Origin of the sequence: Alloalcanivorax xenomutans (genome assembly GCF_900217905.1) — a bacterium.
Lineage (GTDB): Bacteria > Pseudomonadota > Gammaproteobacteria > Pseudomonadales > Alcanivoracaceae > Alloalcanivorax > Alloalcanivorax xenomutans.
On the sequence record NZ_OBMO01000003.1, the window covers coordinates 1 to 57,671 of the forward strand.

The following is a 57,671-nucleotide window of genomic DNA, read 5'->3' on the forward strand; positions in this document are numbered from 1 at the left end:
GCTGTTTCATGGGCTCGCCCTCGCTGTCGTTGACATGTTTAGAATGCCACCGTGGCGCCTAGACGCCTCGGCGAGGGCGAGTCCATCCGATTACAGTTTAAAGGAAATAGCGGCGCGATCCCGATCCGTGAGCCCGTTCCAGGTCATCGGAGCCTGCGGCCATTTGCGGGGCTCGGTCTCGGTGATCAAGGTCCGCAACGCTGTCTGAAATTCCTGTCGCGGCATCAACACCGCGCCCAGCCGCATCAGGTGAGGATTCTCCACCTGGGCGTCCAGCAACTGGATGCCCAGTTCCGGCGCCAGCGCCCACAACGCCGCCAGCGCGCATTTAGAACCGTTATCGCGGCGAGAGAACATGGACTCACCGAAGAACACACCGCCCAACTGAATGCCGTAGATACCGCCGGCCAGGCCCTGGTCGTCATGCACCGTCACGCAATGGGCATGGCCCAGATGGTGCAGGCGCAGATAAGCATCGCGCATGTCGCGAGTGATCCAGGTGCCGTCCTGGCCGGCGCGGGGGGCCGCGCAAGCGTCGATGACTCCGGCGAAGTTCTGGTCCAGGCGGATTTCCGGATTCCAGCCTCGCAGGGTGCGCCGGGTGCGGCGGCTCAGGTGCAGATCCCCGGGGCGCAACACACAGCGCGGAGCCGGTGACCACCACAGGATCGGCTGGCTGTCGTCGTACCAGGGGAAGATACCCTGGCGATAGGCGCAAAGCAGAGTGGAAGGGGAAAGGTCGCCGCCGGCGGCGAGCAGCCCGTTGGGCTCCTCAAGGGCCTCTTCCACGGCGGGAAAAGGCCCCCCGGCGGGCAACCAGGGGATCATGCGCGATCAGTCTTCCAGGGTTTCCAGATAGCGCTCCGCGTCCAGTGCCGCCATGCAGCCGGAACCGGCGGAGGTCACTGCCTGACGGTATACGTGATCGGCCACGTCGCCGGCGGCGAACACGCCCGCCACGCTGGTGGCGGTGGCATTGCCTTCCAGGCCGCTGCGGATGCGGATATAGCCGTCATGCATGTCCAACTGCCCGGCGAAGATGTCGGTGTTGGGTTTATGGCCGATGGCGATGAACAGGCCCTGCAGCTCCAGTTCCTCGGTGCTGTCATCCTTGGTGGACTTGACACGGATGCCATTGACGCCGGAATCGTCGCCCAACACTTCGTCGAGCACGTGATCCCACATGACGGTGACGTTGTCCTTGGCGAACAGTTTGTCCTGCAGGATCTTTTCCGCGCGCAGTTTGTCGCGGCGGTGAATCAGCACCACCTCGGAAGCAATGTTGGACAGGTACAGGGCTTCTTCAACGGCGGTGTTGCCACCGCCCACCACGGCCACTTTCTGGCCCCGGTAGAAGAAACCGTCACAGGTGGCGCAGGCGGAAACCCCTTTGCCCATGAACGCCTGCTCGGAATCCAGGCCCAGGTACATGGCCGAAGCCCCGGTGGCGATGATCAGGGCATCACAGCTGTAGGTGCCGGAGTCGCCCTTGAGCACGAACGGACGCTGATCCAGTACCACCTCGTTAATGTGATCAAACAGCACCTGGGTGTCGAAGCGCTCGGCGTGCTGCTGCATGCGCACCATCAGGTCCGGGCCTTGCAGGCCTTCCACGTCTCCGGGCCAGTTATCCACTTCGGTGGTGGTGGTCAACTGCCCGCCGGGTTGGATGCCCGTGATCACCACCGGATTCAGATTGGCCCGGGCCGCGTAGACCGCCGCGGTGTAGCCGGCGGGGCCGGAACCCAGAATGATCAGTCGATGGTGCTGCACGTCGCTCATTGAATCCTCCACCAGGTCAGGGCCTGAAAACTGGGTCTGCTTAAGAAGTGGCGACGTTATGGTGTCGCCCACGGGCCGTTTCAAGGATGAGCAAGCTACAATACTTTCATGGCCCGGTGAAGGCGGCTCCGGCTATGAATGCGATTTGAGGCAACGATAGCCTCGCCACCGGGCCCTTGTTGCCCGGGCCCAGGCGCGGGATACTGCGGGCGCAAGAGCCGGTCGGGGCGCTGGCTCGAAAGGTGCTAATTCTGTACAATTCCATAGTTTTCAATTTGTTATGGCATTGAGTTCATGTTTTTTCCAGCTTTTACACGATACAGGGAAAAACATTGGCAAGCTTTCAGAGCATAAACAGGCTCTATGGAATCCAAACGCAAGAGGCGAGGCGTGACAAAGGCAGCCGCCGGTAACACCCAATCCGGTTTTTCCCGCCATCTCAAACGAGGGTTGGTGGAAGGCATGGTCATCGCCCTGATCGCCCTGTCGCTGTATCTGCTTCTGGCATTGATCAGCTATGACAGCCGCGACCCGGGATGGTCCTATGTGGGGCACGTGGACAGCGTGCGTAATGCCGGCGGCCGCGCCGGCGCTTTCTGTGCCGATCTGTTATTGGGACTGTTCGGGCTGATGGCCTATCTGTTCCCGGTGCTGGTGGGGTTCTGGGCGTTCAAGGTATTGCGCGAGCGCCACGCCGGCCTGCCGGGTAGCTGGCCCATGTTCAGCCTGCGTTTGGTGGGGTTCGTGTTGACCATGATCGGCGGCACGGCCCTGGCATACATGCATTTCGCCACTGGCGGCCTGCCGGAAGACGCCGGTGGGATACTCGGCCAGGTGGTCGGTGGCAGCGCCCTGGATGCCTTCAACGCCCTGGGCGGCACGCTGGTGATGGTGGCGCTGTTTCTGATTGGCATCACCGTATTCACCGATCTGTCCTGGATTGCCCTGGCGGAGCGTCTGGGTGAGCTGGTGGTGACTATCGGCCAGAAGGTGCCGGCCTGGTTCGAGCAGCGCCGGGAGCAGCGAGAGGAGCGCAAGGCCGCTCAGGCTGCCCGCGAGCAGCGCGCCCGGGTGATCACCGAGGCCAACAAGAAAAAGGAAAACCGCACGCCGCCGAAGATCGCCCAACCCGCCAAACCGGTGGAGAAAAGCGTACGGGTGCAAAAAGAGAAGCAGCAGAAGCTGTTTACCGCGGAAGTCTCCGGCGACCTGCCGCAGGTATCCTTGCTGGATCAGGTGGATGAGGACGGCAAGGGCGGTTACTCCGAGGAAGCGCTGGACGCCATGTCGCGTCTGCTGGAAATCAAACTCAAGGATTTCAACGTCGACGCCGAAGTGGTGGCGGTGCAGCCCGGACCGGTGATCACCCGCTTCGAGATCCAGCCGGCGCCCGGCATCAAGGTGTCCAAGATCACCAATCTGGCCAAGGATCTGGCCCGTTCCCTGGCGGTGATCAGCGTGCGGGTGGTGGAGGTGATTCCCGGCAAGACCACGGTGGGGATCGAGATTCCCAATGAGCAGCGGGAGATGATCCGCTTCACCGAGGTGGTGGGCTCGAAGATGTTCGACGATGCCGGTTCGCCGCTGACCATGGCCCTGGGCAAGGACATTTCCGGCAACCCGGTGATGGCCGACCTGGCCAAGATGCCGCACTTGCTGGTGGCCGGTACCACCGGTTCCGGTAAATCGGTGGGCGTGAACGCCATGCTGCTGTCCATGTTGTTCAAGTCCAGCCCGGAAGATGTGCGCCTGATCCTGATCGATCCGAAGATGCTGGAACTGGCGGTCTATGACGGCATTCCCCATCTGCTCACGCCGGTGGTCACCGACATGAAGGAAGCCGCCGGCGCCTTGCGCTGGGGGGTCGGAGAAATGGAGCGCCGCTATCGTCTGATGGCGGCCATGGGCGTGCGTAATATTTCCGGTTACAACCGCAAGGTGGAGGACGCCAGAAAGTCCGGTGAGCCACTCAAGGATCCATTGTGGAAGCCCAATGACCCGATGGATCTGGAAGAGGAACCGCCGTTGGCGGAGAAGTTGCCGTACATCGTTATCGTCATCGATGAATTCGCCGATATGATGATGATCGTCGGCAAGAAAGTGGAAGAGTTGATCGCTCGTATCGCGCAGAAGGCGCGGGCCGCGGGCATCCACCTGATTCTCGCCACGCAGCGTCCGTCGGTGGATGTGATCACCGGTCTGATCAAGGCTAATGTGCCGTCACGCATCGGTTTCCAGGTGTCGTCGAAAATCGATTCCCGAACCGTGCTGGATCAGGGCGGAGCGGAGCAACTGCTCGGCCATGGTGACATGCTGTATTTGCCCGGTGGCAAAAGCGTTCCGGAACGGGTGCACGGTGCCTTTGTCTCAGATGAGGAAGTGCACCGGGTCTGTGATGACTGGCGCAAGCGGGGCGAGCCGAACTATCTGGAAGAGATCCTTGACGGCGGTTCGGACCTGAACGCGCCCATGCCAGGCATGGAAATCGCCGGCGGCGGCGATGACGAGAGCGATCCGCTCTATGACGAGGCGGTGGCCTACGTGACGCAATCACGGCGGGCTTCCATTTCCTCGGTGCAGCGGAAACTGAAGATCGGCTACAACCGCGCCGCCAACCTGGTGGAAGCCATGGAAATGGCCGGCGTGGTCTCCGAGGCCGGACACAACGGACAACGTGAGGTGCTGGCGCCACCACCGCCGGACGCCTGAGGATAAAGAGCAATGGCAAAATGGCTTGTATTGGCACTGTTGATGCCGTCCCTGGCCTGGGCTTCCGCCACCGAAACCCTGCTTGCCAAACTTGGCGGACTGCGCAGCATGAGCGGCCACTTCGAGCAGTCCATGGTGAACTCCGACGGTGACCGCCAGCAGAGTGCCAGCGGTACCATGGACGTGGCCCGGGGCAACCGCTTTTACTGGAAGACCGAGGCGCCGTTCGAACAGCTGGCGGTCTCCGATGGCAAAACCGTGTGGGTTTACGATGTGGATCTGGAGCAGGTGGTGGTCCGTCCGCTGACTCCGGACCTGGGCAACACACCGGCCCTGCTGTTTGGCGGCGATCCACAGCGAGTGGGGCAGGCGTTCGAGATTTCCGAGCTGGAAAGCGAAGGCGCCAACATTACCTACCGGCTCAAGCCCAAGGGCGCCGATCCGCTATTCGATACCCTGGATGTCACCTTCCATGGCGACACGCCGCATTCCATGCGTTTACGCGACGCGCTCGGCCAGCAGACCCTGATCCGTTTCCAGGATCTGACCCTGAACCGGTCGTTGCCGGCGGAGCGGTTTTCCTTCACCCCGCCGGAAGGCACCGACGTAATCCGCCAGGAGTGAATCATGAGCGGGGGTGGTGGCGCGCACCATGAGTGACCTGTTCGCCGATCAGGCCCGCGGCGATGCGCAGCCGCTGGCCGCGCGGCTGCGGCCGCTGTCGCTGGACGATTATGTCGGGCAGTCCCATCTGATCGCCCCCGGCAAACCTTTGCGTCAGGCGGTGGAGCGCGGGCAACTGCACTCCATGATTCTGTGGGGCCCGCCGGGGACAGGAAAAACCACGCTGGCACTGATTCTCGCCGGTGCCGTGGATGCGGAATTCATCACCTTGTCGGCGGTATTGTCCGGCGTGAAGGACATCCGCGCGGCGGTGGAACAGGCCAAGGCGCGGTTGGGACAGGGACGCCGCACGGTGTTGTTCGTGGATGAGGTGCATCGCTTCAACAAAGCGCAGCAGGATGCCTTTCTGCCTCACGTGGAAGACGGCACGGTGATCTTCATCGGCGCCACCACCGAAAATCCCTCATTCGAACTCAACAACGCCTTGCTGTCCCGGGCCCGGGTATATCGCCTGCGCAGCCTGGAGCGGCAGGACTTGTCCGGGCTGTTGGACCGCGCCCTGCGTCAACCGGATCTCACGGCCATGGTTCTGGAAGCCGATGCCCGTGATCTGTTGCTGGACTATGCCGACGGCGATGCGCGGCGGCTGCTCAATATGCTGGAAGTGGCCCTGGATCTGGCGGACGGCGATCAGCCCCGCGTCGACCGGCCGCTGATGCAGGAAGTGTTGCGTGACGCGGTGCGCCGTTTCGACAAGGGTGGGGATCTGTTTTATGACCAGATCAGCGCCTTGCACAAGTCGGTGCGCGGTTCCGATCCGGACGCGGCCCTGTACTGGTTCGCGCGCATGCTCGATGGCGGCTGTGATCCGCTCTATGTGGCGCGGCGGGTGGTGCGCATGGCCAGCGAGGACATCGGCAACGCCGACCCGCGGGCCCTGACGCTGGCGTTGAACGCCTGGGAGGTGCAGGAGCGGCTTGGCAGTCCGGAGGGCGAACTGACCATCGCCCAGGCCATCGTTTTTCTGGCCGTGGCGCCGAAGAGCAATGCGGTCTATGACGCCTACAATACGGCCCGGCGATTTGTCGCCGAGCACCCCAGCAATGAGGTGCCGCTGCATCTGCGCAACGCGCCCACCAAATTGATGAAGGCGGAAGGCTACGGCGCGGAGTATCACTACGCCCATGATTACCCCGATGCCTTCGTTGACGGCGAGAACTATTTTCCGCCGACGCTGCGCGACACCCGCTTTTACCAACCGGTGGAACGCGGGCTGGAAATCCGTATCGCCGAGAAGCTGCGCCAGCTACGGCGCCGCAACCGCGACAGCCAGTGGCAACGTTACGGGGACGAGCAATGAACGCACATGGTATTTTGCCCTGGCTGGCGGTGGCGCTGGGGGGCTCGGTGGGGGCCTGTTTGCGCTATGCTACCGCTCTCTGGGTAGGGGTACCGGCGATGCCGGCCTGGCCCTGGGCCACCTTCGCGGTGAACCTGGCTGGCAGTTTCCTGTTTGGTTTTCTGGCGGTCATGCTGGCGAGTCTGACCACCAGTGAACTGTGGCGGCTGGCATTGATGACTGGCATGCTTGGCGCCCTGACCACCTTCTCGACCTTTTCCTTCGAGCTGGTCCGCCTGCTGGAGAGTCGCAGCCTGGGGCTGGCCCTGGGATACGCCGCCGTTTCGGTGGCGGCCTGCGTTTCGCTGGCCGGGCTGGGTCTGGTAGTGGGACGCTGGTTGTTTGAATCCTGATATTTGTTTGAATCCTGACATCTTATGAGTGCGCAAAGGAGCCACCATGCTTGATATTCGGGCCTTGCGGGACAATGGCGAAGCCATCCGCGATGCACTGGCAAAACGGGGTTATTCCCTGGATCTGGACGGGTTCCGGGCGCTGGATGGGCGCCGCAAGGAAGCTGATATTCGCTCCCAGGATCTGCAGGCCCAACGCAAGAAGGCCTCAAAGCAGATCGGCGAACTGATCCAGTCCGGTTTGTCGGTGGATGAGGCCAAGGCCAAGGTGGCGGAGACGCTGAAGACCCTGGATGCCCAGCTCGATGACGAAGTGGCCCGGGCAAAAGAGATTCAGGACGAGCTGCGCGCTTTCCTCATGGGGGTGCCCAATGCGCCGGCGGAGGAGGTGCCGCCGGGCGCGGATGAAGACGACAACGTGGAAGTGCGCCGCTGGGGCACGCCGCGCCAGTTCGACTTCGAACCCAAGGACCACGTCGACGTCGGTGAGGGACTGAGCGAGGGCCGTCTGGATTTCGAGCGCGCCAGCAAGCTGTCTGGTGCCCGCTTCGCGGTGATGACCGGGCAATTGGCACGGCTGCATCGCGCCTTGATCGATTTCATGCTCGACCAGCACACCAGCGAACACGGTTATCAGGAGCTGTACGTGCCTTACCTGGTGGGGCCGGAAGCGTTGGCGGGTACCGGTCAGTTGCCGAAGTTCGAGGAAGACCTGTTCAAAATGCGCGGCGAGCGCGAGCTGTATCTGATCCCCACCGCGGAAGTGCCGGTGACCAATCTGGCGGCGGATGAGATTCTCGACGCCGAGACCATGCCGCGCCGTTACGTCTGCCACACGCCCTGTTTCCGCTCCGAGGCGGGCAGTCATGGCAAGGACACCCGCGGCATGATCCGACAGCATCAGTTCGAGAAGGTGGAGCTGGTGCAGCTGGTGCGCCCGGGAGAGTCCGAGCAGGCCCTGGAAGCGCTTACCGGCCACGCCGAGGCGATCCTGCAGAAACTGGATCTGCCTTACCGGTTGGTGACCCTGTGCGGCGGCGATCTGGGCTTCTCCGCCGCCAAGACCTATGACCTGGAAGTGTGGCTGCCGAGCCAGCAGCGCTACCGGGAGATCTCTTCCTGTTCCAATTTCCGTGACTATCAGGCGCGTCGCATGCAGGCCCGTTGGCGCAACCCGGAAACCGGCAAGCCGGAGCTGGTACATACTTTGAATGGTTCCGGGCTGGCGGTAGGCCGCACCCTGGTGGCGATCCTGGAAAACTATCAGAATGAAGATGGTTCCGTGACCGTGCCGGAGGCACTGCGGCCCTACCTGAGAGGCAAGGAGCGTCTGAGCTGAGGCGCTCCACAACACAAGGGCGCCAGCTAACGATGGATTTTCTTCCCCTTGGTCTGAAACTGACCGGGCAAACCGTGGTGATCGTGGGCGGTGGTGACACCGCCCTGCGCAAGGCCGGTCTTTTGCACCGATCCGGTGCGGTGATGCGTTTGATAGCGCCGCAATGGCGCACGGATCTGTGCGCCTTGGTGGAGCAGGGCGGTGGTGTCTGCCAGCAACGGCTCTATCAAGAGGGCGATCTTGATCAGGCGCGGCTGGTGGTGGCGTGTACCGATGATGACGCTCTGAACCAGCGTATCGCCGAGCAATGCCATGCCCGTGGCCTGCCGGTTAACGTGGTGGGGCGGCCCGAACTCAGCAGTTTCGTTTTCCCGGCTCTGGTGGATCGTGATCCGCTGTTCGTGGCGATCACGTCGTCCGGCGCGTCGCCGGTACTGGTGCGGCGGCTGCGCGATCAATTGGAAGGGTGGCTGCCGGCGCGCTGGGGCCGCCTGGCGACCTTCCTGGGCCGTCTGCGCGAGAGCGTGGCGGCGCGTCTGCCAGGGCGGCGTCAGCGGGAAGCGTTCTGGGAGGCGCAGTTGGATGGCCCGCTGATGGAGCAGGTGCTTTCCGGTCATGAAAGCGAGGCGGAACAATCCCTGGAGCATGCCCTGGCCAATATCGACGGCAACCCGCCGGCGGCGCGGGGAGAGGTTTATCTGGTCGGTGCCGGCCCCGGCGATCCGGATTTGCTGACTTTCCGGGGGCATCATCTGCTGACCAAGGCGGATGTGGTGTTGTACGACCGTCTGGTGGCGCCGGAGATCGTTGCGCTTGCCCGTGCCGACGCGGAGAAAGTGTACGTCGGTAAAGCCCGTGATCAGCACGCCTTGCCCCAGGGCGAGATCAACGATCTGCTGGTGCATTACGCCGGCCAGGGGAAACGGGTGTGCCGTTTGAAGGGCGGGGATCCGTTCATCTTTGGGCGCGGTGGTGAAGAGCTGGAAAAAGTAGTGGCCGCCGGTATCGACTTCCAAGTGGTGCCCGGCGTGACCGCCGCCGCCGGCTGCGCCGCCTACGCCGGTATCCCGCTGACCCATCGCGATCATGCCCAGTCCGTACGTTTTGTCACCGGCCACCGCCGTGACGGCAGCGTTGATCTGGACTGGCCCAACCTGGTGGCGGAGCAGGAAACGCTGGTGTTTTACATGGGACTGGTGGGGCTAAAGGAAATCTGCGATCAGTTGATGGCCCACGGCCGCTCGCCGGACACCCCCATTGCCCTGGTATCCCGAGGCACCACCGACGCTCAGGAAGTGATTACCGGCCAGTTGGATTCTCTGCCGGCGGCCATCGAGGGACGTACCGTGCATGCGCCGACCCTGATCATCGTCGGCAGTGTGGTCAGCCTGCATCCGCGTTATCGCTGGTTCGGAGAGGCCGGAGGCTCGACGCCGGACGCCTGACGCTCAAACCTGGAGACCACCGGTCCTGGTCCATATCGGCAGGCGCCGGGAATTCTAATTCGAGGATCGCTACAAGGCGGTTGTAGGAGCTTGCCTGCAAGCGAATTAGGCTTCCGGGCAAAAGATTCGCTTGCAGGCAAGCTCCTACGGCGACTTCGTTCCGATCCGCGGGAAGCTGCTGAGCACGAACTGTTGGACTATTTATTATTACAGCGCGTCGCGCTTGCGTTCCGTCCATAACGTTTGAGCGGCCTTGGTGGCGGCCTCCAGATCCTTCGCTTTACCCAGACCCCACAGGGTCGTCGCCACGGTTTGCCGGACCGCCGCTTCGCCGTAAACGTCGCTTTCCTCGCCACGCCACACCGCCCGTAGATGGTCGGTGGAGACGGTGCCCGGCGGCGTTTGCCGGGGCAGGGCGGCTTCGAGCACGGCTTCCACCGGCTCTCCGGCACGCAGACCGCCGATGCTGGTGCGGGCGTCCGGGCGGATTTCCACTTCCCCTCCTTCACCTTTGAACAGCAGCAGATTGCGGTCGCCGCAGAGGCGGGACGCTTCAAGATGCAGATTCAGATAGGCGGGGTGAAATACACTTTGCAAGCTCAGGGCGGCCTGGGCCGGGTTGAGATTTCTCGACAGCGTGTTGATCGGCGAGCGCAGTCCCAACTGAAAGCGCAGCATCAGTAAGGTGCTCAGCGGCGGACAGAACTGCTCCACACCCAGATAGGTAAAGCCCTCATCATGCAGTTGCTCGCCGGCCTCCGCCACCGTGCGTGGCAGCTTGAAGCCGAGTTTGCGCAGGCTCTCGTCGGTGTAATGCCGCTCCGGCGTATGGGCGGGACCACCATGCATGAACACCCGCACACCGTTGCGTGCCAGCAATCGGGCCGCCAACAGGTACCAGGGGTGGTGCTTTTTCTTGCCGGCGTAGCTCGGCCAGTCCACATCGGCTTTCGGCAAGCCGATCAAATAGTGGCTGCATACCGGGCGGCAGGCATCGAGAAAGCCGGCCAGTTCCTCCGGGGTTTCCTCCTTGACCCGCAGCAGCATGAGGAAGGCGCCAAGCTGCGCCTGGGTCACCTCCCCCTGAAGAATATGCCCCATGGCCTCGGCGGCCTCTTGCCGGGTCAGGCCACGGCGGGCGCGCTTACCGCGTCCCAGGGTTCGGACGAAAGGGGCGAAGGCATGCTCGCTCATGGATGGACTCGCGTCAGATCAAACAGGATGGCTCAAGAATACCAGCTTGTGACCGGCCCGTATTCCGCTGTCAATGCCACCAGCCGGTCGTAATCAATGTATTCCAGATCGGCGCGCCGCGCCGGTGGCAACGGTGGCTGGCCTAGCAGGTATCCCGGACCTTGCAGTGGAAATTCCGCCGCCACCAGATGGCCGTGGTCGACGAATACGCATGAATCTCCGGGCTGATACAGGGCCAGGCAGGTCCGTGCCTGCTGGCTGTCCAGATCGTCGAAAGCAATGAGGTGCAGCATGGTCAAAACACCAGGGTCTGATCGGACGTGTCTTGCAGATGATGTAAGTCGCCGGCGCTCAGTGGCTCAACGCCTTCCAGGGGGTGCTCGGCCAGGGCTTCGGCGGAGGCCACGCAGCGCACCGCGAAGGCCTGCAATTGTTGCAACTGCTCTTGTGGTGCCGCGAGCTGGCTGAGCGCGCGCAGGGCGCCGTTGGTGATCCAGACCGTGGACTGGAGGCCAAAGGCGGCGCCGGTGAGGATCATTTCCTGGGTCTCCCGCCAATCCGGAGAATGCCGAGGGCCACGGTGCAGTATGTACAGAATGGAATCAGCCAAAGTGCAATACCCGGTCGCTGTGGCGGGCTGCTTCCACCCACTCGCCGAGCCCCACCAGTTGAAAGCCCTCGGCCAGATTGTTGCCCTTGAGACCGGCACGTTGACCTTCGGTATCGTCGGTAACGCCTCTTCGCAGGGCGGCCCCGACGCAGACCCGGGCGGGCAGGGCGTTGTCCTTGACCAGGGACTGCCAGCGGCTGGCCACGGCTTCGCCGTCACGGCCCGGGTGGATCAGCCGGTTGGCCAGGTGGACGCCATCGCCGTAGAAGAAGACTCGAAACAGGGAGTAGGGGGAACGCAGCAGCGCTTCGGTGGTGTGGAGAGCGGTGACCGCCGCCGCCGTTTCCGGCCCGGCGGTCACCAGGATACTGAATTGCATCAATCGTTGCCGCTGAGGGCGCTGAGCAGGTGCAACAGAGACAGGAACAGGTTGTAGATAGACACGAACAGGGTCACGGTGGCCATGATGTAGTTGGTCTCGCCGCCGTGAATGATGGCGCTGGTCTGCCACATGATCAGCAGGGAAGAGAGCATCACGAAGGCGGCGGACACCGCCAGAGCCAGAGCCGGGATGTTGAAGAAGAATGCCGCCAGGCTGGCGACGAACGCCACCAGGATACCCACCATGATGAAGTTGGTGAGGAAGCTGAAGTCCTTGCGGGTCACCAGGGCGATGGCGGACATGGCCACGAAAATGGTGGCGGTGCCGCCCAGGGCCAGACTGACGATTTCCATGCCGCCGGGGATCTGGGCATACATGTTGATGATCGGGCCAGTGGTGAAGCCCAGCCAACCGGTCAGACCGAACACGGCCAGAATGCCCCAGGCGCTGTTACGCAGCTTGCTGGTGGCGAACAGCAGACCAAAGTAGACAATGATGGTCAGGATCGGGCTCATATAGCCCATGCCCGTGGACATGGCGAACACGGAGGCGCCGGTGGCCACGATCAGGCTCAGGCCCAGCAGCATATAGGTGTTTTTCAGCACCTGGGCGGCGCGTTCGCCGCTGACTACCGCTCCACCGCTGGCGTGCGGGGCGACATAGGGATTCGGTTGGTTGCGCATGATCAATCGCTCACAAAACAAAGTGTATCCACGATAATAGGGACGTCCGCGCCAAAATCAAGATTTTCCCAACGAATCACGGGGTTACAGCAATTTTCTTGATCTTTCCCCGTTGACTGCCAATTCGTCTCAGGTATGATTGGCGCCCATTGGAGAGGTGGCTGAGTGGCCGAAAGCAGCGGTCTTGAAAACCGCCGACGGGAGACCGTCCGTGGGTTCGAATCCCACCCTCTCCGCCATACCTCTATAAACGCCCCGCTCCGCGGGGCGTTTTCGTATGGCTTTCCCGCCCTGTTCCTCCTCGCCATCTTTCAGTGTGATTCGAATTGTAAAATTTCGGCCTGTGTCACGGCATTTTCAATGGTGGTTTTTCAGTGGCTGTATTCTCCATTGCTGATGAAAAAGGGGAAGTGTTTCAGTGCCAGAGTAATGATGTCATTTTGGTTTTATTGAGATTCAATTCCTTATTAAACAAGCATTTATTAAATAGGTCGGTGTTTTTAACTTCCTTGGCTTCCTAGGGCAGCGCCCTTAAAAAAAGGGAGAGTTTTAGTGGTCGCACCTTCATTGAATTGGAATTTTCCAGTGAGGCAATACAAAGGTGTATTGCCGTAAAGAAAGGATTGCGCTAAAAGTGAACAAAACTGAACAGCATATGACGCAGTTTGCCGGTTGCGTGCTTGGCGTCGTTATTCGCTGTAACCAGGGCAAGCAGCCGGCTAAGTCATGAACGGATTTCACTGACTAACGCAACGGTTACGAACAAAAAAGATATTCGCGCCGTGCGTTCCGAAGGAGTGGGAACATGGTTGATAAAATTATTAACATCCTGGAAAAATCCAGCGGCGCTGTCACGAAAGCTCCTTGGGGTGACACGGTGTCGCTCATGGGGGGCGGGAATGTGGTTCAAATGCCCCTGAGCCCCGACCAGATCGATTTCACCAGCCGGGTGGGTAACGATCTCGTCATTACCCTCAAGAATGGTGAGCAAGTCACCATCACCAATTTCTATCCCGCCAATGAAGGTGAAGAGGCGGCCAACGAACTTCAACTTCTTGATGATGAAGGTATTCTCTGGCTGGGCCAGTCCGATGGCGCCGGAGGCTTCGGTTTTGCCCAGGCAGCCTCGGGAGGTGGGGATTGGGGGTTGGCGGCGCTGGCGGTTGGTGGTGCGGCGGCGGCATTCCTGATCAGTGATTCTTCTTCCGGTTCCAGTTCCGGCGGATCCGGGGACGATAACGTGGCTCCCGATGCCCCCACGGACCTGACGGTGAGCGAGGATGGGGGGATAGTGACGGGGCGGGGTGAACCGGGCTCCACGGTCACCGTGCGTGATTCCAACGGCAATGTTATCGGCGAAGGACAAACCAACGCGGAGGGTGAGTTCGAAGTCGAATTGAGCGAGCCGCAGGTCGATGGCGAGGAACTGGATGTCAGCCTGACCGACGAGGCGGGCAATGAATCGGAGCCCGGCCAGGTCACCGCGCCGGACAGTACCGCGCCGGACGCGCCGACCAACGTTGAGGTGAGCGGGGACGGCACCACCGTCACCGGCGAAGGTGAACCTGGAAGCAAAGTCACCATCACGGATCCCGACGGTAACGTGATTGGCGAAGGCACGGTGGATGACGATGGCAACTTCACCGTCGAACTGACCGAACCGCAAACAGATGGTGAAGAACTGGAAGTGACCCTGACCGACGGAACGGGGAATGAGTCCGAACCGGTCACCGCGGTGGCTCCGGATGGAAGCGGTCCTGATGCTCCGGTCATCACTCAGGCAGAAGATGATGTGGCACCGGGCACTGATCCGGTGCTGACCGGAGGCAGCACCAACGACACAACGCCGACCCTGACTGGGACGGCTGAAGCGGGCAGCACGGTGGAAGTGTTCCAGGATGGTGTGTCCTTGGGAACAGTTGCCGCCGATGCGAGCGGCAATTGGAGCTTCACACCCAGCACCGAGCTGGCGGAAGGGGACTACAGCTTTACCGCCACGGCCAGCGATGCGGCGGGTAACACCTCGGATCCGAGCACGGCGTTCGAGTTGAACGTAGATACCACCGCGCCGTCGGCTCCAACGGTAGAACCCACTGACGGAACGATCCTTACTGGTACCGCCGAAGCCGGCAGTACCGTTGATGTGGATATCAATGGTGACGGTACGCCGGACTACACGGTGGAAGCGGATGCCGCTGGCAACTGGTCGGTGGCACCGGATGCACCGCTGGCGGATGGCACGGAAGTCAGTGTCACGGCCACGGACCCGGCGGGTAATACCAGTGATCCTGCCACCACCATCGTGGACGAAAACCTGAACGACACCACGCCACCGGCGGCGCCGATCATCGCCGAGGTAATGGATGATGTGGCACCGGGGACCGATCCGGTGCTGACTGGAGGCAGCACCAACGACACCACGCCGACCCTGACTGGGACGGCTGAAGCGGGCAGTACGGTAGCGATCTTCCAGGATGGCACGGAGATCGGTACCACCACCGCCGATGGCAGTGGCAATTGGAGCTTCACACCCAGCACCGAGCTGGCGGAAGGCGACTACAGCTTCACGGCGACGGCCACGGATGCGGCGGGTAATACCTCGGATCCGAGCACGGCGTTCGAACTGAATGTGGATACCACCGCGCCGGCGGCGCCGACGGTGGAGCCCACGGATGGAACAACACTCACCGGTACCGCCGAAGCGGGTAGCACCGTTGATGTGGATGTGGACGGTGACGGCACCCCGGACTACACGGTGGAGGCGGATGCTGATGGCAACTGGTCGGTGGCACCGGATGCACCGCTGGCCCACGAGACGGAAGTGTCGGTAACGGCCACGGATGAGGCCGGTAACACCAGCGATCCGGTCACCACGATCGTGGATGAAAACCTGAACGACACCACACCGCCGGTAGTGACCTTGGATGCGGTCGTCACCAACGACAGCACCCCGGAACTGACCGGCACCGTGGACGATCCGGACGCCAGCATCGTGGTTTCCGTGGGCGGCAACGACTATGTGGCCACCAATAACGGCAATGGCACCTGGACACTGGCTGATGGGGATCTGCCGGCGCTGACGGATGGCGATTACACGGTAACGGTTACCGGTTCCGACGGCGCAGGTAACGAAGGCACGGCCACCGGCACGGTGACAATTGATACCGTGGCGCCGGAAGTGACGGTGGAGCCGTCTGATGGGGCCTTGCTTACCGGTACGGCTGAAGCGGGCAGTACCGTTGAAGTGGACATCAACGGCGATGGTACCCCGGACTATACGGTGGAAGCGGATGCCGATGGTAACTGGTCGGTGGCACCGGATGCACCGCTGGCCCACGAGACGGAAGTGTCGGTAACGGCCACGGATGAGGCGGGTAACACCAGCGATCCGGTCACCACCACCGTGGATGAAAACCTCAACGACACCACGCCACCGGCGGCCCCGACCATCGCGGAAGTGGTGGACGATGTGGCGCCAGGCACCGATCCGGTGCTGACCGGTGGCAGCACCAACGACACCACACCGACCCTGAGCGGCACGGCGGAAGCGGGCAGTACGGTAGCGATCTTCCAGGACGGCACGGAGATCGGTACGGCTACCGCCGACGGCAGCGGCAACTGGAGCTTTACGCCGGCGACCGAGCTGGCCGAAGGCGACTACAGCTTCACGGCGACGGCCACGGATGCGGCGGGTAATACCTCGGATCCGAGTACGGCGTTTGAAGTAACGGTGGACACCACCGCGCCGGCGACTCCGACGGTGGAGCCTACCGATGGAACAACACTCACCGGTACCGCCGAAGCGGGTAGCACAGTTGATGTGGATACCAATGGTGACGGTACGCCGGACTACACGGTGGAAGCGGATGCCGACGGCAACTGGTCGGTGACGCCGGATGCGCCTCTGGCGGATGGTACGGAAGTTAGCGTTACCGCCACGGATGAAGCCGGTAACACCAGCGACCCGGTCACCACCACCGTGGATGAAAACCTGAACGACACCACGCCACCGGCGGCCCCGACCATCGCGGAAGTGGTGGACGATGTAGCGCCCGGCACCGATCCGGTGCTGACTGGAGGCAGCACCAACGACACCACGCCGACCCTGACCGGGACGGCTGAAGCGGGCAGCACGGTGGAAGTGTTCCAGGATGGTGTGTCCTTGGGAACAGTTGCCGCCGATGCGAGCGGCAATTGGAGCTTCACACCCAGCACCGAGCTGGCGGAAGGGGACTACAGCTTTACCGCCACGGCGACCGATGCGGCGGGTAACACCTCGGATCTGAGCGCGGTGTTTGAACTGAATGTAGACACCACCGCGCCGGCGACTCCGACGGTGGAGCCCTCCGATGGAGCAACACTTATCGGTACCGCCGAAGCGGGCAGCACGGTTGACGTGGATACCAACGGGGATGGCACCCCGGACTATACGGTGGAAGCAGATGCCGATGGCAACTGGTCGGTGACGCCGGATGCGCCTCTGGCGGATGGCACGGAAGTCAGTGTCACGGCCACGGACCCGTCGGGTAATACCAGTGATCCTGCCACCACCATCGTGGACGAAAACCTGAACGACACCACGCCCCCGGCGGCGCCGATCATCGCCGAGGTAATGGATGATGTGGCACCGGGCACCGATCCGGTGCTGACTGGAGGCAGCACCAACGACACCACGCCGACCCTGACCGGGACGGCGGAAGCGGGCAGCACGGTAGCGATCTTCCAAGATGGCACGGAGATCGGTACCACCACCGCCGATGGCAGTGGCAATTGGAGCTTCACACCCAGCACCGAGCTGGCGGAAGGGGATTACAGCTTTACCGCCACGGCCACCGATGCAGCGGATAACACCTCGGATTTGAGCACGGCGTTTGAAGTGACGGTGGACACCACCGCGCCGGCGACGCCGACGGTGGAGCCCACCGATGGAGCAACACTTATCGGTACCGCCGAAGCGGGCAGCACGGTTGACGTGGATACCAACGGGGATGGCACCCCGGACTACACGGTGGAAGCGGACGGCAGCGGTAATTGGAGCGTGACACCGGATACCCCGTTGGCCGATGGCACGAATGTGAGTGTTACCGCCACGGACGAAGCCGGTAATACCAGTGCTCCAGCTACGATCGGTGTGGACGCCATGGCGCCGGTGGTGGCCTTGGATGCGTTGGTTACCAACGACAGCACCCCGGAGTTGACGGGGACGGTGGACGATCCGGACGCCAGCCTCGTGGTGACGGTGGACGGCAACGACTATACCGCCACCAACAACGGTGATGGCACCTGGACGCTGGCCGATGGCGATTTGCCGGCACTGACCGATGGTGATTACACCGTGACGGTAACGGCCACTGACGCCGCGGGCAATGAGAGCACCGCTAGCGGTGCTCTGACGGTGGACACCACCGCACCGGCGGCACCAACGGTGGAACCCACTGACGGAACGATCCTTACTGGTACCGCCGAAGCGGGCAGCACGGTTGACGTGGATACCAACGGGGATGGCACCCCGGACTATACGGTGGAAGCAGATGCCGGTGGCAATTGGAGTGTGACGCCGGACGCGCCGTTGGCGGATGGCACGGAAGTCAGTGTCACGGCCACGGACCCGGCGGGTAATACCAGTGATCCTGCCACCACCATCGTGGACGAAAACCTGAACGACACCACGCCACCGGCGGCGCCGACCATCGCCGAGGTAATGGATGATGTGGCACCGGGGACCGATCCGGTGCTGACTGGAGGCAGCACCAACGACACCACGCCGACCCTGACCGGGACGGCTGAAGCGGGCAGCACGGTGGAAGTGTTCCAGGATGGTGTGTCCTTGGGAACAGTTGCCGCCGATGCGAGCGGCAATTGGAGCTTCACACCCAGCACCGAGCTGGCGGAAGGGGACTACAGCTTTACCGCCACGGCGACCGATGCGGCGGGTAACACCTCGGATTTGAGCACGGCGTTTGAAGTGACGGTGGACACCACCGCGCCGGCGACGCCGACGGTGGAGCCCACCGATGGAACAACACTCACCGGTACCGCCGAAGCGGGTAGCACCGTTGAAGTGGACACCAACGGTGACGGTACCCCGGACTACACGGTGGAGACGGATGCCGATGGTAACTGGTCGGTGACTCCGGATGCACCGTTGGCGGATGGCACGGAAGTGAGCGTCACCGCCAGTGATCCGGCGGGGAACACGAGCGACCCGGTCACCACGATCGTGGATGAAAACCTGAACGACACCACGCCACCGGCGGCGCCGACTATCGCCGAAGTGGTGGACGATGTGGCGCCTGGCACCGATCCGATTCTGAGCGGTGGCAGCACCAACGACACCACACCGACCCTGACCGGGACAGCGGAAGCGGGTAGCACTATAGCGATCCTTCTGGGTGGCACCGAGATCGGTACGGCAACCGCCGACGCGAGCGGCAATTGGAGCTTCACGCCGGCAACCGAACTGGCCGAAGGCGACTACAGCTTCACGGCGACGGCCACGGACGCAGCCGGCAACACCTCGGATCCGAGCACGGCGTTTGAAGTGACGGTGGACACCACCGCGCCGGAGGCTCCAACAGTGGAACCCACCGATGGAACGGTCCTGGCCGGTACGGCCGAAGCGGGCAGCACAGTCGAAGTGGACACTAATGGTGACGGCACCCCGGACTACACTGTTGAGGCCGACGCCGATGGTAACTGGAGTGTAACCCCGGATGCGCCGCTGGCGGACGGTACCGACGTGAGTGTCACGGCCCGCGATCCTGCCGGTAACACCAGTGATCCGGTAACGGTCACGGTAGATGCTACTGCTCCGGAAGCTCCGGCCATCACCGAAGCGCAGGACGATGTGGAGCCAGGTACGGATCCGATCCTGAGCGGTGGCAGCACCAATGACACCACCCCGACTCTCGCCGGCACCGCTGAAGCAGGCAGTACGGTGGAAGTGTTCCAGGATGGTGTGTCCTTGGGAACAGTTGCCGCCGATGCGGACGGCAATTGGAGCTTCACACCCTCTACGGAACTGGGTGAAGGCAGCTATAGCTTCACGGCCACGGCAACGGATGCGGCGGGTAATACCTCGGATCCGAGCACGGCGTTCGAAGTGACGGTGGACACCACCGCGCCGGAAGCGCCGGTGGTGAATCCGAGCGATGGTACAGAACTGAGTGGTACCGCCGAACCGGGCAGCACCGTTGGCGTGGATGTGGACGGCGATGGTACGCCGGACTACACCGTGGAAGCAGACGCCGATGGTAACTGGTCGGTGACGCCGGATGCGCCTCTGGCGGATGGTACGGAGATCACGGTGACCGCGTCCGACGAGGCGGGGAATACCAGTGACCCGGTCACCGCCATCGTGGATGCCGTCGCGCCAGCGGCGCCGGTCATAACCCAGGCGGAAGACGATGTGGCACCGGGCACCGATCCGGTGCTGACCGGTGGCAGCACCAACGACACCACGCCGACCCTGAGCGGTACGGCGGAAGCGGGCAGCACGGTGGCGATCTTCCAGGACGGCACGGAGATCGGTACGGCTACCGCCGACGGCAGCGGCAACTGGAGCTTTACGCCTGCGACCGAACTGGCCGAAGGCGACTACAGCTTCACGGCGACGGCCACGGATGCGGCGGGTAATACCTCGGATCCGAGTACGGCGTTTGAAGTGACGGTGGACACCACCGCACCGGCGGCACCGACGGTGGAGCCCACTGACGGAACGATCCTTACTGGTACAGCCGAAGCGGGCAGCACCGTTCAAGTGGATACCAATGGCGATGGCACTCCGGACTACACGGTGGAAGCGGATGCCGACGGTAACTGGTCGGTGACGCCGGATGCGCCTCTGGCGGATGGTACGGAAGTGAGCGTTACCGCCACGGATGGAGCCGGAAACGCCAGTGCCCCAGCCACTATCAACGTGGATGCTTCGGCTCCAGCCACGCCAACCATCCAAGATGCGCTGGACGATGTGGATCCCGGTACCGACCCGGTACTGACCGGCGGCAGCACCAATGACGACACGCCGACCCTGAGGGGCACGGCGGAAGCCAACAGCACCGTGGAAATTTTCCAGGATGGCGCTTCCGTGGGCACGGTGCAGGCCGATGCCAGTGGTAACTGGAGTTTTGTCGTCCCGGCCGCACTGGCCGATGGCACTTATGGTTTCACGGCCACGGCCATGGACGAAGCGGGCAACACCTCGGATCCGAGTGCCTCCTTTGATGTGACAGTGGACACCGTTGCGCCGGATGCGCCGACCTTGAGCATCGCCGATGCCGCCGACGGTATCATCGACAGCAACGAAATGGTGGACGGGGTGCAGGCCGAGGTAGGACTGCCTGCCGGCGCCGAGGCGGGTGATGTCATTACTCTGACTTTCACCGGAGACGGCGGCGCGGTCTACACCGCTGAACACACCGTAACCACGGATGAGGTGACCGCGGGTACGGCCAATGTGGACGTGGCCCAATGGCTGGATGACGGTACCTACACCGCCACCGCCACGATCACCGATGCGGCGGGCAACGTCTCGCCGGATTCCAATTCGGTCGGCTTTGACGTCGATGCTTCCGGTCCGGTAGTGAATGTCGCGGGCGGCAGCCTGCTGGGACTGGTTGGCGTGGAAGCGATTGGGCTGCTTGACCTCAACCATCAGATGTTCTCCGCTTACGACCCGAACAACAATCTGGCGTCGGTCACCATCGAGATGTCGTCGCTGTTGAGCATTAACCAGATTCTCGGACTGTTGGGAGCGGGGAACCAGACTCTGAATTGGTCTCAGGCGCTGGCCGATGAGCTGGGACTGGATATCCAGTTCAGCGACTATAACCTTTTCCCTCTCAATCTCACGCCGACGCTGACGATTACCGCCGCGGATGGCGGGGCCATCGACAATCTGGCGATCAATGAGTTTCTGGCTTCGATCTATCTGGCGGATGCCTTGCTCGGAACCGACCTGGGGCTGCTGCCAAGCTACACCATTACGGGAACGGATCTCGACGGGCAAACCGCCACGGACAGCGTCACTCAGTTGGCCGAGCTCAGCCTGTTGAACGCGGCGAACAATCCTGTGACCGATGGGACCTCGGGTGCCGACACCTTGGAAGGTACGGCGGGTGATGATCGTCTCTATGGGTACGACGGCGACGATGTGCTTAACGGTAACGCCGGAGATGACTGGCTGCGAGGAGGTAACGGCAACGACACCCTGAATGGTGGTGATGGCAACGATACCCTGGTCTACGACGGCCTCGGTAACGATACCTTCGACGGCGGTGCAGGGGAGGATACGCTGCTGTTGACCGGTGACGGCATTTCGCTCGATTTCGTTGACAGTCTCGCGGCCGACTATGTCGACCCGGCGACGATCAACAATATTGAGCATCTGTCCATCGGCGGTACTGGTGCCAACACGGTATCCATTGATCTGGCCTCGCTGATCGCGATGACCGATACGGACAACGTATTGTTCATTGACGGTGACCAGGACGACACGGTGGAACTGGTAGGGGAGTGGCAGAACGCTGGCACCACCACCGTGGACGGCACCGATTATGTGGTCTACAGCCAGGAGGGCGACCCCAGCGAACTGTGGGTTCAAAGCGGCATTTCGGTGATTTAAGCCATCGATACGATGCACACCGGCACCGGGCCAGAAGGCCCGGTGTCTTTCCAGGGAAAGCTGCAGTTAAGGATCTGAATGCGGTCTCACGGAAGCAAGGGAGTTCATCGTCCATACCTCCTGTCAGCGATGGTAATGCTCTGTGTTTGCCTTGGAGAAGCCGGAGCAGGGGAAGTCGATACCGGTGACCTGAAACAACAGGTCAAACAGGTTCCGGTATACGGAAACGAAGTGGATTTCGATATTGTCAGCGCGGTCCGACGGGCGGTGGATACACACCCGGTTATCGCTGAATCCATTGGCCGCCTGTTCCAGCAAAACGAACAGGTGGCGGTGGCTCGCGCAGGCTATTATCCCGAACTCAGCGCCGGTCTTAGCCGTGGCTACAGGGACTCCACCGGACGCTCCGAAGAGGCGTTGACCGCTTCGGCCTCACAGATGTTGTATGACTTTGGCAAGGTTTCCAGCTCCGTGGCGGCGGCTTCCCACGGGGTGGAGCGGGACAGGGCCAACGTGCTTTTGGCGGTGGACCAGCTTGCCCAGGAAACCGCGCAGGCGGTGATCGAGGTCCAGCGTTATCAGACGCTGCTGACAATTGCCAGGGAGCAGGTGGAAGCCATCGGAGAACTGCAGGAACTGGCGTCTCAGCGGGCCGCCAAGGGCGCCGCCACCCGGTCGGACGAAATCCAGGCTTTGTCCAGAAAAGAGGCGGCCCAGGCCACGGTTCTGCAGTTCCAGGCACAGAGCGATGCGTGGCAGCGTAATCTGCAAAGTCTGTTGAATGCCCCCGGGCCGGTCACGGTATCTCCGGAGTTTCCCGATCATCTGGCTGACGCCTGCCTTCGCGTGGAAGAAGACTTCGACAATGTGCCCCGGATCATGCGGGCGGAAGCGGAGCGGGAGGAAGCCCGTTCGCTGATTCGTCAGGCGCGGGCACAGATGTTGCCGACCTTCTCGATCTCCGCGGATTTCGAGCACTATCTGAATGATCGGCCCGCGGACCTGGAAGCCATGGATCGGGACAATGATGTCTTCGTTTCCGTCGGAGTAAGCAGCAAGCTGTTTCAAGGCGGCGCGTTAAAGGCCCGCCGGCGGGCGGCAGACTACGCCCTTGAGGCGGCGAACGCCGCCCGGGATGCCGCCTACCGGGAAGTCTCCCTGGGATTACGGGAGGCGAAGGTGCAGACACGGAGTCTGTCCGGGCGCCTCGAATTACTGAACAACCGCTATAACAGCATCGCCGAGACGCAGAAGCTGTACCGGCAGCAATATTTAGCATTGGGAACGCGCTCACTGTTGGACATTCTCAATACGGAACAGGAGATCCACCAGTCCCGCTTCGAGCAGCAGAACACCCGGTTTGATCTACGCCGCCTGCAAATCGACTGTCTTTACAACGTGGCGGAAATTCGCGCGGCGTTTGGTTTGAGCAGCGCCGCCGTGCAGGGAGTGCCGATTCAGCCATGAGTATCCAGGATGTCGAAGAAACGCTGGACGAAGCCGCGCCGGCTCCCGACTACGGACCGTGGACCGAAGCCATGTTGGCGGTGGCCCGGCATTATCGTTTGGAATATTCCGAGGAAAATGTTCACCTGACGGCTGCCTGGAGCATGAGGCAGAGCCCCGGCGATGTGCTGAAGGCCATGGCCCGCCAATTGGGACTGGCCTGCAAGATTGGTGATCTGGGCGAAATGCCGCTGACACCCTGGCGGTTTCCTTTGGTGGTGCAATTCAAGGACGGCCAGGTGGCGGTGGCCGAAAGCATTGGCGGTGATGGCGCGGTGACGCTGTCCTATAGTGGCGATCAGGGCCTCAGAAGTCAGCTTCCTCGTCAGGAGCTTGTCGACAATGTGGTTCTCACACTGATCCTGAGACCGACCCGTTCGGCCCCCGATGCCCGGGTGGACGATTATGTCCGGCCTTATCAATCCAATTGGTTCCGGCGCATCATTCTTCGTGATCTGAAGCCCTACGGACATGTGATGCTGGCATCACTGGTAGCCAATCTGTTGGCATTGGCCGGCATTTTGTTTTCCCGCCAGGTCTACGATCGTGTGGTTCCGGCGGAATCCTATGCCACCTTGTACGTCCTGTTTTCCGGTGTTCTGGTGGCAATGGTGTTTGATTTCATTCTGCGCAGGAGCCGGGTTCATATCACCGATTTGCTTGGCAAGCGGGCTGATATGCGCGTGTCGGATCGCGTTTTTGGCCACGCGCTACGCATAAAAAACTCGGAGAAGCCGCGCTCCACCGGGTCCTTTATCGCCCAGATTCGCGAACTGGAGCATATTCGGGAATTGCTTACCTCCAGCACGGTAACGGCATTCGCTGATATGCCTTTCTTCTTCTTGTTCTGTTTCGTGCTCTGGTATATCGCCGGTCCCTTGGTGCTGGTACCGCTGGCCGCGGTGGTGTTGATGATCATTCCCGGCATGCTGGCGCAGAGGCGCCTGCATATTCTCGCCAACGAAGCCATGCGCGAGTCTTCACTACGAAATGCGATGCTGGTGGAAACCATCCAGGGTTTGGAGGACGTCAAGTCGTTGCAAGCGGAAGCGCGTTTTCAGCAGCAATGGAATCATTACAACGCGGTCACCGCCGACGTGAATCTGAAACTGCGTTACATCGCCAATACCCTGGTGGTGTGGAGTCACACGATACAGAGCGGGGTATTCGCCGTCATTGTCCTGTTCGGCGCACCGATGGTGATGGAAGCGGAACTGTCGGTCGGGTCGCTGGTGGCGGCATCGATCCTGGCGTCACGCATGATGGCTCCAATGTCTCAAATCACGCATGTGATGAGCAAATGGCAGCATGCCAAGGTGGCGATGAGCAGCCTGGATCAGATCATGGAGCGCGCGGTGGACCACCCCGAGGAGGAAAAACGGGTTCACCGACCCTTTGTCACTGGTCACTATCAGTTGAAGCAGGCGGTATTCCAATATGCCGATGCCCCCAACGCCGCTCTGGCGGTGAAGGCGCTGACCATCAAACCGGGAGAGCGTATCGGTGTGCTGGGGCGTAACGGCGCGGGCAAATCCACGTTGTTGCAGGCTCTGGCCGGCGCCATCGAAGCCGGTTCTGGACAGGTTCTCCTGGACGGTATCAATCTCACTCATATCGATCCGGCGGATCTACGTCGGGATGTGGGTCTTCTAAGCCAGAACGCGCGGCTGTTCCACGGTACCTTGCGGGATAATCTGATGCTGGGCGCCCCCCATGTGTCCGACCAGGAGTTACTCGCCACCATGGATATGACCGGTGCCAGTGATTATCTGAGAACGCTGCCCGACGGGCTTGACCATCCGATTCTTGAAGGCGGGCTCGGCCTGTCCGGTGGTCAGCGCCAGTCGCTGTTGCTCTCCCGTCTGCTGTTGCGACAGCCCAATGTTCTGCTGCTGGATGAACCTACCGCCTCACTGGATGAGACAGCGGAAAAGAAATTCATTCAGAGAATGAGTGACTGGCTGGAAAACCGGACTCTGGTGGTGGCGACACACCGGATGAGTATGCTCAATCTGGTGGACCGTATCATTGTGCTGGAAAACGGACAGATTCTGCTGGACGATACGCGCGCCAAAGCACTGTCGATCCTATCGAAAAAGGCTCCGCTTCAGTCCACGAACAACAACAAGGAAGGGACCCGGCCATGAAGGGGAGCCGCGATGCCGCCAATTCCCGCCCGCCTGATATCACCGGACTGTCAATGAGCGCTGCTGGAGGAACGGCATCTCTGTTGGATTATGACAATGACCATCGTCATTACAACGATGAAGTGGACGATGCCACGGTGGTTCGTTCAACCCGTATTGTGTGGCTGGTTTGTCTGGCCATGGCCGCGTTACTGGTCTGGTCCTATTTTGCCGAGGTAGTGGAAGTATCGACAGGTGATGGCCGTGTGATTCCGTCTTCCCGGGAGAAAGTGATCCAGTCCTTGGAAGGGGGAATCCTGATGGACCTGAGGGTCAAGGAAGGGGAGATCGTAGAAGCCGGGCAAGTGCTGGCTCAGTTGGATCTTACCAAGACCGAGTCCAGCGTGGAAGAAAGCGCGGCCCGTTATCGCGCGGCCCTAGGCACCGTTGCCAGATTGGAAGCGGAAGTCAACGAGACACCGTTGATCTTCCCGGAGGCGTTACAGGCCTATCCCGAACTCATCGCCGCGGAAACCGAACTGTATGAAACGCGGCGCAGGGGGTTGAGATCGTCTTTGGCTGGCGTCCATAAGTCCCAGCGCATTGTGCGTGAAGAGTTGCAGCTGACGGAATCGCTGCTGGAAATCGGAGCTGCCAGTAACGTGGAAGTGCTGCGCTTACGGCGCCAGCTGTCGGAGCTGGAGCTGAAAGCCAGTGAGATCCGCTCTGAATACCTGATTCTTGCGCGGGAGGAACTGGCTCGTGCGGAGGCGGAAGCCAAGGCTCTGTCCTCTGTGGTACGGGGCCGCTCGGACGCTCTGTCGAGGCTCACATTGCGCTCGCCGGTGCGCGGAGTGGTGAAGGACATCGAGGTCAGCACCCGGGGCGGAGTGATTCCACCTAATGGTCGCCTGATGGAAATTGTCCCTCTGGACGATCAGTTGCTGGTGGAAGCCAGGATCTCTCCCAGGGATATTGCCTTTATTCACCCCGGTCAGTCCGCCAAGGTCAAGATCACCGCCTACGACTATACCGTCTATGGCGACCTGGATGGCGAGGTGGCCATGATCTCACCGGATACCATTCAGGACGAAGTCAAACCTGAGATCTTTTACTATCGTGTGTTCATCCGTACCAAAACGGATGCTCTGATCAATGATGCGGGCACCAGGTTTCCGATCGTGCCGGGTATGATCGCCAAGGTGGATATCCGCACCGGCGAGAAGACGGTTTTCGAGTATCTGATGAAGCCGATCGATCACGCCGGAGAAGCCCTGCGGGAACGCTAGTTCCGGATCATCTTCGGGAATGGCATCGGACACCCCGGGAGGAGGGGCGGAGGGCAGCTGCCGATGACGGGGCCGGCGTCCTCCTTAACGGAAAACGTAACCAATAGTGTCAGAAGCTCTCGTCACCCCCGCGCTTGTGCCAGCATGCCGGTTGCTAATCGTTTACAACGTAAGGAAAACAACATGCTTGGAATCGTAGCTGTGCTGCAGGCGCAGGCCGGTAAAGGGGACGCTCTGGCGGCGGAAATGAACAAGATCGCGGCGGAAGTTCGCAAGGAAGAAGGTAACCATGCCTATAACGTTCACCAGTCCCTGGACGACAAGGATGTGGTGATGATCTATGAGCAATACACGGATCAGGCGGCTCTGGAAGCCCACCGTGAGAACATGAAGGGGCTCGGTGGTGGTCTCAAGGACCTGCTGGCGGGACGTCCGGATGTGAAGCTCTTCCAGTTGGCGCAGTAAACCTGCTGGGAAATGGCGCGGCGCCGCCGGGCCATTCCCCTTATCCGTATTCAGTGCCCGCCTCTTAGTGTGATCACTGGCACCATGGCGAGGAGGCCGATACCCACAGCGGTGATCAGAGCGGTGAGGTTGAGGCTCTGGGTGAAAATCTCCCGCGCTTGCTCGAGTACCCCCGCCGGTAGCTGGTCCGCCACGGACACCGCCTGCCAAAGGCTTTCGTTGACGGCCGTGGATAGGGCTCCGAGTTGCTCGGCGGCACAGATGCGATAGAGGCTGCCGCTGAGGCTGCCCAATATGGCGACGCCCAACGCCACTCCCAGTTCCTGTACCGTTTCCGACAGCGAAGCCGCGGAGCCTGCTTTGCCCGTTGGCGCCGCCGCCACCACCAGATCGGTACCCAGCGCGGCGATGGCTCCCAGGCCCAGATAGATCAGGGCAAAGCCACTGACCACCTGTATCGTTCGAGCTTCCGCGTCCACCCAGGCCAGCATCAGATAGCCCAATACGGAGAAAAGCAGCGCTCCGGTCACCACCCGTCCGACCGGGAAGCGTCGGGTCAGCAGCGGCGCGCTGATCGCCGCCACCAGCATCGCCAGGGCCGGCGGTCCCATCCAGGCACCGGCGACGCGGGGAGACAGGCCACTGACCAGTTGCAGATACTGGGTCACCAGCAGCATGGCTCCACCCACCCCCATCAGACCCACCAACAGGATCAGCAGGGCCGCGGTGAACGAGCGGCCACGGAACAGGCTTAAATCCAGTAATGGATCCGCCAGGCGTCGTTGACGTTTGATGAACAGAAGCAGGCCGAGAGCACCAATCAACAGCGCGATGACCCCTTGCCAATCCAGGCCGTGCCTGGCGAAGTGCTTGACACCGTAGATCAGCGGCAGAAGTGCCAGAAGTGACAATGCCACGCTGCCCGGGTCCAGCCGTCCGCTGCTCTCATCGCGGTATTCGGGGAGCAGCCAGGGGGCGCAGAGCCACAGAACCGCTACCACCGGAAGTGCCACCAGAAAGGCGGATCCCCACCAGAAATGATCCAAAAGCACACCCCCCACCAATGGGCCGGCGGCCATTCCCAGAGCGAACATGGTGGCCCAGATACCGATGGCCAGCGCCCGCTGGGATGGCTCCCGAAACAGGTTGCTGATCAGCGCCAGAGTCGAGGGCATCAGGGCGGCGCCGGTAAAGCCCAGTAACGCCCGCGCCACGATCAGTTGCGTGGCGGTGCTGGCGAAGGCGGCGAGTAAGGAAGCCAGGGCAAAGCCGGCGGCACCCAGCATCAGCAGTTTACGGCGCCCGATGCGATCACCAAGCGTCCCCATGGTGATCAGAAAGCCGCTGATGAAGAAGCCATAAATGTCCATGATCCACAGCGCCTGGGCACTGTCCGGTTTCAAGTCCGCGGCCAGCGCCGGAAAGGCGAGATACAGCAGCGTCACGTCCAGCCCCAGTAACAGCGTCGGCAGGGCCAGAACGGCGAGGCCGGCCCATTGGCGCGGACCGGCACGGCTCGCCAATGGTGACGAGGGAGTGGGGTATTCACAGTATGAGGTCATCTCGCTTCTCCTATGGAAGAAGCGTTATTCTTGGGGCATTAAACTAACCGTACAATTTAAGCTTTTATACTATTAGCAGGACTAACAGAATGAGCCCGGTAAAATCTCTGGCCCGTACTCGGCATGAGCTTGCGGAGTTCGTGCGACAACGTCGTGAGCGTGTGACGCCGGCGGAAGTGGGGCTGCCTTCCGGACCACGCCGCCGCACTCCGGGATTACGCCGGGAAGAGGTGGCGGCACTCGCCGGTGTCGGCATCACCTGGTATACGTGGTTCGAGCAGGGCAGGGATATCAATGTCTCGGAAACCTTTCTCCTCAACCTGTCCCGGGTGCTGAAGCTGGATGACGAGGACTGCTGCCATCTGTTTATGCTGGCGCAGCAGCGGCCGCCGGCCTACGAGGCCCGCCAGGCCACCGCGGTTTCCCGGTTAACCCAAGCGGTCCTGGATCAGCTCGCACCTTGCCCCGCCTATGTAATGAATTTGCGCTGGGACCTGGTGGCCTGGAACCAGTCCGCCGATCATTGGTTCCGGTTGAACGAGCGCGCCGACACCGAGCGCAACCTGCTGCGTCTGGTATTTCGTGACGACGTCCTGCGAGAACGAATGCCGGACTGGGAGCGGGATGCGCGGAAGCTGTTGGCGAACTTCCGTTGCGATCTGGCGGTGGCGCCGGAGGACCCGACAATGACGGCGTTTGTCGATGAAATGAGACGGTTGTCCGAGCCGTTCCGGCATTGGTGGGACGAGCCGGACCGGCAGGGCTATCAACGTGGCATCAGCCGTCTGACAGGGGACGATGGCCGGGTGCGATCACTACGGCATGAGATGCTGATCGTGGACGAACACCTTCATTTACGCATGCTGGTATATTTTGAAGATGAGGCCGGGAACGGTGTCGGCGACACCGCGCCCCGGGGGAACTAGGAATCGTTGTATTCCTGAATTTTCATTTTACCTAATTGCGACATGTGCACTTCGTCCGGACCGTCGGCGATGCGCACGAACCGGTTCAGAGTAAAGAAGTGCGCGATCGGTGTATCGTCGCTGACCCCCATGCCACCATGGGCCTGGATGGCGCGGTCGGTCACGTTCTGTGCCATCTGTGGCGCCACCACTTTGATTGCCGCGATCAGATCCTTGGCGTCCTTGTTGCCGTATTTGTCCATGCGGTCAGCGGCTTTCAGTGTTAGCAGGCGGGCTTGCTCGATATCGCAGAAAGAGCGGGCAATGTCCTGGCGGATACTGCTTTGCTCGGACAGTTTGCGACCGAACGCCACTCGATTCTCCACCCGGCGGGCCATGATTTCGAGGCTGCGCTGAGCCTGGCCAATCGAGCGCATGCAATGGTGAATGCGGCCCGGGCCGAGTCGGCCCTGGGCGATTTCAAAGCCGCGTCCCTCGCCCAGAATCAGATTGCGTTTGGGAATACGCACATTCTCCAGGCGCAGCTCCGCTTCACCACCCGGTGAATTGAGACTGCCGAATACCGTCAGATTGCGGACGATGTGAATCCCCGGCGTGTCGCGGGGAATGATCACGGTGGACTGTTGCTGGTGGCGAGGCGCGTCGGGGTCGGTTTTTCCCATTAATAACAGCACCTTACAGCGCGGATCCATGATGCCGGAGATCCACCACTTGCGGCCATTGATGACGTAGTCGTCACCGTCGGATTTGATTTCAGTTTCGATGTTGGTGGCGTCGGAGGAGGCCACCTGCGGTTCCGTCATCAGATAAGCGGAACGGATTTCTCCGTCCATCAGCGGCTTGAGCCATCGCTCCTGTTGTTCGGCATTGCCGTATTTTGCGAGCACTTCCATGTTGCCGGTGTCCGGGGCGGAGCAGTTGAACACCTCGGCGGACCAGGGAATTCGCCCCATGATTTCACACAGAGGCGCGTATTCCAGATTGCTGAGTCCGGGGCTGAGATCACCGTACTCCTTCGGCAGGAACAGATTCCACAGACCTTCGGCGCGGGCCTTTTCCTTCAGTTCCTCAAGTCCGGGCCAGGGTTGCCAGACCCTGGCCGGGTCGGTGACCCAGTCATGTTGTTCCTGTTCCCGTGGCGCGATATAGGTGTCCATGAAGCGCTGCAGGCGCGCCAGCAGCTCCAGGGTTTGTTCGGAATGATCGAAGTTCATGGAAGCTCCCCTTTTTTTGGGAAAAAGAGACTGGGAAAAGTGATTGGCAAAAGCGGAATCAGCCTGTCAGGACAGGATAAGTCCGCCGTCCACCACCAGGGTCTGGCCGCGAATGTAGTCCGCCAGCGGGGAAGCCAGAAACAGCGCGGCGCCGGCCATGTCCGCCGGAGTGCCGAGGCGTCCGGCGGGAATATTGGCCAGGGAAGCCTCCAGACGTTTGGGGTTTTCGGTGGTCACGGTGGTCAGCTTGGTGGCGACCAGGCCTGGAGCAATGCCGTTCACCGAGATGCCGTCGCTGGCCCAGGCTTCCCCAAGAGTCCGTACCAGGGCCACGGCGCCAGCCTTGGAAGCGTTGTAGGCGGGATTGCCGCGGGTGGAATGGAAGGCGGCGGTGGAACTGACCACGATCATGTTCCCCCGGCTTTCGTGCAGCATGGAATGGAACTTCATGGCACAGGCACGCAGGCTATCGAGGTTTACCGCGATCACTTTGTCCCAGCCTTCCCGCTCGAACTCACCGCGCCGATAGGCCACCGTGCCCTGACATTGAATCAGAATATCCAGTTGGGAGAAGGCCGGGGTGAGGCGTTCAATGGCGTCGATGTCGGAGACATCTACCTGGGAGTAGCCAAGGCCGTCAAGGTCGGATCCTTCGTCACCAGCGTAGTCGCTGGCGCTGGCACGAGTACCCCAGACGTGCACATCGGCGCCGCGCCGGCGGAAAGCCTGAGCGATCCCGTTGCCGATACCACTGGAGCCGCCCACCACCAAAACGGTTTTCCCGCTGAAATCCAGATCGTTCATATCGTTCTCCACATTATTCCGGAATGATTGTTCCGAGATGAAGGCCGCGCTCAGGAGATCCAGCCCAGGGCGCGCTCGAACAGCGTAATGGTGCGGTTATGCAGGCGCTCGCCGGTTTCCATCGGGGCCTTGCCGGCACAGGCCCGCGCGTAGGTGCCTTCCAGGATCAGGCCGAGCTTGTAGCATGCCAGTACGCCGTACCATTCGATGTGGCTGAGGTCGCGATCGCTGCGGGCGCGGTAATGTTCGATCATTGCTTGCCGGCCAGGGAAGGCCGTGCCCAGGGTGTCGCCTTTCTGATTGATCCGCAGATCCAGATGGTCCGGTGTGGTGGCCAGGAGCCAGCCAAGGTCGATAAGCGGATCGCCGATGGTGGTCAGTTCCCAGTCGACAATGGCGGCCAGTTCCGGACGTTCATGGCAGTAAAGCACGTTGGCGAGATGGTAGTCGCCATGAATGATGCCGGGCTGAAACGTATCGGGCCGATGACGTTCCAACCATTGTCCGACGCGATCCACGCCGGGAATACCACCGGCGCCGGGCCATTCGGCAAACGCCTGATAGCTCTCCAGCTGTGCGCGCCAGCGGGGTACCTGCCGCTGCAGAAAACCCTCGGGCTTGCCGAAGCCACTCAGTCCGACTTTTTCGTAATCCACCGCGCCGAGGGCAGTGATCCCTTCCACCAGGGACAGGCCCATGCGGTGCACCCAGTCGGAGCTGGTGCCGTGGGACTCGGGAAAATCGCAGGTGGCGTTGAAGCCATCGATGGGCTCCATCAAATAGAACGAAACACCAATCACGTCTTCCTCGGGGCAGGCGGCGAGCAAGCGGGGATGAGGCACCTTGGTATCGGACAGCGCGGCGAGTAGGCGCATCTCCCGCCGCATGGTGTCGTTGGAATTGGCGCGTAGATGGCGGGGCGGGCGGCGCAGAACATAGTCCTTGCCATCACGTTGGAAGCGCAGCAGCAGGTTCTGGGTGCCGCCGGCCAGCGGCAGGGGATTCTCGATACCGCCTATGCCCAGACCCTGCTGTTCCATCCAGGTGTTCAGTGCCCGCAGATCGACGAGCGATTGCCAGTCCTTCATTCCGCACCCACCGTTGTTCTGGTTATGAGTCAACAGAGTAGCAGTGTCTCGGCGGTGGGCGGCATCGTCGGAAGCGACGAAGCTGTTCTTCCGGCCTTGGAGATATAAATTCGGAGGTAGCTACAAGGCCCCTGATGGAGGGAAATCAGCCCGCCGCGGCGATCAAGCGACGGGCTCGTTGAATCACAGGCTCATCCACCATCTGTCCGTCCAACTGGAAAGTGGCACCGTGTTCGGCGACACCGTCCACCACTCGACGGGCCCACTCCAGTTGCTCGCTGGTGGGGGAAAAGGCCCGCCGCACCGGTTCGATCTGCCCGGGATGAATGCAGAGCATGCCGGTAAATCCCATTTGCGCGGCACGCAGTGCGACTGCCGCGACTTTCTCCGTGTTACGGAAATCGGGCTCCACGCTTTCCACCGGTCCGGCAAGACCGTTCAGCCGGCTGTGCAGGATCAGTTGAGCACGACACTGGTCCAGGATGGTGACGGCACCTTCGCTGCCGGCTTCGGCACCCAGATCCAGACTCAGATCCAAGGCCCCAAAGGTGAGCCGTTCGATGCCATCGCAGGCGGCGATGTGTGGAATGTTGATCACGCCACGTACGCTTTCCACCAGTGGCCATAGCGCCTTGCCATCGATGCGGGCGCGCTGAACATCCCCGGCGCTTTCGGTCTTCGGCAGCATGATGCCGTGCACCGCATCGGCTTGGGAGCACAGGGCAATATCTGCTTCGAAGTGATCCGTGCTGGCGCCATTCATGCGCACGAACAAGGGCGTCGTGGCTTGCTCGAGGAAATCGGCCAGGGCGCGGCGAGCTTCGGCTTTGTCCGCCTCGGCCACCGCATCTTCAAGATCGATGATCACCAGGTCCGCGCCGCTGGCCTGGGCCTTGGCCACCCGCTCCAGACGGGTGGCGGGCACGAACAGCATGGTGCGGGCATCACGGGACGCTCTCAAGGCCATTCAGATTACTCCCGCCTGTTGGAACTGTTCGATATCGCCGTCATCGTAACCCAGCTCGGCGAGAATAGCCGCGCTGTGCTCGCCCAGGTCCGGCACGGCGTCCATACGCGGCTGAAACGCATTGCTGGCTCCGGGAGGCAGTAATGCCGGCAATGGCCCCCTGGGGCTGCCGATCTCGGTCCAGCGTTGCCGGGCGGCTAGTTGCGGGTGCCGCCAGACTCCATGCATGTCGTTGACATGAGCATTGGCGATGCGCGCATCATCGAGGCGGCGAATCACTTCCTCGGCATCCAATTCCGCGAAGACACCCAGGATCAGTGACTTCAGTGCTGCCCGGTTATGGACCCGTTGGGAATTGGAGGCAAAACGTTCATCGTCGGCCAGCTCGGCCTGTAGCAGGACTTGTTCGCAGAACACACGCCATTCCCGCTCATTCTGCAGTCCCAGCATCACGGTGCCGCCATCGCCGGTGTCGAATGGGCCGTAAGGATAGATAGTAGCGTGGGCGGCGCCAGTGCGCGGCGGCGGTTCGGCGCCTTCGAACGCGTAGTAGAGCGGGTAGTTCATCCACTCCACCAGACTCTCCAGCATGGAAACGTCGATACGGCTGCCTTTGCCGGTGCTCTGGCGCAGCAGCAGAGCGTTGAGGATATGAGTGTAGGCGTACATACCAGCGGAAATGTCGGCGATGGAACAACCGGCCTTGGCCATGTCGTCCGGGGTGCCGGTGACGGACAGGAAGCCGCCCTCACTCTGGATCAACAGATCGTAAGCTTTCTTGTCCTGGTAAGGGCCGCCTTCGCCGTAACCGGAGATGTCGCAAACGATCAGTTTTGGGAAGCGCTCGTGCAGTGCTTCGAACGACAGTCCGAGGCGGGCGGCGGCGCCGGGAGCCAGGTTCTGCACCAGCACGTCGGCTTGTTCAAGCAGGCGTTGCAGTACCGGGGTGGCGGTATCGTGCTTCAGATCCAGCGTCAGACTTTCCTTGGAGCGGTTGGTCCAAACGAAATGGGAGGCCAGACCGTGGACCCGTTCGTCATAGCCACGGGCGAAGTCGCCGACGCCGGGGCGCTCTACCTTGATCACCCGCGCGCCCATATCCGCCAGCTGGCGGGTACAAAACGGCGCGGCGATGGCATGCTCCAGGCTGACCACGGTAATGCCGTCCAGGGGCCGGGGAGAAGCGGTGGTACTCATTCTTGTGCTCCTACAGCTGCGATGGGCGCTTTCTCTGGCAAAGGCAGGTCGGCGGCCCTGGGACGCGGGGTAACCCCGCGTCCTCACGGTTCAAATCAGGGGAGTGACGTTGTCGGCGTCATGCAGTGTCCAGACACGCTCGATGACGGTGCCCATGGCGTCCTCGGAAAGGGTGCCGGCGAAACGCGCCAGCCGACGGAATTTATCTTCCAATTCCGCCCGGTTCAGCGTATTGCCTGGGTCACCTTTGGGTTCATCGATGCTGCCGTGCAGGGTACGGCCATCTCTGGTGACCACATCCACCCGGCCGAGCCAGCGCGCCGGGTAGGCCCCGTCCACTTCGGCGTCCAGCTGCATTGTGACCTTGTCACGAAACGCGGCGACCGCGGCATCGTCCAGTGGGATCTGGTGAAACTCCGACAGACCGGCATGGCCGTGCAGCGCAATCAGGCCCAGCACCGTTCCCATGGAGAACTTGGCCTGGTGGATAGTGGCCGGAATGTCCACGCGGCCGAGTACATCGATGGCGCCCTGGTGCACCCGGGCGGTGACGGATTCGATGTCATCCGCCTTGAGATCGTGCTCCCGCATGACCGCCAGCAGGGCATCCGCCGCCGGGTGAGTATGGCGGCAGGATGCGTGGAACTTGAACGAGGTTTCCGACAGCGCCCAGCGTTCGCCGAGGCGATCATTGAGAAAACGGGCATCGGCGTCCCGGGACAAGCCGGCGGCGAGCCCCTGATCGCCTTCGAGGATATTGCGTGCTCCGGTCAGCCCATCGGCGGTGAGACAGGCGGCCAGCACGCCATCCGCCGCTGCCTTGGCGGTGTGCAGTTGTTTGGAGTCGGCGGCGTCGCGCAGGAATTCCCATAAGCCCGAGGCCTGGGTGCCGGCACTGCCGAGAAGGTTGATGAAACCGTCCCGGTCCAGTCCCAGAATTTTGCCGGCGGCCACCGCCGCCGCCAAGGTGCCGACGGTACCGGTGGTATGGAAGATGCGGTAGTGGGAGCGGCCGAGAAATTCGCCGATGCGAATGCCGGCCTCGTAGCCGGCCACCGAGGCGACGATCAGATCACGACCGCTTCCGCCCTGTTCCTGAGCCATCGCCAGGGCGGCGGGAAATACCACCGTGGCCGGGTGCAGTACCGAGCTGTTGTGTAGATCGTCCTGTTCCACCACATGGGAAGCGGCGCCGTTGACCAGCGCGGCGAAGTAGGCGGAAGTGTTGGTGCCGTCCACCAGATTCTGGACAGCACCGGAAGCGGGGCCCATGCGCCGTGCATAGCCAGCGAACAGCGGGATAGGGTGTTGACCGCTGCCGGCGATCAAGGATCCCAGCCAGTCGAGGAACAGATCCTCGGTGCGGGCCACCACCGCTTCCGGCAGGTCCTCATAGCGCAGCTCGGCGAGAAACGAGGCCAGGGCCCGGGTTGCGTCGCTCATGTTCGCTCCTTAGAAGGACCGTGGCAGTTCGAGCAGGTGCTCGGCCACGTAAGAGAGAATCAGATTGGTGGAAATCGGAGCCACCTGATACAGGCGGGTTTCACGGAATTTCCGTTCCACGTCGTATTCGCAGGCGAAGCCGAAACCGCCGTGGGTTTGCAAGCACACGTTGGCGGCTTCCCAGGACGCCTTGGCCGCCAGGTATTTGGCCATGTTGGCGGCGGCGCCGGCATTGAGGCCGGAATCGTATTGTTCACAGGCACGCCAGCGCATCAGGTCGGCGGCCTCCACTTCGATGTGCGCTTCGGCAATGGGAAACTGAATGCCCTGGTTCTTGCCGATCGGGCGGCCGAACACTTCCCGGTCACGGGCATAGCGGCTGGCCTTGTCGATGAACCAGCGGCCATCGCCGATGCACTCCGCGGCGATCAGCGTGCGCTCGGCGTTGAGGCCATCCAGGATATAGCGGAAGCCTTTGCCTTCCTCGCCGATCAGCGCCTCGGCGGGAATTTCCAGATTGTCGAAGAACAACTCATTGGTGACGTGATGCACCATGTTGGCGATCGGCTGGACCGTCATGCCATTGCCGATGGCCTGGTGCAGATCCACCAGAAAGATGGACATGCCATCGGTTTTTTTCTTCACCTGATCCAGCGGAGTGGTGCGCGCCAGCAGGATCATCAGGTCGGAATGCTGAATACGGGAGATCCAGACTTTCTGACCGTTGATGACATAACGGTCGCCCTTGCGCACCGCGGTGGTCTTGATCTTGGTGGTGTCGGTCCCGGTGGTCGGTTCGGTGACCCCCATGGACTGCAGGCGCAGCTCGCCGCGGGCGATACGTGGCAAATAGTGATCCTTTTGCTCGGCGGAGCCGTTACGCAGCAGCGTGAACATGTTGTACATCTGGCCGTGCACGGTGCCGGAGTTGCCGCCACAGCGATTCACTTCTTCCAGTATCACCGAGGCTTCCGCCAACCCCAGACCGGAACCGCCATACTCCTCCGGGATCATCGCCGCCAGCCATCCGGCCTGAGTCAGTGCGGTAACAAACTCTTCCGGGAAGTCCTGTCGCTCATCGACGCCACGCCAATAAGCGTCGTCGAACCCGGCGCACAGGCCGCGTACACCGTCACGAATGGCATCCAGGGCTTCTTTATCGTACTGAATCATTAACGGGTCTCCTCGAATTCAACTTCACCGACATGGGCCTGGCCCTGTTCGTTGCCGGCCATGACCCGGGCAACCCCGGGGGACTCAATAACACCACCGACCTGAAAAGGCTCAGGTGCGATCAACGGACGCATGCCCCGATAGCGGAATACCTTGGCGACCTTGTCCGGATTGGACTGGACAAACGCTCGCATCACCAGGGTGGCGATCAGGGGTCCGTGTACCACCAGGCCCGGATAGCCTTCCTCTCCGGTGGTGTAGGGCCAGTCGTAATGGATGCGGTGGGAATTGAAGGTCACCGCGGAATAACGGAACAACAGGGTGGCTTCCGGTTTGATGGTATCGGCCCACTGCAGCTCCGGCATGGGCTCACCGATGGAGGCCTTCAGCGGTACCGGTTCACGGTACACGATGTCCTGTCGCTCGCTCACTTTCTCCTCGTCGTCCTGAAGGTAGCGGTGCCGAACGGTAATGAAGGTGAGCGAGCCACTGCGGCCGTGTTTTTCCTTGATGTCCTCGATCCGGCTGTGTCGCCGCGCCGGCACCCCTGCGCGCAACGGGCTGTTGAAACGCACCTCGCCGCCGGCCCACATACGTTGGCAGTCGCGAATCGGTGGCAGGAAATCACCGGGGAGGGGATGGCCATCCGGCCCCAGGGTGTCCATGCCGGAAACCGGTTGAAAGAATGCCCACTGCCACAGATGGGGAAGGGCGTCTCCGGTGCTCAGGGGGGCGCCGCCAAGTGTGGCGGTCACCCGGGCCAGGGCGTGAAGGTCCAGACTGTCGTCCTGGATCTGCTCCTTGCCCAGCCACTTATTCGCGTTATCCAAGGCCATGCGCAGGCTCCGCAATAGATAAAACAGGCATATGAAAAAGAAATCGGGCTACCCGTTGGGCTCGGGAGGGGAGTCACATCAAGAGAAGGAACCGATTTGCTTTTGTATACGGTATACAGTATACATTGATCACGCAACAGGAAAGCGAGCCTGTCGTTCTTTGATTTCGGCGGGTTTGGCGAAAAACTACAGACGCGTGGTAAGGGTTCTCTGCCTGTGTCGGATTTGGCCAAGAAGGAGAGCATCCATTCCGCGTCACGCCGCTCCGGTGGGCGGTGGCATAAAGATCCTGAATACAAATACTGATGGTGGGCCGGCTCAGGCTGGTTCCACGGCGGAGGATAGTGATGAATATCCGGTTTGACGGCTCGGCGATGACCACCAGTCATACCATTTCCATTCATCATGTGGAGCAAATGCTGGCGGGTGCGTGCCGACACGGAGTGGACCCGGAGCCGGTGATGCAGCGTGCCGGGATCCCGGTGCGGTTGCTGAAATCACCATTGTCCCGTGTCTCCCAGGACCAATACGCGCGGCTGATGTACCTGTTGAGACGTGATCTTCGCGATGAATTCTTCGGTCTGTGCAGCCACCCGGTGCCATTGGGGGCCTTCGCTCATATGTGCCAGGACCTGATCCAGTGCGAAACCCTTGGCGATGCCTTGCGTCGGGGCTTCACGTTTTACCATTTATTGTTGAAGGATTTCGTGCCACGTTTGGTGGTGCAAGGGGAAACCGCCCATGTCTGTGTGCGTGACCAGGGTGACGAGCCCGCCTGTCTGAGCTATGCCAAACGCATGTTTATGTTCTTTACCTGGGGCGTGTCGTCCTGGCTGGCGGCAAGACGGATTCCCTTGCAACAAGTCAGCTATCAGGACATGGGCGATGGCAAAAGCAACCGTATCCATTTGATTTTCGACGCGCCATTGAAGGCCAACGACAACTGCTTCGGCTTCACCTTCGAATCGCGTTGGCTGGAGTTGCCGGTAGTGCAGAACCGCTTGAGTCTGACCTCCTTTCTGCGTCAGGCACCGGCCAACCTGTTGGTGCGTTATCGGGACGAAACCTCTTGCAGCGAGCGGATTCGGCGGCTGCTGCGCCGTCATCTGAGTTCTGGATTGCCAACACTGGAAGAAGTCGGTTCGGTGCTGGGGATGACGCCGCAAACCGTACGCCGGCGCCTGCGTGATGAAGGCCAGTGTTATCAAGGGCTGAAGGACAACCTGCGTTGCGATGCGGCGATCGAGTATCTGTCGCGTCCGGACCTGAATCTGGTGGACGTGGCATCAAAACTGGGTTTTTCCGAACTGAGTACCTTCCATCGCGCCTTCAAGAAATGGACCGGTCTGCCGCCGGGTGAATACCGCTATACCCGCCTGAAGGCGGCCCGCCCCTATCTGAATATGCAATGAAGACATGCGATGCGTGGAGCGGGCTTGGCCGAATCCATCACCGCTGTCGGTGTGCGGGCGCTCTGGAGAGCGGAATGGCCAATGGTTTTGATGGTGATGGCCATTGGTCGTGCAGCGGCCCTTGGGCATGCTGAGTACAACAAAAACAGCCAACGGCGTGGTTAAGCACCTGCGAAGCGTGTGATGGACTCTCGCCGAGGAGAATACCAATGACACAGTGGCAGTCCGCCTGGATTGATGACGAACTGAGAATTTTTCAGGATTCCGTACGCAAGATTTTCGAGCGCGAGTTCGTGCCCCAGGAGGAAAAATGGCGCAAGCAGCGTCACCCGGATCGTGAGGTCTGGCCCAAACTTGGTGAGCTGGGCCTGTTGTGTGCCAGTATCCCGTCCGAGTACGGCGGTGGCGGCGGCACCTTCGCCCATGAGGCCGTGATCTGCATGGAGCAGGCCCGCGCTCAGGTGAGCAGCTTCAGCATCAGCGTGCATAGCGGCATCGTGTCTCACTACATTCTCAATTACGGCACCGAGGAGCAGCGCAAGAAATGGCTGCCGCAATTGGCCAGTGGCCAGCGGGTCGCCGCCATCGCCATGAGTGAACCGGGAGCCGGCTCTGATTTACAGGCGGTGCGGACCACCGCGCTCCGTGATGGTGATGAGTATGTGATTAACGGCTCCAAAACCTTTATCACCAACGGCTATCACGCCGAATTGATCTGTGTGGTGGCGAAAACCGATACCCAGGCCAAGGGCAGCCGCGGTATTTCCCTGGTAATGGTGGAAACGGAAAAAGTCAGCGGTTTTCGCCGTGGGCGCATCCTGGAAAAAATCGGCCAGAAAGGGCAGGACACCGCGGAGCTGTTTTTCGATGACGTGCGCGTACCAGCGGAAAATGTCCTGGGCGGTGCCGAGGGCAAGGGTTTCGTGCAACTGATGGAGCAACTGCCGCGCGAGCGCATGTTCATCGCCGTGGGCGCCGTGGCCACCATGCAGAAGGCCATTGATGAGACCACTGCTTATGTGAAGGATCGCAAGGTGTTTGGTCAGCGCCTTATGGATATGCAGAACACTCGTTTCAAATTGGCGGAGTGTCAGACCCAGGCGACGGTGGCGCGCTGTTTCGTCGATGATTGTGTCTACAAAGTGATCCGTGGCGAGCTGGACGTGCCCACCGCCGCCATGGCGAAGTGGTGGACCACGCAGTTGAACTGCCAGATCATCGATGAATGTCTGCAATTGCATGGCGGCTACGGTTACATGGAAGAGTATCCGATCTCGCGGATGTACACCGATGCCCGGGTGGGCAAGATCTATGGCGGTGCCAACGAGATCATGAAGGAAATCATCGCCCGTTCCATGGATCAATGACGGGAGCGCATCGATGACCTCTCCTCATCTGTCCTTCTATCCGAAAGGGTTGCCCGAGCGGATTCGCGCTCCGCAAACCACTCTGGTGGATAACCTGCGTATTTCCGCTTTGCGTTACCCGGACCGGCCTGCGTTGGTGTTTTACAACGGCGTGCTGAGCTATGGCGATCTGCAGAGGGACGTGCGATGCATGGCTGGTTATCTGCAGCAAGAATGTGGTGTGGCCAAGGGCGATCGCGTATTGCTCTACACTCAGAACTGTCCGCAGTTCACCGTTGCCTTCTATGCGGTGATGTCGCTGGGGGCGGCGGTAGTGCCGGTAAACGCCATGAGCACTCATGAGGAGCTGGCCTATTACTTCGAAAATAGCGGCGCCCGTCTGGCATTCTGTGCCGCCGACCTGTACAGCAATCTGCGCCCCTGTGTGGATAGTGGCCTGGTTACCCGGGTGATTCTGCATCAGTACCGGGATTACCTTAGCGATCCGCGAGATCCGCTGGTTCCTGGCTGGATCGCGGTGGCGCAGGAAGAAGTGACGGACCCGGCGGTGGTGACCTGGGCTGAAGCCCTTGCCGCGGAACAGACTCCGATGCCGGCGGCTTTTGACGCTGATCAGATGTGTGTGCTGCCTTACACCTCCGGCACCACCGGTCACCCCAAGGGCTGCATCCATACCCACCGCACCCTGGGATACGCTATTTATTCCTCGTCGTTGTGGCGTGCCCTCAATGCCGAATCGGTGTTTCTGTCGGTGGCGCCGATGTTCCACATGCTGGGCCTGCAAAGTGGTATGAACATGCCGATTCTGCTCGGCGCTACCACGGTGATACTGCCGCGCTGGGATCGGGATATGGCGGCACGGCTGATCGACCAATGGGGTGTCAGTGTGTGGGGCGCGCCGCCGGCGATGATCATCGACTTTTTCGCCAAGCCGGATATCGCCGATTATGACCTGTCGCGCCTGAGCTTGATCTTTGGCGGCGGCGCGGCGATGCCGGAGGCGGTATCGCGGACCTTGAAGGAAGATCACGGGATCGCGTTCAACGAATCCTATGGTCTGACCGAGACCTCCGCTTTTTTGCATGCCAACCCCGTGCACCGTAACAAACGCCAGTGTCTGGGGGTGCCCACCTTTGGCGTGGATTCCCGTGTGGTCGATCCGGAAACTCTGGAGCCCTTGCCGCTGGGCGAAGTGGGTGAGCTGATCACCAGCGGACCACAGGTAATGGAAGGGTATTGGCATAACGACGAGGCCAATCGTGAGTCCTTTCTTGAACGCGATGGGCGCCGCTTTTTTCGTACCGGTGACCTGGCCTGTATCGATGAGGATGGCTACTTCTTCATGAAGGACAGGCTCAAGCGCATGATCAACGTGTCCGGCTACAAAGTGTGGCCGGCGGAAGTGGAAAATTTCATGTATGACCATCCGGCGGTTCAGGAGGCCTGTGTCATCGGCGTGCCGGACAGCCGTCGCGGTGAAGTGGTCATGGCGATTCTGGTTGTCAAGGACCGCTACCGCGGCCAGGTTACCGAAGAACAGGTGATCGACTGGGCGCGGGAAAAAATGGCGGTGTACAAAGCGCCCCGCCGGGTGGAATTCGTCGATGCCTTACCGAAGTCCGGCGCTGGCAAGATCCTCTGGCGTCAGTTACAGGACGAACAACGGGCTTTGGTTGGCGACGGTGATGTTATGGCGGCCGGGGACGCATGATCGGACGAGTCGCCGGGTGGCCTTTCCACCGGGCTGGCGGTAATTACGAGGAGAGCAAACATGGTTAACCAAGAGGGTGGCGTGCAGGCCATCTATCAAGCGGCTCTGGATCAGGGGCGTTTCGAAATTCAACGCTGCAATGACTGTGGGGATGCGATTTTTTTTCCACGTGAACTTTGCCCCGGTTGTGGCAGTGGCGACCTGTCCTGGTTCAGCCCCAGCGGCAAGGGGACGGTCTATGCGGTGACCACGGTGCGGCGCAAACCGGAAGCCGGTGGTGACTACAACGTCTCTTTGATAGATCTTGAAGAAAACGTCCGGCTGATGAGCCGGATTGAAAACGCGGCCCCGGAAGAGGTGAAAATCGGCATGGCGGTGAAGGCCCGGGTGACGGTAAACGAGGGGCATGGCCTGTTGGTGTTTCATGCGATGGAAGGAGCGGCACAATGAGCGGTGATCTGAATAATTTGCGCGGCAAATTCGCCATCGCTGGTGTGGCGACCTTCGGTTGTGGCGAGGCGCCGGGTTATACCGACATGGAGCTGCTGGCTCAGGCCGCGCGTCTGGCGGTGGCCGATGCCGGCCTGACAATGAAGGATATCGACGGTCTGTGCACCGCCAGTGCCTCATCCACCATGTGGTCGATGCCGGTGGTGGAGTACCTGGGAATTCGTCCCCGTTTCATCGACGCCACCATGATCGGCGGGTCCAGTTTCATCGCCCACCTGATGCCGGCGATGCAAGCGCTGGAGTCCGGTCAGTGTGACGCGGTACTGGTGGCCTACGGCAGCGCCCAGCGCACCTCCACATTGAGCCGCAAGGAAATTGGCAAGGCTCGCCTGCTGATGGACCCGCAACCCTACGAGCATCCTTATCAACCGATGCTGCCGATGTCCGCGTATGCGCTGGCGGCGTCACGCCACATGCATGAGTTCGGCACAACCCGCCGGCAATTGGCGCAAGTGGCGGTGTCGGCGCGCCAATGGGCGCGGAAGAATGCGGACGCGTTCATGCGTGATCCGCTGACCGTGGACGATGTGCTCAATTCGCGCATGGTGTCCGATCCACTGACCGTGCGTGATGCTTGCCTGGTCACCGATGGCGGCGGCGCTTACGTTTTGGTCCGCGCTGACCGCGCCCGCGATTTGCCGCAGCCGCCGGTGTATGTGCTCGGCCAGGGTACGGCGGTGTGGAATCGGCAAATCTCCAGCATGGCGGACCTGACCGTGACCGCCGCCACGCAATCCGGGCGTGACGCTTATGCCATGGCCGGAATGGGCCCCAAGGACATTGATGTGGCGGAGCTGTACGACGCCTTCACCATCAATACCTTGTTGTTCCTGGAAGACCTCGGCTTCTGTGCCAAGGGCGAAGCCGGCGCCTTCGTGGAGGAGGGGAACATATCCCCCGGTGGCAGCCTGCCGGTGAATACCAATGGCGGCGGCTTGTCCTGGGGGCACCCGGGGATGTACGGCATTTTCGCCGCCATCGAGGGCGTCCGTCAGTTGCGTGGTAACGCTGGAGACAGCCAGGTCGCCGGTGCGCAAACGGCGATTGTGCATGGCAACGGCGGTACGCTGTCCAGTCAATCCACCGCCATTCTGGGTACCGCCGCGGCGCTGTGAGGCGTCGATAATTCAAGGCGGCAATGCCGCCGGGAGGCCATCATGATACGTGATCAGGAAACCATGAATACGCTGTTGGACACGATCAACCGCTTCGTACGCGAACGGCTGGTGCCCAACGAGGAATGGGTGGCGGAGCACGACGCCATCCCCGAGGACATCGTCAGGGAGATGAAGGAGATCGGTCTGTTCGGGCTGACCATCCCCGAGGAATTCGGCGGCCTCGGTCTGACCATGGAAGAGGAAGTGCTGGTGATGTTCGAGATGGGGCGCACTTCACCGGCGTTCCGTTCGTTGTTCGGCACCACCGTGGGGATCGGTTCCCAGGGGATCCTGATGGACGGTACTGATGAGCAGAAACAACAGTGGTTGCCGTCTCTGGCCACCGGTGAGGTGATGGCGTCGTTCGCGCTGACAGAGCCGGGGGCCGGTTCCGATGCCGCGTCCTTGCGGACCAGCGCGGTGAAGGACGGCGATCACTATGTGGTGAACGGCACCAAACGCTTTATCACCAATGCCCCACAGGCCGGTATTTTCACCTTGATGGCGCGTACTGATCCGGATGTGAAGGGCGCGGGCGGCATCTCCGCGTTTATCGTCGACGCCAAAACTCCGGGAATCTCGCTGGGTAAACCAGACAGCAAAATGGGCCAGAAAGGCGCCCATACCTGTGATGTGGTGTTCGAGGACTGCCGGGTGCCGGCGGCTAACATCATCGGTGGCAAGCCCGGCGTGGGCTTCAAGACGGCCATGAAAGTGCTGGACAAAGGGCGGATTCATATCGCCGCCATCTGTGTCGGCGTGGCCGAACGTATGCTGGACGATGCTCTGCGCTATGCCGCTGAACGCGAGCAGTTCGGTCAGGCCATTGGTGAATTCCAACTGGTGCAAGCAATGCTGGCCGACAGCAAGGCGGAGATCTACGCCTCCCGTTGCATGGTTCTGGATGCGGCCCGTCGTCGGGATGACGGTGAAAACGTCAGCACCGAGGCCGCTTGCTGCAAAATGTACGCTTCGGAAATGTGCGGTCGCGTGGCGGACCGCGCGGTGCAGATTCACGGTGGCGCCGGCTATATGTCCGAATACGGCATCGAGCGGTTTTACCGTGATGTGCGGCTGTTCCGTATTTATGAAGGCACCACTCAGATTCAACAGATTGTAATCGCACGCAATATGTTGCGCGCGGTGCGTTAGCGGTTCGCTCTCCACGCATGGCGGGGGGCCAACCGTCGTGCGTGCTTTTTATTCCAGCGGGTGGGTATCTCCGCCCGCCTCAAGCCCGTTCTCCACGGGCTTTGGCCGTTTATTCCGTTCACAGGTGAATCATGTCTGACCACGATATTGTTGTTCATGCCCGTTGCCGGGCAGGGGAGTACCGCCCATGTATCTGACCCAGGGGTTGCACCGCGCGGTGCAGCAGGCTCCGGAACGCCTGGCCACGGTGGATGGCGAACGCCGCCGCAGCTATCGAGAGTTGGCTGACCGTTGTGCCCGGCTGGCCGGTGGACTCACCGGCCTCGGTGTACAGGCCGGAGACCGGGTGGCGATACTGGCCGCCAACTGCGATTATCATGCCGAGTATTTTCTTGGCTTGTGGTGGATGGGCGCGGTGGCCAATGCCGTGAATACCCGCTGGAATGTGAAGGAGATGGCGTACTCCCTCAACGACAGCGAAGCGGAGATACTGCTGGTCAGCGATGCTTTCCTGCCGATGGTGGAGACGCTCAAGGCGCGCTGTCCAGGGCTGCGCCATGTTCTGCATCTGGGGAGCACGCCATGCACCCATGCAGATGGGCCGGCGGGGATGATTCACTACGAGGATTTTCTGGCGCGGGCAACGCCGGTGGAGGATGGCCGCTTCGGCGGTGATCACCTGGCGGTGCTGCTGTATACCGGTGGCACTACCGGCTTTCCCAAAGGCGTGATGCTTTCCCATGACAATCTCTGGAGCTGCGCCATTACTCGCCTGGCGGAAAGCGACCCGCCTGATCCGTTCGTCACCTTGTTGGCGTCGCCGCTGTTCCATACCGCCGGCGTCGCCAAATTCATCACCCAGATCGTGGTGGGCGGAACCGCGGTGATGATGCCGTCCTTCCGCGTGGAGGAGGTTCTGGCCACCATCGAGCGGGAAAAGATCACCGATGTGATTCTGGTGCCAAGCATGATCCAGATGCTGGTGGATCACCCCGAGGTGCGAGAATACGATCTGAGCTCCCTGACACGGGTTGCCTATGGGGCCTCGCCTATTTCCCTGGCGGTTCTGGAACGGGCCCTGGCGGTGTTTCCCGATGCGCAGTTCACTCATACCTATGGTATGACCGAGGCATCGCCGATGATCACGTTGAACTCCTGGCGTAATCATCGTGGCGAGGCCTTGAGCAATGGCCGCATCCGTTCCGCCGGCAAAGCCACCTGGGGCATGGAAGTACGTATCGTCGACGAGGATGACCGGGAAGTGCCCCGGGGCACCGTGGGTGAAGTGGTGGCGCGCGGTGACAACGTCATGTTGGGCTACTGGAACAATCCGGACGCCACCGCGGAAACCCTGCGCGGCGGCTGGTTGCATACCGGAGATGGCGGTTACATGGATGAGGACGGTTACATCTACATTGTCGACCGCATGAAGGACATGATCGTCAGCGGCGGTGAGAACGTGTACTGCGCGGAAGTGGAAAACGTGCTGGCCCGGCATCCGGCGGTGGCCAGCTGCGCGGTGATCGGCATTCCCCATGACACCTGGGGGGAGAGCGTGCACGCGGTGGTGGTGACGCAATCCGGCGTTGAGGTGTCAGCGGAAGAGTTGACCGATTTCTGCCGCGATGATCTGGCCGGCTACAAGTGTCCGCGTTCGGTGGAATTCCGCGACAGCCTGCCGTTGTCCGGCGCCGGCAAGGTGCTCAAGCAAGAGCTGCGGGAGCCCTATTGGCGGGGCCGCGCCCGCCGGGTGTCCTGAGCGGCGCGATCTCGTTCCCCGTTCAACGCAACCCGGCGCCGCCGCTGGAGACATGGGCCAGCAGCCCTTCACCGGCGGCGGCGATATGACGGCGCATGGCCTCGGCCGCCGCTGCGGCGTCACCGGCGCGCAACGCTCGCACAATGGCCCAATGTTCCTGGCTGGATTCCGCCATGCGGTTCTCGATGGTGATCGGTGTCAGTGGTGGCACCCCCTGCCAGAGGGTGAGGACGATTTTCTGAGTGCGCGGCTGATTGGCGGCATCGTACAGCACCCGGTGAAAACGCTGATTGAGCGCCACATAGGCGGCGGAGTCGCCATCATCGGCGGCCTGGTCCATGTCCTGTTGCAACTGCTCCAGCTCGTCCAGTTCCTCGTCGCCCAGTTGGGGGCAGGCCTGGGCAACCATGTGGCCTTCCAGCAGCTCGCGCAGGGCATAGATCTCCTTGACGTCATCGACGCCGAAAGAACTGACCCGATAGGCGCCCCGACCCTCGGTTTCCACCAGGCCGTCCGCCTCCAGCCGGCGTAAAGCGTCACGCACCGGGATGCGGCTGGTACCGAAACGCTTGGCCAGGTCCTCCTGTACCAGGCGCTCGCCGCCGGCAATGTCTCCGCGCAGGATCGCTTCGCGCATGCGTATGTAGACTTCCTCCTCCATGGAGCGGCGGCGGACGGGAGCGAAAGGGTCGGTTTGGGTTCGCGGCATAGTGTGTTTCTCAAACGCTAAGACAGTGTTTTCCCGAGTAATGGCGGGAGTTTACAGGATTTACCCGCTCCCGGCCCGGTGCAAGGGAGCGGAATCCGGCGTGGTCCGTGTACTGTATACAGTATACAATGCGCCGGTCCGGATGCTGGCCGCAACGGCCATTTTCCCTTTTCAGCCAAGCAGACAGGAGCGCACAGGTTAATGAGCTGGACTCGCGAAGACGAAATCAACTGGACCAATAACAACCCATTTCGCTGCCACCTGGGCATCAAGATCAATTGGGTCAATGATGACGGTGGCTCTGAAATTGCCTTGCCGGTTACTCCTGAGTTGTTACAGGCCTATGGCATGGTGCATGGCGGTATTTATTGCGTGCTGATCGACACGGTTCTGGGTACCTGCGTGCGTGCCTACCATCAGCGCGATGCCGGTCCGATCACGGTGGATCTCAATGTCAGCTTCCTGAGGCCTACCGGGCAGGGGGAGATCGTCTGCCGTGGGGAGATCATCAAGGCCGGCCGCAAGGTCATGGTCGGCAGCGCCGATGTGCTCGACGCAGAAGGCCGCAAGCTGGCCACCGGCCGTGGTTCCTTCCTGATGCGCAACGAGTAGCCCACTCAGACCGCTGCCCGGCGGGCGGTGGCCAGCAGGCTGGCGGCGGCGGCGAACAGGGCGGCGAAGCCACGGTTCACCAGCCGCTGTTGGCGGGCGCTGCGCAGCAGTTTGAGCGCGCGGGCGGCCAGCCCGGTGTAACCAGCCATCACTATTACATCCACGGTAATCAGGGTCAGACCCATGATGGTGTATTGCAGCGCCATGGGCCCTGAGGGATCGAGAAACTGGGGCAGGACCGCGAGCAGGAAGACCACGGCTTTGGGATTGCTGGCGTTGATCAGAAAGCCCCGGATCAGCAGTACGCTACGGCGACGCCCCTGATGATCGTCGCCAAGAGTATCGTAGTCCTGAGTGGGGGCGCGCCATTGTCGGACCGCCAGATAGAGCAGGTAGGCGACCCCGAACCACTTGATCAGAGCGAAGGCCAGAGCCGAGGTGGCGAGCAGGGCGCCGACGCCGGCGGCGACAATGGCAATCTGCAAAACCAAACCCAGCTCCAGACCCAGGATGTTCCAACCCCCGCGCAGAACGCCGTAGCGCAGCCCCGTGGACATGGACGCGACAGCGCCGGCGCCGGGTGACAGGCAGATCAGCCAGCAGGCCACGAAGAAAGCGAACCAGGTGTGCAGAGCCATGAGGTATCCGAACGGGGCAAAATGAGGTTCACCTGCCCAGCAGACGGGAAGCAAAAGCCTCCAGTGCGGGCAATCCCTGAATGTCATCGACGAACAAGGGTACTTGCCGCCGGGGCAACGGGTCCAGCCGTTGCGCCAGCTCCTGCATCATCCTTTGCTCGCGCTCGCGCCGGGCCTGGAAGAAGGCCCCTTCGGCGCCGTCTGGCAGCACGCGGTTAACCACCGCTCCGGCCACCGGAATGCCGGCCTCCTTGAGGCTGTGCACGGCCCGTCCGGTTTCCAGAATGGGCAGGCGCTCCGGTGTCAGAACAAATAGAAAAGCGCTGTGCTCTGGGTCGGAGAGAAGACGGCGGGCTTTCTGGAAGCGGCGTTGGCGTTCGATCAACGGGGCCGCCAGATCGCGGGTACGGTCATCCAGACCGGCCAGTTGATGTTCTTCCGGCGTATTGACCGGGCTATCCAGATCGCGGCCGGGGGTCAGGTGGGATAGTACCTTGCCCAACTGTTCGGAGCGGCGGTGTTGCCGCAACAGCCCCTCGCTCCAGGCCGCCATCACCTCCGGCAAACTCAGCAGGCGCAAGGTGTGGCCGGTGGGGGCGGTGTCGAAAACAACCAGGTCAAAGCGCTCGCGGGCCTCTTCCATAATGGTGGTAAGACGCTCCAGCAGCGCGGCTTCCTGAGCACCGGGCGCCTGGCGGCTGAGTTTGAGCTGGTGCTCCATGGCGGAGCGCTGCTCGGGCCTGGCGAACCGGGCCATTTGTGCGCGCACCCGCTGGAAATGCTCGTCGACCTCTTGTTCGGGATCCACTTCCAGGGCGGTGAGATTGACCGCCAGGGCTTGTTCCCGATTGCCAATCTCGCGATCAAAAGCGTCGGCCAGGCTGTGGGCCGGATCGGTGGATACCAGCAGCGTGCGGCGGCCAAGATTGGCGGCGGCCAGGGCCAGTGCCGAAGCCACCGTGGTCTTGCCCACGCCGCCCTTGCCACCGACCATCAACTGCCGGTGCTGGCTGAGAAGGTCATGCAGATTGAGTTCCGGCATTGTGGTGAGTCTCGTTGACGAACTTGCCGGCGACAGCGCTCAGCAACAACGGAAATTATCCAGTGGTGAATGGGGCATGCCCATGCGCCGGTGCCAGTCATGGAATCGTTCCATCAGCAGCGGCTGCAGTTCCAGCGTATACCAACTGGCCGGATTGGGAATGCCCATGGTCTCGGAGAAGACCATGAGCATGAACAGGTCATCTTCGTCCCGGCGGGCGCGGGCGATGGCGGACCGGTAGGGGGCGTTGTAATACTCCGCCCCCAGTTCCCCGGCGCGCCGATACCAGCGCTTGAGATTGCCGAGCAGGGTCACCGCTTTCACCCTTCCGCCTCGGCTTCCCGGGCTTTCTTATGCCGGCGCAGACTGGCGGTGCATTCCAGGGTCACCAGCACCGCCGCCACCAGGACCACCAGATCCAGAGTGAGCAGGAACCAGTCCTGTTTCTCATAGAAGCCGCGCAGCTGGATCAGAAGCGCCGCCAGCGTCATTACCAGCAGGAACACCAGCGGCACCAGTGTGTAGCGGGTGGGGCGGCCAAGCCGGACCAGCATTACCGTGACCACCAGCAGGGTGAGGCCGGCGAGCAGTTGGTTGGTGGTGCCGAACAACGGCCAGATCAACAGACCACCGGAACCGTCCGCGCCGCCGGCGCCGAAGGCCAGCAGTACGCAGGCACCTACCGCCAGCAGAGTGGCGGGCATCGGGCGGCGCATCCAGGCGAGGTTATAGATTTCTCCCCACTCCTGGAAAATGTAGCGCTGCAGACGCAGGCCGGTATCCATGGTGGTGCCGGCGAACAGGGCCGCCATCACGGTCAGCATGGTGCCGGCCACCGCGGCGTTGATGCCGGTGCCGGCGCTGAGGATGGCGGCGCCACCGTCGACGAACGCCTGCACACCGCCCTTGCCGAAGGCGGAATAGATTTCACGCCATTCAGCGAGAGACGCGAAACCGGCGGTGGCGGCCAGGATCGCGGCCAGTGCCAAAGCGCCTTCGCCGATGGCGCCGAAATAGCCGACGAAACGAGCGTCGGTTTCCTTGTTCAGCTGTTTGGACGTGGTGCCGGAGGCGACCAGACCATGGAACCCGGAGATCGCGCCACAGGCAATGGTCACGAACAGCAGGGGCAGCAGAGGCGGTGTGCCGGCCGGGACGTCGACGTTGAACGCCGGGGCCACCACCGTCGGATTGGCGATCAGCATGGCGCCATAAAGCAGGATCAGACCGACAAAGAGCTGCAGTCCGTTGATGTAATCACGGGGTTGCAGCAACACCCACACCGGCAGCAACGAGGCGATGGCGGCATAGGCGAATAAAATCAGGATCCAGGCGGCGTTGGCGGAGAGACCGAATGTGGATTCCGGCAAGGTGACCGGCACTGATGGGCCGACCCAGATCAACGCGTACAGGGCTACCACGCCCAGCAGGGAGACCACCGCCAGATTCAGTTTCCAGCGGTAGATCATCTGGCCGATCACCAGCGCCACGGCGATGGCGCCCCATACCGGCAGGACCGCGCCGGGATTGTTGATCAGCAAGCGGGCGATGACCACGCCGAAGACCGCGTTGACCATCAGCAGCACCAGGAAAATAACGATCATGAACACGCTGCGGGCGCGTGGGCCGACCACCTCGCCGGTGAGACTGCCCACCGACTGCGCCCGATTGCGGACACTGGCCCAGATCGCGCCGGAATCGTGGACACCGGCGAAGAAAATGGTGCCGAACACCACCCATAAAAACGCCGGCAACCAGCCCCAGATCACGGCGATGGCAGGGCCAACGATGGGCGCGGCCCCGGCCACGGAGGTGAAATGGTGGCCCCAGAGCACGAATTTGTTGGTGGGCACGAAATCCACGCCGTCTTCCATGGAATGGGCGGGTGTTTCGAAATTGGGGTCGAGTTTGTAGATTTTATCGGCGATGAAACGGGAATAGACAAAATAGCCGGCGGCCATGCCGCCCAGCCCGAGGATCAATAAGACGATGGCGCTCATGATTAATCCTTATTCGCTGCGCAGTCGGGTAAGACATGTCCATCACAGAATTAACCGCAAAGTGTGAAGCTGGTCAATGCGACCAAAGTCCAAAGCGCTCAATGTTGGTGCGCTCTCTAGGCAGAGCGGCCGTCGCGGGTTAGGCTTAATGGGCCTTTTCGGATGTCCGGCCTCTGTCTGTTAGTCATGGAGAGGAAGCCATGCCAAGGGGGAACCGGGGTGACTTCCGACAACAAAAACCACACTCAAGGATCGACGTGGGGGAGATTCGACGATGATCAAAGTAATGGTGGTGGACGACCACGAGTTGGTGCGTACCGGCATTAGCCGGATGCTGAGTGACCAGGATGGCATCCGGGTCATTGGGGAAGCCGCCTCCGGCGAAGAGGCGGTGAAGCTGGCCCGCGATCTGGAACCGGACGTGGTGCTGATGGACATCAAGATGCCCGGCATGGGCGGACTGGTTGCCACCCGTAAAATGATGAAGCAGGACGACGGCATTCGCATCATCGCGGTAACCGTTTGCGAGGAAGAACCGTTTCCTTCCCGGGTGATGGAGGCCGGCGCCGCCGGTTACATGACCAAGGGGGCGGATCTGGAAGAAATGGTGCGGGCGATCAAGGTGGTGCAAAGCGGTCAGCGCTATATCAGCCCGGACATCGCGCAGGCGATGGCGTTGCGCGCCTACAAGCCGACGCCGGCGGCACTGGATGTACTGTCCGAACGGGAACTGCAGATCATGACGATGATCGTCAACCGCTTCAAAGTGCAGGATGTGGCCGATCAGCTGTGCCTGTCGCCAAAGACGGTCAACACCTACCGGTATCGGATTTTCGATAAGCTCGGCATCACCAGTGACATGGAAATGGCGCTGATCGCGGTGCGTCATGGCCTGGTCAACGCCCACGAAGCGGTGGCTCTGTAAAAGCACCCGCCAGTCCAGCCGGATTTTGCTAAACCCGGATTTTGTTAAACTGTGCGACGCCCGTGCTCCGGCACGGGCGTTTTGCGTTCCGCGCGGCGGGCTTGGGTTACCGGGCGGCCGCCGGCTGTTCCCGCAGCCCATCAATTCGGAGTGAACTTGTCCAGTTTCGACGCCAAGCATTTCCTCGCCCATTGCCCGCGTACTCCGGGGGTGTACCGCATGCTGGACGGCAAAGGCGGCGTGCTGTACGTGGGCAAGGCGCGGGATTTGCGGGCCCGGCTTTCCAGTTATTTCCAGAAGCGCGTGGATTCCGCCAAGACCCGCGCACTGGTGGCCAAGATCGAAGCGGTGGAGACCACCGTCACCGGCAGCGAGGCGGAAGCGCTGTTGCTGGAACAGTCGCTGATCAAGACGTTGCGGCCTCCTTACAACATTCTGCTGCGGGACGACAAGTCCTATCCGTACATCAAGATTACCACCTCGGACCGCTTTCCCCGGGTGACTTTCCATCGCGGCAGCCGGCGCCCCGGGGCCCAGTATTTTGGACCTTATCCCAGCGCCGGCAGTGTCCGTGAAACGTTGGCGCTGATCGAAAAGGTGTTTCTGATCCGCAATTGCCGGGACAGCTTCTTCCGTAACCGCTCCCGTCCCTGTCTGCAGTATCAGATCCACCGCTGTACCGCGCCCTGCGTGGATCTGGTGTCCGAGGAGCATTACGCCACCCAGGTACGCATGGCGATCGATTTTCTCTCCGGCCGCAGCCGCGAGGTGACCCGCCGGCTGACCCGGGAAATGGAAGCCGCCGCCGAGAGGCTGGAGTTCGAGCGCGCGGCGGAGTTACGTGATCAACTGGCCGCGGTACAGGCGGTGCAGCAGAAGCAGAATGTGGAAGCCGGCAGCGGTAATGTGGACGCGGTGGCCATAGCAACCCGTCATGGCCTGGCGGTGATCGAAGTGTTGATGGTCCGGCAGGGCCGGGTGCTGGGGCATCGCAGTTTCCGTCCGGATACCCGTGGCGAGGATAATCAGGAGGAAATCCTGGAGGCGTTCCTGGCCCAGTATTACCTGGGCGAGCGGGATGAGCAGTCGATCCCGAAGGAAATTCTGCTGCCAATGGCACTTCCCGGTGCCGAGGCTCTGCAGGAGGCCTTGACCGGCCGCTATCAACGGCAGATCCGGCTGGCCTGGCGGGTCAGGGCAGGGCGTTCCGCCTGGCTCAACATGGCCAAAACCAACGCCGAGCAGACCATCGCCGGGGACCTGGCGGCCCGCGAACATCTGGAGAGCCGCTTCCACGCTCTGGAGACCCTGCTGGAGGCGGACGCGCCGATCCGCCACGTGGAGTGCTTTGATATCAGTCACACCCAGGGAGAAAGGGCGGTGGCCTCCTGCGTGGTATTCGATCAGCATGGACCGCGCAAGGGCGATTACCGTCATTTCAATGTGACCCCGGACCAGGGCGGTGATGACTACCAGGCGCTGGAGGAAGCGGTCCGCCGCCGCTATCAGCGTGTGGTCAAGGAGGAAGGGCGTTTGCCGGATCTATTGTTGATCGACGGCGGCAAGGGGCAGATGCGGCGCGCCTTCGAGGTGATCCAGTCCTTGCAGCTGGATAACCGTATTCTGGTCATGGGGATTGGCAAGGGGCCGACCCGCAAGCCGGGACTTGAGGCGTTATATCTGCCCGATGGCCGTGAGCTGGTGCCCGGTGGCGGCGATTCAGCGCTGCATTTGCTGCAGCAGATCCGCGACGAGGCCCACCGTTTCGCCATCACCGGCCACCGTGCCCGCCGGGCCAAGGCCCGCCGCTCGGGACTGGAGGAGATTCCAGGAGTAGGGCCCAAGAGGCGCAAGGCATTGCTGAGCCATTTTGGCGGCCTCAAGCAATTGCGCAATGCCTCCAAGGAGGAACTGGCCCGGGTGGAGGGCGTCAACGCCCAGACCGCCCAAACCATATACGACTGGTTTCACGGCTAGCCTCTCTTGCCTGGGGCCTCACGCCCATACCCACAAAAGCAGTCTGGCAATGAGATGATGGCGGGATTCCGCTATACTGGTTTTTTTTCAGCCGGTCGAAGTGGTTCATGCCTGCGCACTCTCCGATTTTGAATCTGCCGAATATCCTGACCCTGATCCGCGTCGCCGCTATTCCGGTCCTGGTGGCGGCGTTTTACCTGCCGTTCAAAGGCAGCAACATGGTGGCGGCGGTGCTGTTCCTGGCCGCCGGGCTGACCGACTGGCTGGATGGCTATCTGGCCCGGAAACTGGGGCAAACCAGTCCCTTCGGTGCCTTTCTGGATCCGGTGGCGGACAAGCTGATCGTGGCGGTGGCGCTGCTGATGCTGGTGCAACAGCATGCCACGCTCTGGCTCACTGCTCCGGCCATGGTTATCGTGTGCCGGGAAATCACCGTGTCGGCGCTACGGGAATGGATGGCGGAGCTGGGTATGCGGGCCAAGGTGGCGGTCAGCGCCATTGGCAAAATAAAGACAGTGACCCAAATGGTGGCCATTACCCTGTTGCTGGCGGTCCAGCCCGGCTATGACGTGGGCGGGGGCATGCTCATGACGCCGATTCTCTGGTTGAGTTACCTTTGTCTGTATGTGGCTATGTTGCTCACTTTATGGTCGATGTTTCTGTATCTGAAGGCGGCGGCGCCGCAGTTCCGGCGTTCACGTCCAAGACCCTGAAAAAACAGAGAAAATGGGTTGACAGACCAGGGCGCTTGAGTAGAATGCTGATCCGCGTCGAGGCAAACAGTCGACGCCAAAGCGGGAATAGCTCAGCTGGTAGAGCACAACCTTGCCAAGGTTGGGGTCGCGAGTTCGAATCTCGTTTCCCGCTCCAATTCCCAACCTCGGCGAAGCCGGGGTTTTTTGTTCTTTAAGCTTTTCAGGCGCGGTGGCAGAGTGGTTATGCAGCGGACTGCAACTCCGTGTACGCCGGTTCGATTCCGACCCGCGCCTCCAATCCCTCTCCGCGGAAGTCCTCTACCACGAGCGCCCCGAGATCAAGCGGGTATGGTGAAATTGGTAGACACAAGAGACTTAAAATCTCTCGACCGTTAGGTCGTGCCGGTTCGAGTCCGGCTACCCGCACCAGATTCAACTCCCTCCAAACTATTCATCTTCTCCCGTCCCGCCAAGCGGTCGCCTGGGCTAATTCATGCCGGAAACAAGGCGCCGAGTTCCTCCTGCAAACGAACGCCAAGCTGGCGTAACTGGTCGTCGGAAGTGCGGAAGCTGGGCATCATCAGCCCGACAACCGCAGCCGGGTATCCGTTTCCACCACGGATGGGCGCGGCCACGGCGCTGGCGCCCTCCACGCGTTCGCCGTTGGATATGGCGAAGCCCTGCTGGCGGATGGTTTTCAACTCCTTGCGCAGAACGCTCACCTTGGGCTGATACGGGGTCAGGGCCCTCATCCTGTGGCCACGGATCAGCGCTTCCGCCTCGGCTTCGGGCAGAAACGCCAGCGCTGCCTTGCCCGCCGCGCCCAGATACAGCGGAAAAGCGCTGCCTGTTTCCAGGGCGTAGCGTACCGGGTGGGGGCTGGGTAACACCGAGGTGACGATTTGTCTGTCGCCGGCGCGGTGAAACAGGGAGACGGTCTCTCCTGTTTCGGCGTGAAGTCTTTCCATCAGCGGGCGGATGCGTACCAGCACATCGTCGTTGTTGAGGAAGTGCCGGGCCAACTGCATGACGGAAGGGGAGAGCCGCCATTGTTCATTGTCGGCGTTCTGCTCCAGCAATCCCTTGTCGGCCAGCGGCGCCAGTATTTCAAGGGCGATGCGTGGATCCAGCCCGGCTTGCCGGGACAGCTGTTCGGTGGATGCGCTTTCCGGCAGGTAATCCGCCGCCGCTCGCAATAAATCCACGGCCCGTGATATCGAGCCGGCTCCGGTGGAGCGGCCGGTGTAGCTGTATCGCTTGTCCCCGG

General features: G+C 61.5%; 45 protein-coding genes and 4 tRNA genes (1 of these 49 running past the window's edge). 27 read left to right on the forward strand and 22 right to left on the reverse strand.

Features of this window, described 5'->3' with window-relative positions:
- Nucleotides 1-90 precede the first annotated feature (90 nt).
- Together aat and trxB are read right to left on the reverse strand one after the other, a co-directional pair.
- On the reverse strand, nt 91-828 hold the full coding sequence (gene aat / locus CRO06_RS02945) for a leucyl/phenylalanyl-tRNA--protein transferase (RefSeq protein WP_244902757.1): 738 nt from the start codon (nt 826-828) through the stop codon (nt 91-93).
- Nucleotides 829-834: 6 nt separating this feature from the next.
- Entirely contained in the window at nt 835-1,782 is a 948-nt protein-coding gene (trxB, locus tag CRO06_RS02950) for a thioredoxin-disulfide reductase (RefSeq protein WP_022996400.1), read from the reverse strand.
- A gap of 363 nt (nt 1,783-2,145) precedes the next feature.
- Here trxB and CRO06_RS02955 point away from each other — a divergent pair, with 363 nt between their 5' ends.
- From CRO06_RS02955 to cysG, 6 genes are read left to right on the forward strand one after another with little or no spacing between them, the layout of a single operon-like run.
- On the forward strand, nt 2,146-4,491 hold the full coding sequence (locus CRO06_RS02955; RefSeq protein WP_276315458.1) for a DNA translocase FtsK: 2,346 nt from the start codon (nt 2,146-2,148) through the stop codon (nt 4,489-4,491).
- A 12-nt stretch (nt 4,492-4,503) separates the two neighbouring features.
- Entirely contained in the window at nt 4,504-5,115 is a 612-nt protein-coding gene (lolA, locus tag CRO06_RS02960; RefSeq protein WP_055100805.1) for an outer membrane lipoprotein periplasmic chaperone LolA, read from the forward strand.
- Between the two features lie 28 nt (nt 5,116-5,143).
- The gene (locus tag CRO06_RS02965; protein WP_026949937.1) at nt 5,144-6,475 is read left to right on the forward strand and encodes a replication-associated recombination protein A; all 1,332 of its coding nucleotides are present in this window, start codon (nt 5,144-5,146) and stop codon (nt 6,473-6,475) included.
- The gene (locus tag CRO06_RS02970; RefSeq protein ID WP_022996404.1) at nt 6,472-6,867 is read left to right on the forward strand and encodes a fluoride efflux transporter FluC; all 396 of its coding nucleotides are present in this window, start codon (nt 6,472-6,474) and stop codon (nt 6,865-6,867) included. The genes CRO06_RS02965 and CRO06_RS02970 overlap by 4 nt, the downstream gene beginning before the upstream one ends.
- Nucleotides 6,868-6,913: 46 nt before the next feature.
- A complete protein-coding gene (serS, locus tag CRO06_RS02975; protein ID WP_022996405.1) occupies nt 6,914-8,206 on the forward strand; it encodes a serine--tRNA ligase in 1,293 nt (430 codons plus the stop codon).
- Between the two features lie 32 nt (nt 8,207-8,238).
- Entirely contained in the window at nt 8,239-9,651 is a 1,413-nt protein-coding gene (gene cysG / locus CRO06_RS02980) for a siroheme synthase CysG (RefSeq protein ID WP_097057708.1), read from the forward strand.
- A 207-nt stretch (nt 9,652-9,858) separates the two neighbouring features.
- Here cysG and CRO06_RS02985 read toward each other — a convergent pair whose 3' ends face one another.
- The 5 genes from CRO06_RS02985 to CRO06_RS03005 are packed head-to-tail and all read right to left on the reverse strand — an operon-like array spanning nt 9,859 to nt 12,520.
- Nucleotides 9,859-10,845 carry a glycosyl transferase family protein gene (locus tag CRO06_RS02985; RefSeq protein WP_022996407.1) on the reverse strand — a complete coding sequence of 329 codons (987 nt, stop codon included), beginning with the start codon at nt 10,843-10,845 and terminating at the stop codon, nt 9,859-9,861.
- A gap of 32 nt (nt 10,846-10,877) precedes the next feature.
- Nucleotides 10,878-11,138 carry a hypothetical protein gene (locus CRO06_RS02990; RefSeq protein ID WP_022996408.1) on the reverse strand — a complete coding sequence of 87 codons (261 nt, stop codon included), beginning with the start codon at nt 11,136-11,138 and terminating at the stop codon, nt 10,878-10,880.
- A gap of 2 nt (nt 11,139-11,140) precedes the next feature.
- A complete protein-coding gene (locus CRO06_RS19995; RefSeq protein WP_158549030.1) occupies nt 11,141-11,455 on the reverse strand; it encodes a DsrE family protein in 315 nt (104 codons plus the stop codon).
- The gene (tusD, locus tag CRO06_RS03000; RefSeq protein WP_022996410.1) at nt 11,448-11,834 is read right to left on the reverse strand and encodes a sulfurtransferase complex subunit TusD; all 387 of its coding nucleotides are present in this window, start codon (nt 11,832-11,834) and stop codon (nt 11,448-11,450) included. Before tusD ends, CRO06_RS19995 begins: the two co-directional genes overlap by 8 nt.
- Nucleotides 11,834-12,520, reverse strand: a complete 687-nt coding sequence (locus CRO06_RS03005; protein WP_022996411.1) for a Bax inhibitor-1/YccA family protein — start codon at nt 12,518-12,520, stop codon at nt 11,834-11,836. Before CRO06_RS03005 ends, tusD begins: the two co-directional genes overlap by 1 nt.
- Before the next feature lie 151 nt (nt 12,521-12,671).
- Here CRO06_RS03005 and CRO06_RS03010 point away from each other — a divergent pair.
- The 6 genes from CRO06_RS03010 (at nt 12,672) to CRO06_RS03060 (ending at nt 27,528) form a co-directional block, all read left to right on the forward strand.
- A tRNA-Ser gene (locus CRO06_RS03010) sits at nt 12,672-12,759 on the forward strand.
- Nucleotides 12,760-13,325: 566 nt separating this feature from the next.
- Entirely contained in the window at nt 13,326-22,142 is an 8,817-nt protein-coding gene (locus CRO06_RS20000; protein WP_179746433.1) for an Ig-like domain-containing protein, read from the forward strand.
- Between the two features lie 231 nt (nt 22,143-22,373).
- The gene (locus tag CRO06_RS03045; RefSeq protein WP_244902758.1) at nt 22,374-23,609 is read left to right on the forward strand and encodes a TolC family outer membrane protein; all 1,236 of its coding nucleotides are present in this window, start codon (nt 22,374-22,376) and stop codon (nt 23,607-23,609) included.
- Nucleotides 23,606-25,795: a type I secretion system permease/ATPase gene (locus CRO06_RS03050; RefSeq protein WP_022996769.1), complete on the forward strand. Its 2,190-nt coding sequence runs from the start codon at nt 23,606-23,608 to the stop codon at nt 25,793-25,795. The genes CRO06_RS03045 and CRO06_RS03050 overlap by 4 nt, the downstream gene beginning before the upstream one ends.
- A gap of 53 nt (nt 25,796-25,848) precedes the next feature.
- Nucleotides 25,849-27,063, forward strand: a complete 1,215-nt coding sequence (locus CRO06_RS03055) for an HlyD family type I secretion periplasmic adaptor subunit (protein ID WP_035451742.1) — start codon at nt 25,849-25,851, stop codon at nt 27,061-27,063.
- A 183-nt stretch (nt 27,064-27,246) separates the two neighbouring features.
- Entirely contained in the window at nt 27,247-27,528 is a 282-nt protein-coding gene (locus CRO06_RS03060) for a putative quinol monooxygenase (protein WP_022996780.1), read from the forward strand.
- A 50-nt stretch (nt 27,529-27,578) separates the two neighbouring features.
- Here CRO06_RS03060 and CRO06_RS03065 read toward each other — a convergent pair whose 3' ends face one another.
- Nucleotides 27,579-29,090, reverse strand: coding sequence for an MFS transporter (locus CRO06_RS03065; protein WP_097057710.1), 1,512 nt, complete (start codon nt 29,088-29,090; stop codon nt 27,579-27,581).
- Between the two features lie 89 nt (nt 29,091-29,179).
- On the opposite strand from CRO06_RS03065, the gene CRO06_RS03070 reads away from it, so the two are divergent.
- A complete protein-coding gene (locus CRO06_RS03070) occupies nt 29,180-30,016 on the forward strand; it encodes a helix-turn-helix transcriptional regulator (RefSeq protein ID WP_097057711.1) in 837 nt (278 codons plus the stop codon).
- Here CRO06_RS03070 and CRO06_RS03075 read toward each other — a convergent pair.
- The 8 genes from CRO06_RS03075 to CRO06_RS03110 form a co-directional block, all read right to left on the reverse strand.
- Nucleotides 30,013-31,230: an acyl-CoA dehydrogenase family protein gene (locus CRO06_RS03075; protein ID WP_022996783.1), complete on the reverse strand. Its 1,218-nt coding sequence runs from the start codon at nt 31,228-31,230 to the stop codon at nt 30,013-30,015. The two genes, CRO06_RS03070 and CRO06_RS03075, sit on opposite strands and share 4 nt — an antisense overlap.
- Before the next feature lie 66 nt (nt 31,231-31,296).
- A complete protein-coding gene (locus tag CRO06_RS03080; protein ID WP_022996784.1) occupies nt 31,297-32,034 on the reverse strand; it encodes an SDR family NAD(P)-dependent oxidoreductase in 738 nt (245 codons plus the stop codon).
- A gap of 50 nt (nt 32,035-32,084) precedes the next feature.
- Nucleotides 32,085-33,122, reverse strand: a complete 1,038-nt coding sequence (locus tag CRO06_RS03085; protein ID WP_097057712.1) for a phosphotransferase family protein — start codon at nt 33,120-33,122, stop codon at nt 32,085-32,087.
- Between the two features lie 145 nt (nt 33,123-33,267).
- Complete coding sequence (locus CRO06_RS03090; protein ID WP_022996786.1) at nt 33,268-34,089, reverse strand: HpcH/HpaI aldolase/citrate lyase family protein; 822 nt, start codon at nt 34,087-34,089, stop codon at nt 33,268-33,270.
- Nucleotides 34,090-35,286 carry a CaiB/BaiF CoA transferase family protein gene (locus CRO06_RS03095; protein WP_022996787.1) on the reverse strand — a complete coding sequence of 399 codons (1,197 nt, stop codon included), beginning with the start codon at nt 35,284-35,286 and terminating at the stop codon, nt 34,090-34,092.
- 90 nt (nt 35,287-35,376) lie between these two features.
- Nucleotides 35,377-36,729, reverse strand: coding sequence for an MmgE/PrpD family protein (locus CRO06_RS03100; RefSeq protein WP_026949925.1), 1,353 nt, complete (start codon nt 36,727-36,729; stop codon nt 35,377-35,379).
- 9 nt (nt 36,730-36,738) lie between these two features.
- Nucleotides 36,739-37,902 (reverse strand): acyl-CoA dehydrogenase family protein, encoded by a 1,164-nt coding sequence (locus CRO06_RS03105; RefSeq protein WP_022996789.1) that lies wholly within the window; start codon nt 37,900-37,902, stop codon nt 36,739-36,741.
- Nucleotides 37,902-38,738: an HTD2 family dehydratase gene (locus tag CRO06_RS03110; protein WP_082439245.1), complete on the reverse strand. Its 837-nt coding sequence runs from the start codon at nt 38,736-38,738 to the stop codon at nt 37,902-37,904. The genes CRO06_RS03105 and CRO06_RS03110 overlap by 1 nt, the downstream gene beginning before the upstream one ends.
- A 347-nt stretch (nt 38,739-39,085) precedes the next feature.
- On the opposite strand from CRO06_RS03110, the gene CRO06_RS03115 reads away from it, so the two are divergent.
- The 7 genes from CRO06_RS03115 (at nt 39,086) to CRO06_RS03145 (ending at nt 47,806) form a co-directional block, all read left to right on the forward strand.
- The gene (locus CRO06_RS03115) at nt 39,086-40,150 is read left to right on the forward strand and encodes an AraC family transcriptional regulator (RefSeq protein WP_022996791.1); all 1,065 of its coding nucleotides are present in this window, start codon (nt 39,086-39,088) and stop codon (nt 40,148-40,150) included.
- A gap of 209 nt (nt 40,151-40,359) precedes the next feature.
- Complete coding sequence (locus tag CRO06_RS03120) at nt 40,360-41,517, forward strand: acyl-CoA dehydrogenase family protein (RefSeq protein ID WP_022996792.1); 1,158 nt, start codon at nt 40,360-40,362, stop codon at nt 41,515-41,517.
- Nucleotides 41,518-41,530: 13 nt separating this feature from the next.
- Nucleotides 41,531-43,228 carry a long-chain-fatty-acid--CoA ligase gene (locus CRO06_RS03125; protein ID WP_026949922.1) on the forward strand — a complete coding sequence of 566 codons (1,698 nt, stop codon included), beginning with the start codon at nt 41,531-41,533 and terminating at the stop codon, nt 43,226-43,228.
- A gap of 60 nt (nt 43,229-43,288) precedes the next feature.
- Nucleotides 43,289-43,678, forward strand: coding sequence for a Zn-ribbon domain-containing OB-fold protein (locus CRO06_RS03130; protein WP_022996794.1), 390 nt, complete (start codon nt 43,289-43,291; stop codon nt 43,676-43,678).
- A complete protein-coding gene (locus CRO06_RS03135) occupies nt 43,675-44,853 on the forward strand; it encodes a thiolase (RefSeq protein WP_097057713.1) in 1,179 nt (392 codons plus the stop codon). Before CRO06_RS03130 ends, CRO06_RS03135 begins: the two co-directional genes overlap by 4 nt.
- A 42-nt stretch (nt 44,854-44,895) precedes the next feature.
- Nucleotides 44,896-46,047 carry an acyl-CoA dehydrogenase family protein gene (locus tag CRO06_RS03140; protein ID WP_022996796.1) on the forward strand — a complete coding sequence of 384 codons (1,152 nt, stop codon included), beginning with the start codon at nt 44,896-44,898 and terminating at the stop codon, nt 46,045-46,047.
- Between the two features lie 187 nt (nt 46,048-46,234).
- Complete coding sequence (locus tag CRO06_RS03145) at nt 46,235-47,806, forward strand: long-chain-fatty-acid--CoA ligase (protein WP_097057714.1); 1,572 nt, start codon at nt 46,235-46,237, stop codon at nt 47,804-47,806.
- Between the two features lie 22 nt (nt 47,807-47,828).
- Here the strand turns inward: CRO06_RS03145 and CRO06_RS03150 are convergent, their stop codons facing one another.
- Complete coding sequence (locus CRO06_RS03150) at nt 47,829-48,515, reverse strand: GntR family transcriptional regulator (protein ID WP_022996798.1); 687 nt, start codon at nt 48,513-48,515, stop codon at nt 47,829-47,831.
- Between the two features lie 201 nt (nt 48,516-48,716).
- Here CRO06_RS03150 and CRO06_RS03155 point away from each other — a divergent pair, with 201 nt between their 5' ends.
- The gene (locus CRO06_RS03155; RefSeq protein WP_014994373.1) at nt 48,717-49,127 is read left to right on the forward strand and encodes a PaaI family thioesterase; all 411 of its coding nucleotides are present in this window, start codon (nt 48,717-48,719) and stop codon (nt 49,125-49,127) included.
- A 5-nt stretch (nt 49,128-49,132) separates the two neighbouring features.
- Here the strand turns inward: CRO06_RS03155 and CRO06_RS03160 are convergent, their stop codons facing one another.
- From CRO06_RS03160 to CRO06_RS03175, 4 genes are read right to left on the reverse strand one after another with little or no spacing between them, the layout of a single operon-like run.
- Entirely contained in the window at nt 49,133-49,765 is a 633-nt protein-coding gene (locus CRO06_RS03160) for a LysE family transporter (RefSeq protein WP_022996799.1), read from the reverse strand.
- A 28-nt stretch (nt 49,766-49,793) separates the two neighbouring features.
- Nucleotides 49,794-50,807 carry an ArsA family ATPase gene (locus CRO06_RS03165; RefSeq protein WP_097057715.1) on the reverse strand — a complete coding sequence of 338 codons (1,014 nt, stop codon included), beginning with the start codon at nt 50,805-50,807 and terminating at the stop codon, nt 49,794-49,796.
- A gap of 39 nt (nt 50,808-50,846) precedes the next feature.
- Nucleotides 50,847-51,122 carry a cory-CC-star protein gene (locus CRO06_RS03170; RefSeq protein WP_374072941.1) on the reverse strand — a complete coding sequence of 92 codons (276 nt, stop codon included), beginning with the start codon at nt 51,120-51,122 and terminating at the stop codon, nt 50,847-50,849.
- Nucleotides 51,123-51,127: 5 nt separating this feature from the next.
- Nucleotides 51,128-52,807 carry a carbon starvation CstA family protein gene (locus tag CRO06_RS03175; protein WP_022996802.1) on the reverse strand — a complete coding sequence of 560 codons (1,680 nt, stop codon included), beginning with the start codon at nt 52,805-52,807 and terminating at the stop codon, nt 51,128-51,130.
- 274 nt (nt 52,808-53,081) lie between these two features.
- On the opposite strand from CRO06_RS03175, the gene uvrY reads away from it, so the two are divergent.
- From uvrY to CRO06_RS03205, 6 genes are all read left to right on the forward strand, one after another.
- Nucleotides 53,082-53,732 (forward strand): UvrY/SirA/GacA family response regulator transcription factor, encoded by a 651-nt coding sequence (gene uvrY / locus CRO06_RS03180; protein ID WP_014994378.1) that lies wholly within the window; start codon nt 53,082-53,084, stop codon nt 53,730-53,732.
- 156 nt (nt 53,733-53,888) lie between these two features.
- Nucleotides 53,889-55,709 (forward strand): excinuclease ABC subunit UvrC, encoded by a 1,821-nt coding sequence (gene uvrC, locus CRO06_RS03185; protein WP_026949918.1) that lies wholly within the window; start codon nt 53,889-53,891, stop codon nt 55,707-55,709.
- Nucleotides 55,710-55,816: 107 nt separating this feature from the next.
- Complete coding sequence (gene pgsA / locus CRO06_RS03190) at nt 55,817-56,422, forward strand: CDP-diacylglycerol--glycerol-3-phosphate 3-phosphatidyltransferase (RefSeq protein ID WP_022996804.1); 606 nt, start codon at nt 55,817-55,819, stop codon at nt 56,420-56,422.
- Between the two features lie 81 nt (nt 56,423-56,503).
- Nucleotides 56,504-56,579: transfer RNA gene (locus CRO06_RS03195), tRNA-Gly, on the forward strand.
- A 48-nt stretch (nt 56,580-56,627) separates the two neighbouring features.
- Nucleotides 56,628-56,701: transfer RNA gene (locus CRO06_RS03200), tRNA-Cys, on the forward strand.
- A 45-nt stretch (nt 56,702-56,746) separates the two neighbouring features.
- A tRNA-Leu gene (locus CRO06_RS03205) sits at nt 56,747-56,833 on the forward strand.
- 62 nt (nt 56,834-56,895) lie between these two features.
- On the opposite strand, the gene CRO06_RS03210 is transcribed toward CRO06_RS03205, so the two are convergent.
- On the reverse strand, nt 56,896-57,671 hold the 3' portion of the coding sequence (locus tag CRO06_RS03210) for an IclR family transcriptional regulator domain-containing protein (protein WP_022995863.1). 178 nt of this gene lie beyond the right edge of the window; the window shows 776 of its 954 coding nt (coding positions 179-954); its start codon lies off the right edge, out of view — the gene reads right to left on this strand; it ends in the stop codon at nt 56,896-56,898.

What these genes read in the sequence shown, in the direction of transcription:
- aat (WP_244902757.1), bottom strand. Translation starts at nt 828, where the DNA reads ATGATCCCCTGGTTGCCCGCCGGGGGGCCTTTTCCCGCCGTGGAAGAG.
- trxB (WP_022996400.1), bottom strand. Translation starts at nt 1,782, where the DNA reads ATGAGCGACGTGCAGCACCATCGACTGATCATTCTGGGTTCCGGCCCC.
- CRO06_RS02955 (WP_276315458.1), top strand. Translation starts at nt 2,146, where the DNA reads ATGGAATCCAAACGCAAGAGGCGAGGCGTGACAAAGGCAGCCGCCGGT.
- lolA (WP_055100805.1), top strand. Translation starts at nt 4,504, where the DNA reads ATGGCAAAATGGCTTGTATTGGCACTGTTGATGCCGTCCCTGGCCTGG.
- CRO06_RS02965 (WP_026949937.1), top strand. Translation starts at nt 5,144, where the DNA reads ATGAGTGACCTGTTCGCCGATCAGGCCCGCGGCGATGCGCAGCCGCTG.
- CRO06_RS02970 (WP_022996404.1), top strand. Translation starts at nt 6,472, where the DNA reads ATGAACGCACATGGTATTTTGCCCTGGCTGGCGGTGGCGCTGGGGGGC.
- serS (WP_022996405.1), top strand. Translation starts at nt 6,914, where the DNA reads ATGCTTGATATTCGGGCCTTGCGGGACAATGGCGAAGCCATCCGCGAT.
- cysG (WP_097057708.1), top strand. Translation starts at nt 8,239, where the DNA reads ATGGATTTTCTTCCCCTTGGTCTGAAACTGACCGGGCAAACCGTGGTG.
- CRO06_RS02985 (WP_022996407.1), bottom strand. Translation starts at nt 10,845, where the DNA reads ATGAGCGAGCATGCCTTCGCCCCTTTCGTCCGAACCCTGGGACGCGGT.
- CRO06_RS02990 (WP_022996408.1), bottom strand. Translation starts at nt 11,138, where the DNA reads ATGCTGCACCTCATTGCTTTCGACGATCTGGACAGCCAGCAGGCACGG.
- tusD (WP_022996410.1), bottom strand. Translation starts at nt 11,834, where the DNA reads ATGCAATTCAGTATCCTGGTGACCGCCGGGCCGGAAACGGCGGCGGCG.
- CRO06_RS03005 (WP_022996411.1), bottom strand. Translation starts at nt 12,520, where the DNA reads ATGCGCAACCAACCGAATCCCTATGTCGCCCCGCACGCCAGCGGTGGA.
- CRO06_RS20000 (WP_179746433.1), top strand. Translation starts at nt 13,326, where the DNA reads ATGGTTGATAAAATTATTAACATCCTGGAAAAATCCAGCGGCGCTGTC.
- CRO06_RS03050 (WP_022996769.1), top strand. Translation starts at nt 23,606, where the DNA reads ATGAGTATCCAGGATGTCGAAGAAACGCTGGACGAAGCCGCGCCGGCT.
- CRO06_RS03055 (WP_035451742.1), top strand. Translation starts at nt 25,849, where the DNA reads ATGAGCGCTGCTGGAGGAACGGCATCTCTGTTGGATTATGACAATGAC.
- CRO06_RS03060 (WP_022996780.1), top strand. Translation starts at nt 27,247, where the DNA reads ATGCTTGGAATCGTAGCTGTGCTGCAGGCGCAGGCCGGTAAAGGGGAC.
- CRO06_RS03065 (WP_097057710.1), bottom strand. Translation starts at nt 29,090, where the DNA reads ATGACCTCATACTGTGAATACCCCACTCCCTCGTCACCATTGGCGAGC.
- CRO06_RS03070 (WP_097057711.1), top strand. Translation starts at nt 29,180, where the DNA reads ATGAGCCCGGTAAAATCTCTGGCCCGTACTCGGCATGAGCTTGCGGAG.
- CRO06_RS03075 (WP_022996783.1), bottom strand. Translation starts at nt 31,230, where the DNA reads ATGAACTTCGATCATTCCGAACAAACCCTGGAGCTGCTGGCGCGCCTG.
- CRO06_RS03080 (WP_022996784.1), bottom strand. Translation starts at nt 32,034, where the DNA reads ATGAACGATCTGGATTTCAGCGGGAAAACCGTTTTGGTGGTGGGCGGC.
- CRO06_RS03085 (WP_097057712.1), bottom strand. Translation starts at nt 33,122, where the DNA reads ATGAAGGACTGGCAATCGCTCGTCGATCTGCGGGCACTGAACACCTGG.
- CRO06_RS03090 (WP_022996786.1), bottom strand. Translation starts at nt 34,089, where the DNA reads ATGGCCTTGAGAGCGTCCCGTGATGCCCGCACCATGCTGTTCGTGCCC.
- CRO06_RS03095 (WP_022996787.1), bottom strand. Translation starts at nt 35,286, where the DNA reads ATGAGTACCACCGCTTCTCCCCGGCCCCTGGACGGCATTACCGTGGTC.
- CRO06_RS03100 (WP_026949925.1), bottom strand. Translation starts at nt 36,729, where the DNA reads ATGAGCGACGCAACCCGGGCCCTGGCCTCGTTTCTCGCCGAGCTGCGC.
- CRO06_RS03105 (WP_022996789.1), bottom strand. Translation starts at nt 37,902, where the DNA reads ATGATTCAGTACGATAAAGAAGCCCTGGATGCCATTCGTGACGGTGTA.
- CRO06_RS03110 (WP_082439245.1), bottom strand. Translation starts at nt 38,738, where the DNA reads ATGGCCTTGGATAACGCGAATAAGTGGCTGGGCAAGGAGCAGATCCAG.
- CRO06_RS03115 (WP_022996791.1), top strand. Translation starts at nt 39,086, where the DNA reads ATGAATATCCGGTTTGACGGCTCGGCGATGACCACCAGTCATACCATT.
- CRO06_RS03120 (WP_022996792.1), top strand. Translation starts at nt 40,360, where the DNA reads ATGACACAGTGGCAGTCCGCCTGGATTGATGACGAACTGAGAATTTTT.
- CRO06_RS03125 (WP_026949922.1), top strand. Translation starts at nt 41,531, where the DNA reads ATGACCTCTCCTCATCTGTCCTTCTATCCGAAAGGGTTGCCCGAGCGG.
- CRO06_RS03130 (WP_022996794.1), top strand. Translation starts at nt 43,289, where the DNA reads ATGGTTAACCAAGAGGGTGGCGTGCAGGCCATCTATCAAGCGGCTCTG.
- CRO06_RS03135 (WP_097057713.1), top strand. Translation starts at nt 43,675, where the DNA reads ATGAGCGGTGATCTGAATAATTTGCGCGGCAAATTCGCCATCGCTGGT.
- CRO06_RS03140 (WP_022996796.1), top strand. Translation starts at nt 44,896, where the DNA reads ATGATACGTGATCAGGAAACCATGAATACGCTGTTGGACACGATCAAC.
- CRO06_RS03145 (WP_097057714.1), top strand. Translation starts at nt 46,235, where the DNA reads ATGTATCTGACCCAGGGGTTGCACCGCGCGGTGCAGCAGGCTCCGGAA.
- CRO06_RS03150 (WP_022996798.1), bottom strand. Translation starts at nt 48,515, where the DNA reads ATGCCGCGAACCCAAACCGACCCTTTCGCTCCCGTCCGCCGCCGCTCC.
- CRO06_RS03155 (WP_014994373.1), top strand. Translation starts at nt 48,717, where the DNA reads ATGAGCTGGACTCGCGAAGACGAAATCAACTGGACCAATAACAACCCA.
- CRO06_RS03160 (WP_022996799.1), bottom strand. Translation starts at nt 49,765, where the DNA reads ATGGCTCTGCACACCTGGTTCGCTTTCTTCGTGGCCTGCTGGCTGATC.
- CRO06_RS03165 (WP_097057715.1), bottom strand. Translation starts at nt 50,807, where the DNA reads ATGCCGGAACTCAATCTGCATGACCTTCTCAGCCAGCACCGGCAGTTG.
- CRO06_RS03175 (WP_022996802.1), bottom strand. Translation starts at nt 52,807, where the DNA reads ATGAGCGCCATCGTCTTATTGATCCTCGGGCTGGGCGGCATGGCCGCC.
- uvrY (WP_014994378.1), top strand. Translation starts at nt 53,082, where the DNA reads ATGATCAAAGTAATGGTGGTGGACGACCACGAGTTGGTGCGTACCGGC.
- pgsA (WP_022996804.1), top strand. Translation starts at nt 55,817, where the DNA reads ATGCCTGCGCACTCTCCGATTTTGAATCTGCCGAATATCCTGACCCTG.